Here is a 44,618-nt window from a genome sequence, read left to right on the forward strand (position 1 = left end):
CTTCAAGGGTCATGGTATGCATGATCATATGGCCGTATGAGTGAGAGAGGGGCAGGCCAAGCAGTGTGGTGATGTTGCCCTGGAGGAGGCGTTTGATCCGCCCGAAGGCCCAGCTGTTCTGCATCGCATTGCTGATAATGTTTCGATGGGTGAGCATGCATCCCTTGGGAAGGCCCGTGGTGCCCCCGGTGAAGAGGATCATCTCCAGGTCTTTGTCGGGGTCGAGGGTGAGGCTGGGGGGCGTGCAGGGTGTTTGGCGGGTGAGTTCGGTGAGCCAGTGGGCGCTGCAGGGAAAGTCGGTGACGGGCGGGGCGGGCTCCGGGGCGTCTGAGAAGTCGCCCAAGTGGGTGAGGATCACCTGTTCGAGGGGGGTCGTCTCGGCCAGAGCCCGCGCTTCGGGGCGGCTCTCTTCGATGGCGATGAGAACCCGAGGGCTGCTCTCTTTGAATTTGTGTTTCAGGTGGGCGACCGGCTCCAGTGAGGAGCAGGGGACGTGGACAAGGCCCGCACGGCTGATGGCGTAATCGGCAACCACGAATTGAATCGAGGTGGGGAGCAGCGTGGCCACGCGGTCGCCCTTTTGGAGCCCGAATCGAGTCAGGGCGGTGGCGAGGCGGTAGGCGATATCACGAACTTCCGGGTAGGTGAGTCGAGTGGCTCCCTGGATAAGGCCCTGACTGGGGAACCGGCGGGCGGCCTGGTCAAGGATGTCATACGCCGGTGTCTTGGGATAGGGTTCCAGGGTGGTTGGGATGCCGAGGATGCGATATTCCCTGCTCCAGGGCAGGGCGTTGCCCCTGCGCTTTGTCATGGTTGCCTCCTAAAGGGATGGTGCGAGCCTGAGGGGTCGGAACGGTGTGCTTGGCTGGGGCCGGGGTGGATTGCCATGGGGCGGCGGTCGGGGTATGGGCTTCAGGCCTGCGCGTTTGAGTGGGATGTGGGGGGTGTGACTGGCTTTCGGGTGACGTGTGGGTCTGTCTTGTTAGTTGTAACGGTGCGGAACGTCGTTTGTCAATGGGAAATGTGTTTATATAGGGAACAACAGGAGGTTGGGAAAGAGGGCGCGTGCCAAGCCATGTATTGCGGCTTGGGGCAAATGCGAGGGGGGGCGATTCGTGTCTGTCTGTCGAGGGGGCTATGGCACCGGGGACAGGAGGGGTGCCCCTTGGGGTCTTGCCAGGGGGGCACCTCATCCTGCATGTTGTCCGGGTCTTACTCTTCGCCGAGGTAGGTGTCGATGGCGTGGCTCACTTCATTTAAATGGATAGAGAAGAAGTGGTCTGCGTTTTCGATAATATGGAGTTTGGCTTGCGGGTTCCATACGGGAACCATTCCTTTCACCGTTTCAAAATCAGCAAAGCTGTCCTGGGTTCCGGAGATGACGAGGTTGGGGCCTCTGTCACAAGGTGCTGCCTGAAAATCAAGGAAAGTGACCGGTGGGGCGACCATGACATCGGTGGTGACGGCATGGGCCAGGGAGGCCGACAGGCAGATCCAGGTTCCGAAGGAATAACCGGAGCAGGTGATCTCATCCACCCCTTCGGCTTTGAGATGCTGTGTGGCGGCCAGGAGGTCGGCAATGGCGCCTGCGCCCTCTTCGAATTCGCCGTCACTTTTTCCGGCCCCGCGAAAGTTGAACCGCAAGGTGGCAAACCCGGCCTTCCGGTAACTTTCGGTGATGGCAAGGACCACAGGGTTGTCCATGTCACCGCCGTAGAGGGGGTGAGGGTGGGTGATAACGACCCCGCGTCTGGCGCCGGGGTTTTCGAGCATGCCTTCAAGGGTGATGCCTTCAGACGTGAAGGTGATGCGATGTTCCATGGGGTTCCTCTTGTGGGCGGTGCAGGTCACCGCCCCTGTCATCGGGTCGTAGGGGTAACACTTTATATAGATGCCTTTTCTCAGGTCACCGGATACGACGATAATGGGTCTTTAAGATGCCGAGTGCAGGGCGTTTACGATGCCCTCGCCCAGGGTGCTGATTTGCCATTGGCGCAAGCCGTCGATGGTGTGGAGTTCCTCCACGGTGCCGGGGTTAAGGACGGCAATGGCGGTCATCAGCGCTTTGTTGACAAGGATGGGAGGGTCCAGCGCCAGGCGATCGGCCAGGTCGTCTCGATAGGCTTTGATGGCGTCCAGGCGTTGGGGGATGTCGGGGTTGAAGTTGGGGCGTTTTCCCCTGGGGTATTTGGGCAACTCCTCCTCCGGCAAGGCGACACCTTTTTCGATCGCCTGCAGTACCTGGGTGCCATGGGCGGCGGATTGTCTCGGAGAGAGGGCTCCGCTGGCCTTGAGGTGGCTCAGGGTCAAGGGTTTTTCCTTGGCCAGGGTGTGCAGGGAGGTGTTGCTGAAAACTTTGAAGGGCGGACGATCTTTTTTCTCGGACAGGATGTACCGAAGCTGGAGCAACTCTTCAAGGACCGCAAGGCTTCGTCTGTCGAGCTTTCCGGCTCCTTTGACGCGAGCGAACAAGGGGGTGTCACCGTTGTCCTGATGACGAACCATCGACAGGAGAAGGCATTCTTCCTGCACCCAGGCGGTTCGTCCTTTTGCTTCAAGCTCGTGGTCGAGGATGGTGGCCAGCTTGGGCAGGTAGATGACGTCGCCGGCACCGTAGGCAATCATGCCTTCGGTTAAGGGGCGTTTGGACCAGTCTTTTTTTTGATAGGTCTTGTCCATTTCGATACCGAAGCGGTTTTTCATCACCGAGCCGAGGCCGGTTTCGGGGATGCCGAGGAAACGGGAGGCCAGCTCTGTGTCGAAGAGATTGCGGATGGTGATATCAAAATCCCGGCTTAGAGAGCGAACATCATAGTCGCTTCCGTGAAATATTTTTCGGATGTCCGCTCGTTCAAAGACGGGGACAATGGAGCTCATATCGTCGATAGCCAGGGGGTCAATGACGGCGATAAAATCTCCGGCGGCCATCTGGATCAGGCACACCTTTTCCCGAAAGTGGAACATGGAGTCGGCCTCAAGGTCTACACCGACACAGTCCGCGTTCAGAAAAATATCGGCGATCTCCTCAAGAGCCTCGGTCGTATCAATATAATGAAGGTTGTTTATCATGGGAGTCATGGGAAAATTTGAGGCTCGCTATTACGGCCATTTCATGCGCTGGGCATGCGAGAGAAAATCGAGACACAGGGGCTTCTTTGTTTATGCAGTGTCGACTCCGGGAAACAGACGTTGCACTGTCTGAGCGTTGGCGCGAAGTCCGGCAAGCTGCGAGGCCAATATGCCTTATACACAACCGCCGGCCCACCAGCGGTGTGATCGAGTGTGATCCTGTTGGTGTAGCATTTTTTTTACCGGAAGACCATACACTTTCATCGATCCCTTGGATATGGGAGCTTTTGTCTTGACCCTCCTGGTGAATTACCCTAAATTCAGAAATTAGCTCTGTTTTCAGTGCAGTGTGCACACCTGCTGTTTTTCAAGCCATTGGAAAAGCTTTGCATAATAGGCAATTACTCATATAATTCAAGACGATACGGATAAAGATATGGTTAAGATCACTCTACCGGATGGAAGCGAACGCGAGTTTAATGAAGCCCCTTCAGGGGGTGATATAGCCCTTTCTATTTCTGAAGGCTTTGCGCGAAGCTGTGTGGCCATGGAAATCGAGGGGCGGATGATGGACCTCTCAGAAAAGGCCCAAGACGGCGCTGTCGTCCGTCTTATCACCACCAAAGATTCGGAAGCCCTTGAGATTATGCGGCACAGCGCCGCACACGTGATGGCCCAGGCCATTACGAATCTTTATAAGGAGGCTCATCTGACCATCGGTCCTGTGGTGGAAGGGGGCTTTTATTATGATATCGACATGGAGCCCATCGGTGAAGAGGCCTTTCCTGCCATTGAGCAGGAGATCAATCGCCTGGTCAAAGCCAAGCTCCCGTTTACGCGTAAGGAGATCTCCCGGGAAGAGGCGCTGGAGCATTTCAAGGACGAGCCTTACAAGCTTGAGCTCATTGAAGGGCTTGAAGGCACGATCTCTTTGTATGAGCAGGGGGATTTTTCAGACCTCTGTCGCGGTCCCCATGTTCCCCATACCGGGATGCTGAAAGCCGTCAAGTTGATGCGTGTTTCCGGTGCCTACTGGCGAGCCGATCAGAACAATGCCCAGCTTCAACGGGTTTACGGCACGGCCTTTTTTGACAAAAAAGAGCTCAAAGCCCACCTTCATATGATTGAAGAGGCCAAGAAGCGGGACCACCGAAAACTCGGGACCCAGCTGGATCTCTTCAGCTTTCATGATGAAGCACCGGGGATGCCTTTCTTTCATGCCCGTGGCATGGCCATGTGGAATGCACTCCTCGGGTACTGGCGGGAAGAGCACCTGAAGGATGAGTATGTAGAGACCAAGACCCCCATCATGCTCAACCGTGCCCTCTGGGAACAAAGCGGCCACTGGGAGAACTATCGGGAGAACATGTACACCACCAGCGTGGACGAGATTGATTATGCCATCAAACCGATGAACTGCCCCGGTGGGATGCTCCTCTTTCGCATGAAGAGCCCCTCTTACCGGGAGTTGCCCTACCGCGCCGGGGAGATCGGCCTGGTCCACCGTCATGAGTTATCCGGTGCTCTTTCCGGACTCTTTCGTGTTCGCGCCTTTCACCAGGATGACGCCCATATCTTCATGACACCCGATCAGATTCACGATGAGATCCTGGGGGTCCTGAAACTTGATGAACGGGTCTATAAGACCTTCGGTCTGGACTTTCACCTGGAACTCTCCACCCGCCCGAAAAAATCGATCGGTTCGGACGAGCAGTGGGAGAAGGCCACCGAGGGGCTTCGGTCCGCCCTGGATGCGTATGGCAAAGGGTATGTGATCAACGAAGGGGACGGTGCGTTCTACGGCCCTAAAATTGACATTCATATCAAAGATGCCATTGGACGAACCTGGCAGTGTGGTACCATTCAGCTGGACATGAGCCTGCCGGAACGATTCGATCTCTCTTATATCGGCCCCGACAACGAGAAACACCGCCCGGTGATGATTCACCGTGTTGTGTTCGGGTCCATTGAGCGTTTCTTCGGTATCCTCGTGGAGCACTACGTCGGCCGGTTTCCCTTGTGGCTGGCCCCGGTTCAGGCGGTTCTTTTGCCCATGAACGATGACCTGATGGATTATACCCGGCAGGTGAAAAAAGAGCTTGAAGCCGAAGGGCTTCGTGTGGATGTGGATGGCCGTGGAGAGAGCCTCAAGCGTAAAGTGCGCGATGCCCAGCTCCAGCAGGTACCCGTGATTATTACGATTGGTGAAAAAGAGCGGGAGGCCAATGTCTTCTCTGTTCGTACCCTGGATGGTAAGGTGACCTACGGGGTTTCCCGTGAGCACTTTCTTTCCGTCGTGAAAGAGGCGATCCGTAACCGAAGAAATGAAAGCGTTCCCACATTCGGGTAACAGCAAAAGGGGAAGGGGGGCCTTATGGGCGTTCTGGGGTCGAAGGTGTTTCGCAGCTGGCTTGCCGTGTTTCTTCTCTGTGTCCTTATTTTTCTTCCTTCCCTGATGCATCTGCCCATGCCTCGGGGGCCTTATTACGATAAAGTGCTCCATCTGCTGGTCTACACCGCCGCCGGGTTTTTCGTCTTGCGGGGCGCCCGGTCTCTGCCCCTGGGGCAACATCGACTGGCCGCCATTAGCTTTGCCTTTCTGCTGGCAGCGCTGATTGGTATGGCGGATGAAGTGATTCAGCTTTTTGTTCCGAATCGGTTCATGGATCGGGTGGATTTTTTGTTTGACCTGGCGGGCATCGTCTGCGGGATCGCCCTTTACCTTGTGCTCTGGGGGCGAGAGGAACGGAAGCTGCGTGGCCGGTCCCCTTTGCGCAGGCCATGAACGCGGGCCTTTGATGCAGGACGCCCCCGATCCCCCTTGGGAACGAAGCACTGTGTGAGCAGCGATGTGTCCTGAACCACGCATCTGCACCTGAATAACCTGATATTATCTGCCATCCCATAACAGGAAAGAAGACCATGCGAATCGTTACACGACCCGATTTTGACGGGGTGGTTTGCGCCGTCGTGCTTGAAGAATCTCTAACCTTGACCGAACCCACGCTTTGGGTTGAGCCCAACGACATGCAGCGGGGCACGGTGGAGATTCGGCCAGGCGACGTGATTGCCAACCTGCCCTTTGACTCGCGCTGCAGTCTCTGGTTTGATCACCACGCCACCAACCGGGTGGAGCTCCCCTTTGACGGGGCCTTTGATGTGGTGCCCTCTGCCGCCGGTCTGGTGTGGAAATACTGGCGGGAGAGTATGGAAAAAGACCTCTCCGAGTTGATCAGTGAGACGGATCGCATTGACTCGGCGGATCTCACCCGAGACGAGGTAGAGACCCCGGAAAGCAATCCCTATGTGCTGCTCTCTATGACCATCTTTGGGCGCAAGCAGGCCGATGCCCTTTACTGGGATCGCCTTGTGGGGCTTTTAAGGACCCGGTCCATAGACGGGGTGATGGCCGATCCGGAGGTCAAGCATCGCTGCGAGGCGGTGGTGGCACAGAATAAAAAGTACCGAAGGCACCTCCGCTCTTGCACCATTGTGAAGGAGGGGGTCTCCATCACCGATTTCAGGGGGTATGATGAAGCGCCGGAGGGGAATCGGTTCCTCGTCTATGCCATGTTTCCAGAAGCCGTGGTGAGTGTGAAGATCCGCTACGTGGACCGTGCCAGGAGACGGGTGGTTTTAAGCGTGGGCCACAGTATCTTCAATGTGGGGTGCCATGTCCATGCAGGGCACCTCTTGTCCAACTACAACGGGGGGGGGCACTTCGGGGCCGCGGCCTGTACCTTTGAGTCGACCATGGCCGATAAATATATTCCCCGCATTATCGCGGTATTGCAGGAAAATCAGCCCCATGAGCATTGATCTCGTTCTTCTGGCAACGGCCGCTGAAGAGATGGCTTCCGTGTGTAACCGCTGCGGCCTGTGTCAAGCCGTCTGTCCCGTTTACAAGCAAACCGGCCTTGAAGGGGACTCGGCCCGTGGAAAGCTGGCGCTTATCGTGGCCCTCCACGATCGGCTCACCGACGATCCGTCAGAGACCCTGGCCCGGTTGAATCGGTGCACCCTCTGCGGTGGCTGCAAGGCCACCTGTCCTCGGGGTGTGGCCACGGTGGATGCCTTTCTCCTGGCGCGCCAAGCTCTGGCTGAAGCGGCGCGTCTTTCCAAGGGTAAACGTGCCCTCCTGAGAAAAGCCTTCGCCGATCCCAGGCGCACGGCCACCCTCGCCGCTCGGTTTGCCGCGGTTCAGAGGCGGCTGATCTCTTCGTCGGACACCGAACGGGTGACCCTGGCAGGGCGGTACCCTGTTCCGAAAATCACCCAGCCTTTCTTCACCGAGCATTATACCCCGAAGGAGGGGGCGGTGGGAGGGCCGGAGGTCCTTCTATTCGCCGGTTGCCTGGTGGACAAGGTGTATCCCTTCGTGGGAGAGGGCCTGGCCTCGCTTCTTACCGACGCAGGGGCTCGGGTGCATGTGCCGAAAGAGCAAGGGTGCTGCGGGATTCCCTTTCTCACCGATGGCGATGAAGAGGCTTTTTTGCAGGCCGTAAAACGGCATCTGGCTCTGTTCGCCACGCTCTCCTTCAGTCATGTGGTGACTCCGTGTGCCACCTGTACCCATGCGTTGAAAAACCTCTGGCCCAAGGTCAAGCCTCAACTCACGGAGGCCGAGGGCGTCCTGGTCGATCGCATCGCCGAAACGGTGTGCGACGGCGGGGATCTTCTGGTGCAGCTGGGGTCCCGAGAGTCCGAACCTTTTCAGGAGACCGGCCTGAGGGTCACCGTCCATGACCCCTGCCATGGACGTCACAGCCTTCACAATACAGAAAACACTCGCTCGCTTCTGAAACGCGCCGGCCATACCCTGGTCGAGATGGAGCAGGGCTGCTGTGGGCTGGGTGGCAGCTTTGGGGTGACACACCGGGGCCTTTCTCTGGGGATCGGGGAGGGCTGTCTTGCCCGTATCGAGGCCACCGGAGCTGACGTGGTGGTGACCTCCTGCCCAGGGTGCATGGCTCAGATTGAAGCCCTGCTTAAGGGCGCAAATTCGCGAATTCGGGTGCTGCATGCCGTGGAAATTCTGGAGAATCCCCTTGACAGTTCGGGGGGCTCTTGATTTATATTCGGTGAGACGAAGAAAAGTGCCTGCGTAAAAAGTCTCTTTTAGAACGCATCAATCATACAGATGGGGTAAAATCAACGATGTCGCAGATCGAAGAACTCAGTGCAAGCCTGGAAGATTACCTTGAGGCGATCTACCACGTTGTCTCTGAAAAGCAAGCCGCCCGCGCAAAAGATATTGCCAGAAAGACAGGGGTCAACAGCTCATCGGTCACTGGCGCTTTGAGGTCCCTGGCTGAAAAAGGGTATATCAATTATGCCCCTTATGACCTCATCACCTTGACGGCCAAGGGGCAGCAGCATGCCCGAGACGTCGTCAGACGTCATGAAGCCCTCAAGGACTTTTTTATTCGCGTTCTCTTTATCGAGTCGGTGGAAGCCGAAGAGACCGCGTGCAAAATGGAGCATACCGTTTCTCGTGCTGTTCTGGATCGCATCATCTCTTTGATGGAATTCATCGATCTTTGCCCCCGTGCAGGCACGGAATGGCTCCAGCAGTTTGCCGCCCGTTATGACAAAGATGCGTCCCGTGATGAGTGCAAGGGATGTCTGGAGCAGTGTATCGGTGGCCTTCGCGACCTTGGGGGTTTGGACCCTGATTCCGGGGTAACCCAGAGTCTTTCTTCCCTGGCAAGGGGTGAACGTGGCATTATTGTCAAGATCACCGGCACCGGCAATGTGGCCCGACAGATGAAAGATTCTGGCGCGAACGTGGGTAATATCATTGAGGTCGAGGCCGTGGATGAGGCGGGTGAGTTGATTACGGCCAAGGTGATGGGATATCACCTCGATTTGCGAAAAGAGGACGCTGAAAAGGTCGTCGTGAGGATGCTCTCGTAAAGGGAGTTTAACAGGGGCGTTTCATTCGCACCTGCCTAAGGCTCAGATAGGTTTGACATGTAAAGAAAACAATTGGGAGTGGGAAGCCGCTCCCTTTTTTGGGGATAAAAAGTTAGGCAACCCGAAATAAATTTGGAGGCTCAATATGTTCGAAGGGATACTGGAAGGGATGAGATTGGATGGGGCAATTGAAAAGAGCGTTGAGGGCATGCTGATTCCCCATTTCTGGGAGATTCCCTCCTCTCTGAAATGCCCGGTGGTGGGGCTTGGGATCAGTGACGCAGAGGGGCAGAGGATTCTCAAGAAATGCGGGCGTCGCACAAAAAATCTGGAGCCCTGGCAGGTGCATCGGGACCTGATGGAAGAGGTGGGCTCGGACACCCCCGTGGCCAGGCGAGTGGACGCTGTCCTGAAACGCAAATTTTCTAGTGCCCTTGCAAAGATGACCTCCCTTCCAGAAGAGCGGCTTCTGCCCTTTCTTAAAACAGCCATCGCCCGTGGGGATGCCGCTGAAGCTCTCTATTGTTTGGCCATGCGAAAAGGCCTCTCCCTGGAGACCCTTGTGACCGTGGTTGGGGAGGCCCATATGATGGGGCATACAACCGCCGTGGCCCTTCTGGCGGCTCGGAAAAAAGAGCTGAAAAGTGCCGACCAGGTTAAGGAACTCAAAGAAGCCCTGAATGTTGAGAGACGGGAACGCCGACGTCTGGGGCGTGAATTGGAGCAGAAGACTGAGGAGGCAAAGGGTCTCCGGTTGTCCGTGGAGACGATGGCAGGGTCGATGCCCGTCCTGGAGCCCCGTGTGTCTGATGGGAAGCCAGGAGATGCTGATGCCTTGCTTCGGGAGAGAGCAAAACGGAGAGAGATCGAACGGGAACGGGATATGCTGGCCCGTGAAGCGCGGAAGCAGCAACGGGAGAAAAGGAAACTTAAGATTCGTGCCTTTGAGCTGGCAATCGAAAACAAAACCTTAGCCGATGAGGTGATGAGTCTGGCCATCGGTCGCCCGGCGCCTCCCTTGAAACCCATGCTCTGTGATGGTCGGGGGTGTCGCACCTGCCCGGAGCAGAAAACCTGCAGCCGCAGAGTACTCATGGTGGGAGGGCTCTCCCGCATGGAACCCCATTACAGGCGCGTGGCCGAAGCGAAAGGCCTGGGATTTGAGTACCACGACGGCACCATGAGCGGAGGGCGAAAGGTGCTCGAAAATCAGGTGACCCGGTGTGATATGGTGGTTTGCCCCGTGACCTGTAACAGCCACAATGCCTGCCGCAGCGTGAAAAAACTTTGCGTTAAACACAACAAAGAGATCCGTTTTCTTCCCACCTCAAGCATTTCAGCCCTGACCGGTGTGCTCCTTGATATGCCGGCTTAGGGTTATCAGAAAGGCCGCTTCCGGCATCCTGTGGCTTTTGTATTCGTTCAGTGTGTGGGGACGCTCTGTCGGAGGGTTGTGTGAGGGTGGGAGGAGCAGCCTCCGCGTGCGCAAGGGGAAAATCCTTTGCACGCGGAGACTTTAAACAAAACTAATTCAGGCAGAACCGGATGTATTTAATCAGCCGGCCTTCTTTGATATAGCGTTTCTCGTAGGTGGTCTGAACGGCCGTGGCGTCACCGAGTTCTTCCGAGACACTGTAAAGGTCATGGGTATGGAAGAGGATCTCGGCGCCGTTTTCTTTAAGGCTCTCTAAAGAGAACTCGTAGAGAGTGGGGTCGTCGGTTTTGAGGTGGAGAAGAGCCCCGGGTTCGACGATTTGTCTGTATACGTCCAAAAAGCTGCCTGCCGTGAGGCGTTTACGGCCGTTGGTGGTTCGGTTGTAAGGGTCTGGAAAGGTGATCCAGGCCTCGGAGAGCCGCTGTCCCTTTAGAAAGGGGATGAGGAACTCCACACGGATTCTCACGAACATGACATTGGTCAGGCCCTCTTCACGGGCTTTTAAGGCACCAATATAGAGGCGGTCCGACTTGAGGTCGATGCCCACGTAGTTTTTGTGGGGGTTTCGCCGGGCCAGGTCGATACAGTACTCGCCCCTGCCGCAGCCAATTTCCACCACGGTCTCCTGCTCCTTTTCAAAGGAGTGGTCGTCCCAGCTTCGATCGACTGTTCGGTTTTCCGCATCCACAATGTGCGTGTAAATAACGTTGGAGAAGTTGTGGATCTCTTCGTAACGCATCAATTTTTTCTTGGCCATGCCTTCGTGTTCCGCTTTTTGTTTATGTCAGGGCTGATCGTCTTGTTTCGCCCCGCTTTGTGTGGATCAATACAGATTGTACTTGCAGAGCCGTCCATCCAGGCCGCCGTTCATGAGGGGGCGCTTCCATTCGGTCTTCAATCCAAGGCTTCCAATGAGTTCCCGGTTTCCGAAGTAGATAAAGGCGGTGGAGCCCTTGCATTCATTCTTCAGAAAATCACCGAATTCTTTGTAAAGCACCTTTATGTCTTCTTCCTTGCCCAGGCGGATGCCGTAGGGAGGATTGCAGACGATGATGCTCTCTTCGTGGATCTGGAGTTTTCGGAAGTCTTTTCGGAAGATGGGAATCTGCTCTCCGCCGGGCAGGTTGGCCATATTCTCCTGGGCCGCTGCGACCGTGGCTTTGGAGATATCGCTTCCCATGATCAGGCCCTCTTCAGGAGGCTGAATGCGTTTCGTTGCCTTTTGTCGCTCCGCTTCCCACAACTTTTTGTTGAAGTTGGGCAGTCGGGAGAGTCCGAACCGTTTTCGAAGGTAGCTGGCGGGGATGCCGCTGGCGAGCATGTGAGCTTCGGAAAGGATGGTGCCCGATCCGCACATGGGATCCACCAGGGGAGTCTCTAAGTCCCATTCAGTAATGGCGAGAATGGCCGCAGCCAGGGTCTCCTGCATGGGGGCTTCCACGCCCTGGGTGCGGTAACCGCGCCGGTGCAGGGAGCCGCCGGAGGTGTCCACGCTGATGGTGGCTCGCTCGTTGCGGATGTGAAGATGGAAGATGATGTCCGGGGACTTTTTGTCCACATCGGGGCGGATTCCCGTGCGGGCACGGAAATAATCGCAGATGGCGTCTTTCAGCTTCAGGGCCGCATAATGGGAGTTATTGATCGCTTCGGTTTCTGAAACGTTGGCCACAATGGCAAAAGACCCGTTGGGGCGGAGAAAGTCTCGCCAGTCCATGGTGCGGGTCGAGCGGTATAGCTTGTCGGCATCAGGGCATCGAAAAGAGATCAGGGGCGCCAGGATACGGGTGGCGAGCCGAGACCGGAGGTTGATGCGATAGAGTCCTGCCTTGTCGGTCGTAAAGGTCAGAATTCCAAATTCGGTTTTGATCACCTCGGCGCCGAGCCAGGAAAGCTCGCGTGTCAGTTCCTCTTCAATACCGGGAAGTACCTGTGCATAATAGAGATTTTGTTTCTGATACGTATACATGGGAAGGCAATATACACCTATTTGATAGGTTCCTCAATACCAATATGGGGACCGTTGCGGGAAAGGTGAAAAACTTGAAAACTGCCTGTTCTTTGAGCGAGGTCATGGCCCTCTTTTGCACCGGAAAAAATCAGGGCAACAGAGGAAAATCCGGGTGTGCGCCGAGGGTTTCCAGCTCGTTTTCTGGGTGGATCCCATGGAGGCTGTTTGATAATACGGCCGTGTTCCTCAGGCGCTGTCTATGGGGTTGTAATATGCGATGAATCACTGTGTCACAGCGGTGTATTGTTGTATAGAGAAAGACCGGGTTTCAGGAAGGCACCCGGAGGCGCTTTTTTTCTGTGCAATCAAAGGGTCGGGCAGGTGACAATCAAAGGAGGCTATTTATGAGGGGGACGATGAGACGGACAACAGGTTGGGTGGTTTTTTTGAGTGCTTTGTTTGTGGCTGCGGTCTCTTTTGCCGGAGAGTGTGCTTGTTGGGATGATCGAGAACGGCATGAAGTGGAAGGGTTCTCTGAAATGGAAGGGGCTGTTATCCTTTCGTTTAAAGATGCCGTGAGCTGTGAACCTCTTGGAGAGGCCAGTGTGGTCCTTTCTCTCCCCGATAAAAAGCGACAGCTGACCACCGGTGCCAAAGGGTACATCGTCATGCCGGAACGGATCGTGGATGCCATAGGCGAAGGGGTCATTGGCATTCGGCTCTCCAAAGAAGGCTACATTCCCCTCGAGATTGAGATCCCTGTGCATGCGGGCACCATTCGGGCCAAACGGTACCTTGTCTCCAAAGCCCTTCCCCCGCAAAGTTACCGCTTCGTCCTCCAGTGGGACGAAAAACCCATGGACCTCGACCTTCACCTTATTAAAGATCAGTCGGTTCATATCTCTTACCGACACAAGCGATCCATCCCGGATCTTGCCCGCCTCGACCGTGACGATATGGACGGTCTCGGCCCCGAGACCCTTACCTTGGATTGCGTGAAAGCCACCTCTACCTACCGGCTTTTTGTCCACAACTACTCCGGCGAAGCCTCCCTGGCCGGTGCCCGCGTGAGCGTCTACGCAGACAACAAACTCGATCGCGTGATCCCCCTTCCCGAAACCAATGGGCGTGAGGTGAATGTGCTGGTGATCGAAGGCGGGAAACTCAGATAAAAAGTCCTCCCCCGTGTTCGGGGTTCTCATGGCAAAGGGGGGTGGGTAACGGGTGCGCAAGCACCCCTGACACGCAGCGTATTCACAAATCCGCTTTCGAGGTGGCACACCTCGCCGCCGGAGGCCGCTTTTTCCCCTCTTCCCTTTTTCTCCTACAGGACCAACTCCTGAATAAAATCGATGAGCTGATTTAAGTTTCCACAGGCGCGGACTTCATGGCAGTGGGCTTTGTAGTTGTACATTTCGGAGTCGCCTTCGGTCCAGTGCTTCTCCTGCTCGGGGTTGAGCCAGATGATACGGCGGCATTTGTCGCGGAGCTGGCGCAGGATGTGGTCCTGGGGGTTCTGGTAGTTGGAGCGGGCGTCACCGATGATAATGAGGGTGGTTTTTTTGTCGAGGTCGGGGAGGTGGTTGTTTTTGAAGGTTTGGAAGGCCATGCCGTAGTCGGTCTGGGCATAGTAGTTGATGGGGGTGTCCTTCATGATGGCTTCAATGGCGTCGTTGACCTCTTTTTCGATGAAGTAGTCGGTGACTTCAGCCAGCTCCGAGACGAAGATGAAGCTTTTGACTTTGCTGAAGCACTCCTGCAGGGCGTAGAGGATGTTGAGCATGAAGCGGGCCGTGGCCCAGACCGATCCAGAGACGTCGCAGAGGACCACGATTTTGCCCTTTCTCAAGGGCTTGTCTTTTCGGATGATCTCAATGGGGATCCCTAAGTATTTACCGGCCCGGCGCAGGGTTTTTTTGACGTCGATGACGCCTTTTTTGGCCACAGAGTAGCGCAGGGTGGCGATCTCTTCGAGCTTCTTCACCAACTGGCGGATGACGTCTCTCACCTCTTCGATCTCATCGGCAGAGAGGGAGGAGAAGGGGATCTGACCGATTTCATCGTAGTGCTCGTCGTTGTGGGCCACTTTTTTTAGCCCTGAGTTTTTGGTCTTCGGCTCCTTGGTGAGCAGATCGTAGGCGCTTTCCAAGCGGCGGCTGAATTCATTCTCGATCTTTGCCTTCGCGGAGTCGTCCACCGCGGCGTGGTTGCCCCCCAGGAATTGAAGCACCTTCTGTTTCGTCTGATTGATCTTGAGCATGACCTCCAGGCGGACAGAGAGTTGGGTCATGTTGGATTTAAGGCCCATGGCGGCCTTTTCTTCCTGCTTGTGGAGTTTATTGATGAGGTCCAGGTACCCCAGAGGTTTTCCGGCCATGAAGTCGAGGATGGCCTGTTTCATGGCATCGCCGTCGGCTTTCAGCTCTTCGGCCAATTGGGCGATGATCTCATCAAACCCCTGGCTCTCCGGTGTGACCTCGATTCCCGTCAGGTCACTTTTCATCTCATGGAAGAAGAGGTGATAAAGTTGTTCGAATCGATCCTGATCCCGGTGGCTTTTGGCGAAGTTGGTTCGGAGCACCGTGTAGAACTGAAACTCATCAAAGGGGTCCACAATGGCCAGCTGCTGGACCACATCCAGTACCTCGGCGGTTGAGACCCTTAAATCAGCGGCTCGGCAGCAGTTTACAAATCGCAATGTCAGATTAACCATGGTGGGTGCCTTCTATGGTCAAAATTGGGTTAAAAAGCGTGCCTCCGGCGGCGAGGTGAGCCACCTCGAAAGCTGATTGCCATTGCACTTTGCCCTTCGTTCCTCAGGGCAAAGTGCAATGGCGTTCGCTGCGGGCTGCGCCCGCCATCAAAGCTGGTGGCTACTCAATCATTGCCACGAGTTGCGTAATACAGTGTCGTATCACCAACGGATTCGGCTTTAATCTGAGTGCATATGGCGTCCAGCTTTTTGACGAAAGCTGGACCAAAAACGTTTCGGTTGCTGCCGGATTTCCCTCGATCCTCGGGCAAACCGGTGGCGAGTAAAAAAACACCCATCGGGGATGACGATGCAGGGTATTTAACCTCTGCCGCAGTCCACGGGCGCAGCTCGTCAGCGAATGTGATGAGTCCGAGGAACGAGGGCTCAGAGCATTCGCAACCTGGGGTCCAGGGGATTATCCCCTGGCCGCCGGAGGCATTTTTTTCGCCCTTCTTTAATTCGGCAACACATCGGAGAGGTTCCGTTTGACCAGCTCGTAGTCTGCTTTGTATTTGAGGAGCGGATTTAATGTGGTGGCCACGACCTCGGGCGTCAGGTCTTCGATCTGGAGCGTGAGCAGGGCCATGGCCCAGTCGATGGTTTCGGAGATGCACGGTTTTTTCTTCAGGTCCATGGCCCGGATGCGGGCCACGATGGTGACGATTTTTCTCAAGAGCGCCTCATCGATGTCCGGGAGTTTGATGCGGACGATGTCCATCTCGGTGTCGATGTCGGGGTAGTCGATGAAGAGGTGGATGCAGCGTCTTTTGAGGGCGTCACTCATGTCTCGGTAGTTGTTGGAGGTGAGAACGACGATGGGTTTGGTGACGGCCGTCATGGTCCCGATTTCGGGGATGGTGATCTGAAAGTCGCTTAAAAGCTCCAGCAGAAAGGCCTCGAACTCGGGATCGGATTTGTCGATCTCATCGATGAGGAGCACCACGGGGTCTTCGGATTTTATGGCGGCGAGCAAGGGGCGGGTCTGGATGAATTTTTCGGAGAAGAAGGCGTCCTCATGGTTGGCGATCTCATCCACGGCATCGGCCAGGGTGGAGGATTCCGATACGATGTCGGTGATCTTGTCTTTCAGCATCTGGGTGTAGAGAAGCTGTTTGGCGTATTCCCACTCGTAGAGGGATTTGGATTCATCCAGGCCTTCGTAGCATTGCATGCGGATGAGGGGTCGCTTAAGGGCCTTGGCGATGCTTTTGGCCAGCTCGGTTTTGCCGACCCCTGCGGGGCCTTCCACCAGGATGGGTTTTTCCATGGCCACAGCCAGATAGACTACGGTTGCGATCTCTCGTGAGGAGATATATTTCTGAGATTCCAGCCGCTCCTGAACCTCCACGACACTTTCAAATTCCATTACTGCCCCCCTTGGACCGTGAAAATCGCTTAATCGCTTAAACAACGCAGGGCTTAAAGGTGATGACGGAAGGGTTGTATCCGTCAAAGATGTTCTTCCTGCGAAGCCTGGCTTCTTATTTTTTACGATCGTACCATTTCAGGCGGTGATCATTGATGCTGCATCATAAAAAATGTTATGGCACCAAATCATGATGCATATCAACAGAGGCCGGAAAGGGCAAGGAAAATAGGGGGAAGCGTATGCTCTGTCCCCTGCTTTCGGGGTGGCACACCTTGACGCCGGAGGCAGGTTTTTACCCCGTATTTTAACCACAGAAGGCTTTTTTGGGGGTGAATAGTTACCGGCTGAGTTGGATTCTGCACATTCAAGGCTCAGACACTTGCGACGTACTGTGCGTTTCCTCCCACTTCACGTGAATGCGGACGCATTACAGCCGGAGAGACGACACCCGATGCGCATTCACAAACCCGCTTTCGAGGTGGCAGACCTTGACGCCGGAGGCACGTTTTTACCCCGTACTTTAACAGCAGAAGGCTTTTTTTTGGGGGCCTGAATGGTTACCGGCTGAGTTGGATTCTGCACACTCAAGGCTCAGGCACTTGCGACGCACTGAGCGTTTCCTCTCACTTCACGTGAATGCGGACGCATTACAGCCGGAGAGACGATACCCGATGCGCATTCACAAACCCGCTTTCGAGGTGGCACACCTCGCCGCCGGAGGCTTTTTTTTTGAGCGTTTACTTTTTTTCTGTAATCCAACGTTTTTGAGGGGGGGTGCCATCCCCTGGGGCCGTGAGGCGGCGTACCTGTCCTTTGGCCCATCGGACCGGGGCGTGATCGACCCCTAATCGCTTTGCCTGCCAGAGGTTGAACGCCATGACAGGGGCCAGGAAGGTCGAGGTAAAGGGGGACGAGAGGGCTTCTTTCGGGCATCTGAGCTCGCAGCTGAGGCAGAGGAGGCAGTCCCGGCCGATGAGGGGATGGCCGTTCTCATCAAAGGTGATGTTGTCCGTGGGGCAAAGGGTCGCGCAGTGGCCGCAGCCGTTGCATCGCGCTTTGTCCACAGTGAAAAGGCGAGTGTAAAGGTGGCGCCCCAGAAAACGGTGGCAGGTTGCCCGCTCGATCAGATCGATGACGGTGGCTGAGTGGGGGTCTTTTTCAGGGGTGAAGGCCGGGTCAGTGAAGCGGGCCGGCAACGCTTTTCCAAAGGTTGCGGCGTCTTCTTTTTCGTCAGGGCTGGGGCGATCCGGAGAGAGGAGGGTGCCTCGTTTGACGTAGCCGGCGTAGAGGTCGGCACCGCGGCTGTAGTGGAATCCGAGGTCCCGCCCCCCTTTTTTGGCCAGAAGAGTTCGAATGATGGCTGCCGTGCTCCCCGGGTGGGAGCCGAAGAGGACAAAGACGAAGAAACTCTTGCCGGAAAGGTCCGGGAGGTTTTGGACGAAATCAAGGACGTTGAAGGGAGGCCTGAACATGTAAACGGGCAGCCCGATACCGATGATGTCATGGGCGAGGAGTGTCTCCGGATCGGTTTCATCCATGGGGTACAGGGCAGGCGAAACCCCGGATCGGGTCAGGCCTTCGGCGATGTGTTCTGCGATGGTCCGGGTGGTCCCGGTTTGAGAAAAATAACAGAGGGCGGCAGAGGTCATGATGGCTCCTGATGAAATGCTGAAGAGATGAACGTCAATGGGCTACGGCGCGACAAGCGATCCGTCTTCGCCTGCGGCTACGCCGTGACATGGGGGCAAAGCGCATCCGCAACCCGCTTTCAAGGTGGCACACCTTGCCGCCGGAGGCTCGCTTTTTATCCCTGCTCGGCCTCTCTCTCCTCAATGAATCCCAGGACGGCCTCCTGGGTAATATCAAAGGTAAATCCTTTGCCGGCGAGGAAGGCGTAGGCCTTTTGACGGAAGACGGGGTCATCAAGCCCTTTCCATTTCCAGGCTTTTTTACGGAGCAGGGTCAGGGCGGCGGCGGTTTCATCGATCCCTTCTTCGAGGAGGCGGTCGATGAGGTCCTCTTCGACCCCTTTGAGCCTGAGTTCCTGCTTAAGCAGGTAGCGTCCTTTGGGTTGGTTTCTCAGGCGTGCGTCGATCCACTCTCTGGCGAAGGTCTCATCATTAATGAAGTCCGCTTTTTCGGCGCGGGTGAGGGCGGATTCGGTCGCCTCTTCGGAAAATTTTTTATCCAGGAGGCGACGTTTGAGCTCCATTCGGCTTCGGGAGCGCACCCCGAGCAGACGAAGCACGCTTGCCCAGCAGCGCTGTTTTTCATCTTCAAGGGCTCTCTTATTCACCTCCGCAGGGTCCATGACGGAACCCTGTTCCAGAAGCGCGGCATCGAAGGCGTTGATACTGAAGGCTTTCTTGCCGTTTAAGAAGATTTCTGCGTTACCGGGGCGCTTTTCATCGTAGCGGATGCGGGTGATTTTTTTGGGGGGGGCCGTCGGGTCCTCCGAGTCGGGGCGCTCGTCCCATGGGGAGCCATCGTTCATCGGGTAATCTCCGTAATGGTGGCCATTGTGCCCTGGGCTTTCCACCGAATGTTCAGGTCCCAGAGGCAGAAACCGAAGGAGGCGTCTTTCTTTTTCGCGTCGTAGTAGGCCGGACGGGGGTCCTGTTCCACCACCCCTGCAATGAGGTCTCGGAGGTTGGGGTAGGCGGTTTCCGAGAGCCCCTGAAGGGCGAGCTCCGCCTCCGGGGCAAAGGTGACGGAGAGGCGGGGTTCGGGTTTTTCCGGGGCAAACCCTCCGGTGGCATCGTCGATGGCATCCACATAGGGGATGTAAGGCTTGATGTCGAGGACCGGGGTACCATCCAGGATATCGAGTCCCTTGACATGAATCAGGATTTTTCCCTTTTCATCGGAGACGGAAAGGAGGCGGACCACCGAGAGGCCAATGGGGTTAGGACGAAAATTGGACCGGGAGGCAAAGACCCCTACTTTTTTGTTGCCCCCGAGTCGGGGCGGGCGAACCATGGGTTTCCATTCTCCCCGGGCTGAGCGATTAAAGAGGAAAATAATCCAGAGGTGGGAGAATCCGTCCAGGTCGCGCACCGCTTCACTGCGGTTGTAGGGTGCCAGGAGTTCGATGGTGCCGGTGGCTTCGGTGACGATGCCCGGTTGCCGGGGGACGCCAAATTTTTCGGTGAAACAGGAGTGGACGGTGCCGATGGGTGTCAGTAAGGGGGAAGAGTTCATGGTCGCTGCTGTTGCGTAAGAGTTGTAGGTGGTTGGGTGAAAGGGACAAAACGTGCCTCCCTCTGGGACCGCATGTCTGGACATTGCAGACCGGTGGCTGTGCCAGGCCGTCACAGCGTTTTATAGCATATGACGGCGAAGGAAACACAACCGTTTTAAGGAAGAGGGAGGGCAGGCATCAGCGTTTGGTCATGATACGCATGTAACTCTCGGCGGTGCCGGCAAGAATTTTTTCTGTGGAAGGTGGCATTTTACCGTCGATGGTTGCGAGGATGGCGCCTTCAAACCAGTCTCTGATAAAGTGACAGGCCAGGCTTTTCCCTTCAGAGACCTGAATGATAATGGTTTCGGCTTTTTTGAAGGAGGCAGGGCCGGAGAGGGTCCCTGCGGCTTTTTGAAGCACCCAGGCCATGGGGGCGAGGGCCGCGGCATCGCCGATGGGGATGGATGTTGCCACGAGCTCCCCATCGTCATCGACGATCAGGGCTTGATCGAATCCGCCCTTGAGCCGTGTGAAGTCGAGCAGGTTGTTCAGGGCTTCCCGTTGGTTCGTTGATCGATTGATACGGCGTTCCTGTCTTACCTCTGTCATGAAGTCTCCCTGCCCGTGGCCCTGCCATACGCTCGAGAAAGTCTGCGGCGGGTGGTTTCAGTCCGGGCTGAAATGGGTGTGAAATCGTTCCGGTTGTCGATTGTTCCGGAGTTCATAACAACGCAAATATCTTGGGTTCATCGGATTGGACTTGAGTGACCTTCTTTAAAGCATACTCCCCCGGGTGGATTCAAGGATGAATATGATAAAAAAAAGGGGGGGATAGCTGGGGCGTTGAATTGTTTAGGGCATCCCCCCATTCGAAGCCTCCTGTCTGCGGGCGTGAATGGAGCCCTGCTTTAAAAAGGGGCACGGGTCCCTTTTTGTCGGTAAACGGGTGGGCATCAGGCTCAATTGATTGTCGTGCGAATGATGCGTTCATACCCGCTGGCGGTTCGTGCAAAGATTTTATCGGCGGATGGGGGGATCCGAGTCTTTGACAGGGCAATGATGGCACAAAGGCTTCCGTTTTTGGGCTTGAAAAAGTAACAGGCGACGCTGTTTCCCCTGGATGTTTGGGCCACAATGGTTTCGATGTCGGGAAAGGCAGCCGCTTTGGAGAGGTACCCGGCGGACCGGCTGAGGATCAGGCCGATGTCCTTCATACGGAGGCACTGGTCCGCATGGGTCGATCGGGCAACAATTTTATCATTGTGAATAATGACGGCGTGGTCGAAGCCACCGTACATTTTTCCGTAGTTGAGAAGGTTTGTCAGTGATTCATGTTTGGTCTCGGATCGGTCGAAACGTCGTTCCTGGTTCGTGGCGTCCATGGGGCCTCCTGGGCATGGTGGGTTGCATCCGGTTCGAAGGTGGGGCACGTGGCTGGAGGAAAAGGGCGCTGGAAAGAGATGTGCCGGAACATGAATCCATGAACCATGGTGACCGGATACAGGCAGTATACCGGAAAATGTCAGTCGATGCGAGAAGGAATAGAAAGCCGGGGACGGCGGAGCGTTTCCGCCGGCTCCCCGGGTTTGGGTGGGATTAAGAGAGGAGCTCCTCCAGCCGAAGCACCAGTTTCCCAAAGTGCGCGATGGTGTTGGTCACCGGCTCCGGGCGGGTCATGTCGACCCCGGCGGTGCGTAACTCGTCCACGGGGAACTGGCGGCCTCCCAGGGTGAGAAATTTCATGTATTGCGAGACGGCTCCCTCTTCCCCTTTCAGGATGCGTCCGGCAATATCCAGGGCCGCTGAGATGCCGGTGGCGTATTTGTAAACGTAGAAGGAGGAGTAGAAGTGGGGGATGCGCAGGCACTCCAGCTTGAGAACGTCATCCATTTCAAGGGTGTCTCCGAAGTAATCCTCCAGCAGGCTGCCGTAAAGGTCGGTGAGGACCTCTAAGGTAATGGCCTTGTTTTCGACGGCCAGGGCGTGAACGCGCATCTCGAATTCGGCAAACATGGTCTGTCGGAAGAGGGTCCCGCGGATGTTGTCGATCTCGCGGTTGATGATGTAGGTCTCCATCTTTTTATTCCCCTTGTATTTTGCAAGGAGATGCTGGCCGAGAAGGGCTTCGTTGAGCGTGGAGGCAACCTCGGCGACGAAGATGGTGTAGTCTCCGTAGATGTAAGGCTGCGTGGTTCTGGAGTAGTGGGAGTGCATGGAGTGACCGGCTTCGTGGGCCAGGGTGAAGAGGCTGTTGATGCTGCTCTCGTCATGGTTGAGCAGGATGTAGGGGGACGAATCGTAGCAGCCGGAAGAGTAAGCTCCGCTTCGCTTGCCCCGGTTTTCATACCGATCCACCCAGCCGCCGAGGAGGCCTTTTCTCAGGGTGGCGACATAGTCCTTACCCAGAGGGGCCAGGGCGGAAAGGGTGACCTCCACCGCTTCGTCATAGTCCATGTGGAAGTCGACATCTGCGGCCAGGGGTACATAGGTGTCGTAGATATGCAGTTTTTCGACGCCCAGGTTTTTTTTCCGGAGCCTCAGGTAGTCGAACAGGGGAGAGAATCCGCTTCGGACGTTGTCGATGAGGCGGGTGTAAACGCTCTCGTCCACGTTGTCTGCGAACAGCGAGCGGCTGAGGGTGGAGTCAAAGCGTTTGGCCCTGGAGAGGAAGAGATCTTTTTTGATGGAGGCGGACAGGGAGGCCCCTATGGTGTGCTTGTGGCTCTCGTAGGCGCTGTAGTAGGTGGTGAAGGCGTTTTTTCGAACGGTCCGGTTCGGGTGCATCAGAAAGGCGATGAAATTGCCGTGGGAGAGTTCGTGATCCAGGCCCTGGTCATCTTGAATGGTTCCGAAACGCAGATCGGCGTTGTCCAACTGCCCGAAGATGCGGGAGGGGGCTCCCATGGCTTCGGCGGACATGGCGAGAAGCTCCTCCACCTCCTTATTGCGGGTGTGGGGTGCGTAGCGCAGGATCTTTTCCAGGAAAAACCGGTACTCAGAGAGGGCGCCGTCGGCCAGGAAGCCCTCCATGACCCTTTCATCAATGGTCTGCACTTCGGGGGTAAAGAAGCTCGACGCCTGGGCGATGCGGGTATAGAGGTTGACGGCTTTTTGAAAGAGTCCGTCATAGGTGGCGTTGGTTTTATCCTCGTCGTTTCGGAGATGAGCGTAGGTGTAGAGGCGCTCTAAGGCCCGATTCACAGAGAGATCGTAATCAATGGCCTGTCGAAGCGTCTCCGCCGATTCGCCGAGGCGGCCCTGGTAGATTTTGTAACCGGGGATTTTTGTTTCCGTTTCCTTGAAGAGAGTCTCCCACGCTGCGTCGTCCTTAAACAGAGGGGTCAGATCCCATGTGTGGGCCTTGGGCACATCGTGTCGATCGGGGATAGTGGTCATCGGGTTAAACTCCTTTTTTCTGCCAGCGTCGTCACGATGGGCGCAGGCGACGGGCAGGCCCTTCGCTGGCGGTTGTCATTGCGGAAAAATGTATTGAGGGGGCGGCGCTCTGGCGGGTGCCTGGGTGTCGACCTGATTTTTATGGGTTGTAGCTGTACATGGGAGCGATCTTGATCAGGAGGTCGAGATCTGGGAACCGCGCCTTTATTTTTTCTTCGGTGTCTCTGAGGACCGCCTGGGAATCCAGGGAGCCGTCGGTATCGGCGAGGGTGAGATCAAAAAGAATGGTGCCCCGGTCGAGGGTCGCCCCCACGATGCGCAGGTCGTGGAAGGTGAGAATTCGATCGTCGGCTTTTGCCACCTCCTGAATTTTGGAGAGGACGATGTTGTAGTGGGGGTGATCATGGTTGATCGGGTCCATGTGGACCACGACCATGCCGCCTGAGACCCGTGCCACAGACTCTTCCACATCCTCGGCGATTTCGTGAATGGTCAGGGCCGAGAGGTGGTGGGAGACCTCGATGTGCAGGGAGACGACGTGGGTGTCGCCGTAGTTGTGGACGATGATGTCATGAACGCCCAAGACCTCGGTGACGGCGCGGCAGGCACCCTCGATCTCGTGCAGGAACGCCAGGGAGGGTGCCTCGCCGATGAGGGGGCTGACGGCTTCCCGGGCAATGCCCCAGGCAGAAGCGAAGATAACCAGAGAGACCCCGATACCCATGATCCCATCGAGCTGATTGTACCCGAAATGGGATGCGATGAGGGCCACAATGACGAGGAGGGTGGAGAACGCATCGCTTCGGTGATGCAGGGCGTCGGCCTTCAGGGTGGCGGAGTCGATGATCTCGCCCAGGGTAAATGAGAAACGCGCCATGAGTTCCTTGGCAATGACGGTGCCGAAGATCACACCGATGGCCGCGTAGCTTGCCGTGGAGAGGGTGGGATGCAGGATGGCGGTGATGCTGTGTTTGAGCAGCTCGAAACCGGTGACAAAAAGGAGAATGGCGATGATCAGAGTGGCCACCGGTTCAATGCGGCCGTGGCCGAAGGGGTGGCGGCTGTCCGAGGGCTTTCGGGACATCTTAAAGCCCACGATGACCACCGCAGAGGTGGCCGAATCGGTCAGGGTATGGACGGCATCGGCAAGGAGGGCGGCGCTGCCGACGGCCAGGCCGATGGTGAGCTTGATGACGAACAGGAGGGTGTTGCCGATAATGCTGATCCAGCCCTCCATCATGCCATAGGCGGCGCGAATTTGGGGGTCTGCGGTGCGGGTGTGGTTCTTGATAAAAAGGGACGCAAACCAGAAGGCAAAGGTTTTCACGGGCGGCTCCAGAGGATGAATCGGGTCACGGGCGGGATCGTTTGCCCGGACTCCGGCCCCCCGGATGCGTCCGGGGGGGCGGAGATAGATGATAATGGATTCATAAAAAGTGGGTAAATCGCGATGAATACCCGGGCTGAAGGAGGGCATGTGCCCGGCAATACGGGGTTATTCGGCATGGGCCCTGCGGCAGTGACTTTTTGCGAACGCATCCATTCATGTGTCTGAAACCGTTATACGGCCTTATCCCTCCCTTGTCCAGAGGGAGGCGATGGCAGGGCCGGTTCCTACGCAGAGGGAGGCACCGCCGACCTTTAAGTCAAGGCGTTCCATTTCGTAATAGAGGCTGACGAGGATGCGAAGGGCGGTACAGCCCACGGGGTGGCCCAGGGCGATACCGGAGCCGTTGTGGTTGGTCTTCTCCATGGAGAGCCTTATGCCGGACTCCTCTTTCAGCATGCGACCCACGCCGAGGAACTGGGCGGCAAAGGCTTCGTTTATTTCCCAGTAATCCACATCATCAAAGGCGTAACCGGTACCTTTCAGGGCTTTGGGAATTGCCACGGCGGGCCCCAGGCCCATGAGCTTCGGATCCACCCCGGCACAGGCGGTGTTGATTAGTTTCATCAGGGGCTTGATCCCGAGTTCTCTGGCTTTGGCTTCGCTCATGAGGATTGCTGCGGCGGCTCCATCGTTAATCCCGGAAGCATTGGCAGCGGTAACCACGCCCTCTTTTTTGAATGCGGGCTTGAGTGCCGCCAGGCTCTCCAGGGTGCTGTTGGCGATGGGGTGCTCATCGGTGTCAAAGACGGTCGTCCCTTTTCGGGTGATGATTTCAAAGGGGGTGATCTCCCGTTTGAAGTGGCCCGCGTCAATGGCGGCAAGGGCTCGGGTATGGCTTAAAAGGGCCAGCTCATCGCACTCTTTCCGGGTGATCCCGTATTTATCGGCCACGTTTTCTGCGGTGATTCCCATGTGACCGCCTGCCAGCTCATCCACCAGGGCGTCTGTCAGCAGGGAGTCTTCGATGGCGCCGGGTCCCATGCGATACCCGGATCTCGCCTTGGGGAGCATGTAGGGGGCGCCTGTCATGCTCTCGGCGCCCACGACCATGGCGATCTCGTTTTTGCCGAGCATAATGCTGTGGGCGGCAATCTCGACCGCGCGCATTCCGGAACCGCAGTTCTGGTTGATGGAGACGGCGCTGCTGGCATCGGAAAAGCCGATGCGTTTGGAGACCTGGCGGGCGGGGAGGGATCCCTGCATGCCGGGAAGGCATTGGGCCAGCACCAGCTCATCGATGGTTTCCACATCGATGCCGGCACGGGTGACGGCCTCCTTGCCCACGTGGACGGCAAGCTCCCGTGCTGAGACATTTTTCAGGGCTCCCTGGAATTTGCCGATGGCGGTTCGGCAGGCACTGACCATCACAACATTTTGCATTTCCACATCTTCCTCCTGTGACCTGGTTGATACGTTATGGGTTATTTTTGTATGCCTGATTCAGTGAATGTCATGGGGTAGGGGTATTCCTGTAAACATGCTTTCCGTTGCGTACGAGCTCGCTTCTTAAGAAACGATGTTAACGTATTGAACGACCATAAATAGCCAAAAATGAGTGAGATGTATAGAAAAAACAAGGGCCGGTAGATTTTGGCGGAAGCGGTCGAGGGGGGAGGCCCGTTGGGAGGTCTCCCCCGTGGCGGGTCAGGGGGTGGGTTGAAAGGGGGCGGTGCGGCCGTGGCGTTTCTTATCCATGGGCTTGTGGCTGGGGCGTAAAATCATGACCGTTTTGCTCCTGCATCAGTCGGCCGTTGCGGAACCAGAGAATAATGTCGGTGGTCACCATAAAGGCGTTGATTCCGTAAAGAATAATGACGGCATCATAGCTGTAAATGAGCTTGTGGGCGATGCCGGCGGCATAGCCGACGAGGACGATACAGAGAAACTGAAGGCTTTTCCCCGAGTTATTTTGTGATGTCCAGGATTTCCAGATGGAAGCGGGCCAGGCAAAGCCGAAACACAGCAGCATGGCGATTTCAAATACACTCATAAAAAAGCCTATAATTTTAAAAAAGTCAGGGGCATGGTGCCCATAAGGGAGGGGTGGCGGGAACTCTACGGCAGGGATCCGTGTGACCCTTATAAATGAGGCTATACCACCCTCGCTGGAAAATGAAAAGCGGTGGACGTGACCCGGTGGATATTTACCGGGTCATGTGGGGGGAGGAATTGACATAAGGAGACGTTTCGAAGATAATGGATAAAAATGTCAATGTGACCGAAGAGGGAATTTCTCGAGACAGAGAGGTTCTTCCTTGGGGCGCAGAGTCATTTGTCAGGCTGTTCACCGGGCGAGCCACAAGAGCCCTTACCCATCTTCGAACAGCGTGCATCTCGACATTCCTTTCGTGTGCGTGGAAGCATCCCCAAAAATTAAGGAGACAGATCATGGACCGAAGAGTTTACGTTCTTTTTATGGTGTTACCGCTTCTGGTGTTTTTTACGATGTCCTCCGCCTCTGCCGAAACCCTGAAGGTGAAGGGGACGATTATGGGGGCGAGCTGTGCCATGAATAAAACCGCCTGCGCCAAAAGTCTTAAGGATCCCCTTGTCTCTATGGAACGGGATTTTGTGCTCGTGGCTGAAGATGGCACCCCCTATTTTCTCCCCAACATGACACGAATTGCCAAGCAGAAGCTTGTGGGCAAAGAGGTTGAGGTGGCCGGAAAGGTGATGGGGAATCGTCTGTTCGTGCATAAGGTGGACACGATGATGATGGGTGGGATGGTCTGCTCCTGGAGCTGGGATTTGAATGTGAGGAATCTCAGGCATCCCAGGTGATTTTTTAAAAAGCGGCTTTTCCCCCGGCCGCTTTCGATCCGTTTTAAAAAAACCCGCACAGGCGAATAAACGCCGGTGCGGGTTTTTTATTGGAACCGGCAGAGAACCGGGAAGTGGTCGGAGGGGTAGACACCTCCGAATGGATGTTTGATCACTTCGGCATCTTTCACTTTGAGCCCCCCCTTGTAGAGAATCCAGTCGATATGTTTTCCGAGGTCGGTTCCGGTGAAGCCGTGGAAGGTGGAGGAGTACTCTCCGTCGAAGCTGTCCTTGAACCCGCCGGATTCCAGCACCTGATGAGCCAGGCTCTCGGGCGGAGCGTTGAAGTCTCCGGTGATGATCATGGGCAGATCCCCTGGGAAATCCTTTAAAAATTCTAACAGCAGATCCGCACTCTGTTTTTGTACCTCGGCGTCAAAATCAAAGTGGGTGGTGACGCAGATGATGCGTTCCGCCCCGCGGGTGAATTCTCCGATGACGCACTGACGCGGCCACTTGCTCCCCGGCAGCAGGCTCTCTTCATGGGGGGTGTCGCTTAAAAAACAGTGGGCATGGCGGAGACAGGTCCACTCTTTCTGGTAAAAGATCAGGTTGTTCTGCCAGGTCGAAGGCGAGGGGTTGCGTACCCCGATAAATCGATAATCCCGCAAGAGTTGTGCGAGGTATCGGGTTTGAAAATTATTGGCCTCCTGCATGCCGATGAAGTCTGGCTGGGTGGTTTCGAACAGAGGGCCGTAGGCTTCACGGCGGTGTTCCCAGGCATTTTTCCCGTCGTCGGCAAGGCCAAACCTGAGGTTGATGCTCATTACGGAAAAGGGGCGACTCGTGGGATCGGATGAAGAGTTCATGGCACCTGCAGGGGTCAGGGGTTATGGGAGGCGGGCAACCGGATGAAAGATCAGTCTTCCAATCATAGAGCAGGTCTGCACTCTCTGTCAAAACACGTTTTCAGGACGCCGGAAAAAGCCAATCGTGCCGTTGGCAGGGCTAAAATCGATAGGTGACGCCCATCCCGGCCATGGCGGTCTCTCCTTCATAGAAGTCGAGGTTGGAGTCTGTGCGGGAGACCCTGATGAGCATCGAAAAGCTCAGATTGTCACGACCCCAGCGCAGAGGGGCCTCGATGCCCAGGGAGGCGCTGTAGGATCGGTCTTCCCTTTTTTTACCAAAGACCGGGTGGGTCCCATCGTAGTCTGCCTGGTGAAAAGAGAGAGTGGAAAAGGCCTGACAAATGGGGTGACGGACGATGACGGAGACCTTGCCCCCAACCTTGTTAAAGCGGTGTGCCTTGCCCTCGGCTTCATTGCAAAGGAGGTCGAGGGTTGTGCCCAGTATGATGGATTGGCTCACGGGGATGCGCAGCCCTGTCTCGATGAGGTGGGCGTCACCGGAGCGCTTGAGGGCTTGCAGGTCGCTGTGGCTGAGCGGGGTGCTGGTTTCATGGGTGTAGGCTTGTCCTGACTCTTCATCCTCAATGTCACTGGTTCCGAAGGCGTAGGTCAAAAAGAAGGGGGAGCCCAGCAGGGATTCCGCCTTAAATTGGAAGCCTTGGGAGGTTCTGTCGGTCTCTTCTCTTTCCTTACCCGTTAGAAAGGGATCTTTCCATACCTCATCGTCAAGCAGAGGGAGCTCGGGTATCCAGGAGAGGCTGAGGGCGGTGCCATTGTCCAGCTGGTGCCGGGCGCCCACTTCGAGGAAGTAGGTTCCCTCTACGATATTGGAGTTTGGGGTTCCTGCGAACAGGGCCGTCTTGCGGTTATCAAAGGTGTAGTTGAGGTTCCAAATAATGATGGGGATAAACTCTGTCTCAGAGGAAGACGACGTGTCCAGGGACGTGATGAGTTTGTTCTCATCGCTGACCGCATTCACAGGCTTGGTGAGGTGTATCACGCCGGCCATGACCTTGATATCGCTTTGAAAGCCGGGTTCGGCTTTGTCCCTGGGGCTGGCGGCGTCGGCCTCGGGCGTAACCAGCGCAAGAAGCAGGATGATCAGGCAGAGACCTCGCGCTGCCGATGAATGAGTCCTTTTACGTTTCCAGGTGATCATGTGAGATAATTCCTTCGGTGTGTGGATGGGGCTGGGCTTAGAAAATGAACGCCACCCTCTCCGTTTGGGGCGGGAGGGTAAGCATGGGATGAGCAATCCGTCCTCGGACGCGTCCTGATTTATAACCTCGGCACCTCTTCCACGGTTCGGTCGATGGGTTCCTCAATACGACCCGCAAGGGCTTTTATGTCTTCAAGGATCATGTAGAGGCTGGGGACAAGGAGCAGGGTGATGACCGTAGCAAAGAGAATACCGAATCCAAGAGAGATGGCCATGGGGATGAGGAACTTTGCCTGACGTGAGGTCTCAAAGATCATGGGGGCCAGCCCGCCGAAGGTGGTGATGGTGGTGAGCATGATGGGGCGAAATCTCTGGATGCCTGCCAGCTGCACCGCCTCCTTTAAGGGGATTCCTTCGGCCCGTCTCCGGTTGGAAAAATCGATGAAGATCAACGAGTCGTTGACCACCACGCCTGCCAGGGCCACGATGCCGAAGAGGCTCATGATGGAGAGGGAGTACCCCATAAGAAGGTGCCCCATGACCGCCCCGATGATGCCAAAGGGGATGCAGATCATGATGATGATGGGCTGAAAGTAGCTCCGAAACGGAATGGCCAAAAGGGCATAGATAATGATCATCGACATGAGAAGGCCCTGGACCAGGCTGGCGATACTCTCCTTGAGGTCTGCCTGTTTGCCCTGGAAGCTGTAGGAGAGACCGGGTACCTCATCCATGATGCGCCGGAGTCCGTCATTTTTCAGTGCCTCTGTGATGAGGCCTGCCTGGGCTTCGGGGATGATATTGGCGGTGACGTCACGGATTCTTTGCTGGTTGCGTCTGCTGATGGTCGTGTAAGCACGCCCACGCTCAATATTCACTACCTGGTGCAGGGGAAGGTCCACACCCTGGGGGCTCCGCAGGATCAACGACTCCAGATGCTCTTCGGAGTTTCTCTCCTCCCTGGGCAGACGCACCATCACCTTCACCTCATCCCGGCCCCTTTGAAAACGCACGGCTTCAATGCCGTAGTAGGCATTTCGAACCTGGCGGGCAACGTCTTCTGCCCGGAATCCAAGCCGTTCACCTTCGGGTCGCATGGTGAGATCAAACTGAACCTTGCCGGTGGCCGATCCGTCATCAATGTCCTGGGTGTTGGGGAAGACCTCAAGCTCTTTGGCAAGGAGGGCGCCGGCACGGTCCAGGGCGGTGATGTCCCTGTGGCGAAGCTCGATGGTGAGCCCTTTGCCTGAGCCGGGGCCGCCTCTGTTGGATTGAAAGAGACCCGACTCCACACCGGGCAGTGAGCCCACGCGCTCACGCCATGCACGGGTAAGCTCCGTGGTGCTGATGGGGCGCATCTCAGGGGGGGTGAGGATGATTCGGATGCGGATGTTCTCTTCATTGATGCGGGTGAGAATTCCTCTGGAAAGCTGTTCCCCGCCATTTTCGTCAATGACCGCAAGGCCCGCGGCCACAGCAATCCCTGCGATGCGTTCTACCTCATCTGCGGGCGTGCCGTAGGGCAGGATAAGGTTTGCAAAGGCGTAGTTCGACTCGATCTTTGGGAAGAGCTCCATGCCCATGCGGCCGGAGAGGCTCCAGGCACTGGTGATGATAAGAACGGCAAAACCAATGGCGAGGGTGGTGTATCTGTGTGTGGTGCAGAGCCTCAGAAGGGGGCCATAGCGTCTCTCCACGAAGCGGGTGAAGCCGTTTGAAAATCGCTTCTGGGCATCAGAGAGCGGCTTCATAAAGCCTGTGAACCCTTCGCGGGTGCTGTGGCCCAGGTGCGCGGGAAGAATAAAAAGGCTCTCCACTAAAGAGATGGCAAAGACCACCACCACGACGAGGGGAATACTCTGAAAAATTTTCCCGAGAAAGCCCGGTACGAAGTAGATGGGCATGAAGGCTACCATGTTGGTGAGTACGCTGAAGACCACCGGCTTGGAGATCTCTTGTGCCCCTTCGATGGCAGCGGGCAGAAGATCCATGCCCTGTTGACGCTTGTGGTAGATGTTTTCCCCCACCACGATGGCGTCATCCACCACGATGCCCAGCGTCACGATAAAGGCGAACATGGTCACCACGTTGATGGAAAAGTCGGAGAAGGGCAGTATCAGAAACGCCCCTAAAAAAGAGATGGGAATACCCAGAGAGACCCAGAAGGCGAGGCGAATTTCGAGAAAGAGCGCGAGGATGACAAAGACAAGGCCCAGCCCGATCAAGGCGTTTTTGATCAGCAAGGTTCCACGTTGCTTGAAGACCACGGAGAGATCTCGCACCATGTCTGCCTGGAGGCCTTTGGGCATCCCCTCTTTGAACTGGGTCAGGGTTTGCCTGGCCACCTCGGCGACCTTAAGGGGTTTCTGGTTGCCCACACGGTAGACCTCCACCATGACGGCGGGGAGGCCGTTGAAGGTTGCATACCTTGAGGTTTCGGAAAAGCCCTCCCTCACCACGGCCACATCGCCCACGGTGAGGCGGGAACCATCCTCCTGGGTGATGAGGGTGAGGCTGGAAAAATCCTGGGCGGTGTAGCGTTTTTCCCGCATGCGCACCAGAAGCTCACCGCCATCGGTTTTTAAGCTGCCGCCGGGAATGTCCACGGAGGCGTTATTCACCATGGACGCGACCTGGGCCAGGGTGAGTCCGTATCGCCTCAAGGCGTCCTGGGAGAAATCCACCTGAATCTCAGGGGCGCGCACGTCCTGAAGGGTCACCACCGTGATCTCGGGGTTCTCTAACAGTTTGGACCGAAAGGTCTCAGCCATGCCCTTGAGCACCGATGTCTTCTGCTCCCCATAGATAGCAAAAGAGATGACCTCGCGCTGTCGGGCGGCAATGGCCACATCGGGGTTTTCGGCATCCACGGGAAGGGAGGTGATGGCATCTACCTGGCGGTCGATATCCTGGTAGAGTTTCTGGATATCGGCCCCATCCAGGGCTTCCACGGTGACGGTGCCACCGCCCTCATAGGCCATCGATGTCACCTCTTTGGCCCCCTCAAGGCCTTGAACGGCCTCTTCCACCACCAGAAGCACGCCGCGCTCCACCTCTTCTGGGCTTGCGCCGGGGTAGGGGACACTGATGTTGATGAAATCAAGGGCAAAATCGGGAAAGACCTCCTGTTTGATGGAGGAGCCGATGATGAAACCACCGATGAGGAGAATGGCCATGAGAAGGTTGGCGGCCACTGAGTTTCCAGCCATCCAGGCGATGGGGCCGCGAGTTCTGATGTGTTTTTCAGGGGTACCCATGATTACTTGGCCCCCTCTTTACTTTGCGCGCTGCCTTTACCGGAAGGTTTTTCGTTTCCGGTTCGAATGACCAATCCATCCACCGGGGTGGTGAGTTGGGTGAGGATGACCTGATCACCCTGGGAGAGACCGCTCTTTACATAAACGTTCCCCGCTTCCTTGCGGATAATCTCCACAGGGGCAATGGTGAGTTTCCCCTCTTTGGCGAGCCACACCTCCGAGCCGTTTTTAAGGGCCTTTTCCGGAAGGCCAATGACCTCTGTCAGAGGGGCTCCGTCGATCTCGGCCTTTACGTAGCTGTTGATGAGTAAGGGTGGGACCCCTGCCGCCTTTGCCTGACCCATGGGATCTCTTACTTCAAGGAGAAGGCGCGCCATGCGGGTGGCGGTGTTCAAGTCTCCCAGGAGCCTTAAAACGCGTCCTTTGAATACAGAGCCAGCCGGTGTGGTAATACGGGCGGCGTTGCCCGGTGTGCTGCTTGTGAAGTTCAACCAGGGGAGATCCCTGACGGGGAGGGTGACCTCCACCCAGTAGACGCGGTCGCCGGTGATCTCAGCCACCCCCTGATTGGCCTGGGCCAACGAGCCCTTGGCGAGAGTCCGGGTGAGAACCAATCCGCTGTAGGGGGCGGCTATGATGGTTCGGGAGAGCTCAATCTCTGCTTTACGAACCTCGATTTTTGCTAAGGCCACGCTGGCTTTGGCTTTGGCAAGTTGGGGTTTTCGAAGGGCCAGCCGCTTGTCTTTTACGGTACGTCCCATGGTGGCCTGCATGAGGTTTAGCTCATTTTGAGCCACCCGCTGGTTTCCCTCTTCCAGATCGAGATCAGCGATGGCTTGCTGGTGCTTGGCCTTGGCGGTGTCCAGGGCCAGCAGGAGGTCGGTCTCATCCAAGCGCATGAGGGGTTCGCCTTCGCGGATGCGTCCACCGGGTTCCAAATTGGGCGAGATCCATACCACATCCCCTGCCACGCGAACTTTAAGCTCGGTTTTATTGGATGGCATCACAGTGCCCATGGCGCTCAAGGTCACGGGGTGGTTTTCAGCTTTTACCTTGAGCAATTCCACCAGTGGCGGTTTTGTTTTGGGCTTTTTCTTCTGTGCAGTGGGCTTGGATTTCATAAGGTAGACAGCAATACCACCTGCCAGAAGAAGAATCAGGACAGGGATAAGGACGTACAGAGGGGTTCTCTTTGATGTGGCTTTTGGCGGTATATGAGAGAGGGTGTCCATGGTTCTTCTTACTCCATTGTGATGCGTGCGCTTGGTGAGTCGGTGATACTGCGAGTCCAGTTGCCGCCCAGGGCTCGGTGGAGGGCGATGCGATTTTTAACGAGTTGAGCCTTTTCTTTTACAAGCTTGCGTTCCAGGGTCTGGAGATCCTTGAGCTCGGCCAGAAGGGTGACATAGTCAGAGACACCTTGTGTGTAACGGTTTTCTGTTTCCGTTAAGGTGAGACGGGAGGTGATAAGCTCTTGTTCCATGGCAGCGACGCTCTCTTTTTGTCTCACCTCACTCACCAGGGCATTTTCCACTTCAGAAAGGGCGGTAAGCACGGTTTTTCGGTAGGTGGCCAGGCGCTCTTCGGCCTGTGCCCGGGCGCGGAACACCTCGGCTTTGCGCCTGCCTGCATCGAAGATGGGGCCAGTGAGGTTGGCTGCCAGGTTGGTGAACCAGTTGTCAAAGAGGCTTTCAACTCCATCGGAGCCAAACCGTGCCCGGGCGGTGATGGAGAGAGCAGGAAGGCGATCCGCTCTGGCCGCTGAGATCTCCCACTCTTCGGCGCGGAGGGTGAGACCTGCCGAGCGGATATCCGGGCGCATGGCAAGTAAGTCTGCGGGAAGGCCCGTGGGGGGAATCTCGCCGGGCGCTGGAAGTTTTCTTGTTATCACCTCAGGCGCCATGCCCGGGGCTTTGCCCAGAAGAAGGGCCAGAGCGTTTTGATACCGGCTCTCCAGCTCCAAAAGGGAGGGGAGCTCCGAGGCCTGCTGCTCGATGACTTTTCGCTGCCTGAGCACATCCACGGCCGAGACCATGGAGTTCTCAAACCGCAGCTCCAGGGCATTCAGCAGGGTGCTGTTGAGCGCCATCTGGGATTTGAGCACAGCGATCTCGCCCCGCGTAGAGACCAGGTTTGTCCATGCTTCGGCCACCTGGCCAGAGAGGGTCATGGCGGCGGTTTCCACATTGGCTCTGACTGCAAGAACCCGCTGGGATTCCGCCTGACTGAGGGCCCTGATGCGCCCCCAGAGATCCACCTCGTAGGAGGCGGCAAGGCCAAGGTAGAGGGAGTCGGTGGTGCTGTTTACTGTGTCGTCTCCGCCGCGGCGGGTGGTGTCGGCCCCGGCTTCTGTGGAGAGGCTCGGGAAGAGCCCCGCTTTTTTGGTTTGGTGCAGGGCGGTGCTTTGTTTCAGTCGTGCCCAGGCCTCTTGCAGGGTGAGATTCTCCTGCAGGGCCTCGTCCATCAGGGCGTTGAGTTCGTCGCTGTTGAAGGAGATCCACCAGCGGCTCTCTTCCGCCGGTGAGGACTCGGGATACAGGCTGTACCGCTCCGGAAGCGGGAGCAGACCCTGGGACGCCTTCGGCGGAGGAAAGGTGCTGCAGGCCGCAGCGCCCAGGAGAAGGGTGGCCATGCAACCCTTTAAAATTCGGTTTCGGGCTAAAAATACCATTAAAAATCCTTAAAAATGGACAAATATAAAGAAATGCCTTCTATGGTTAAAGTGCCCAAAAGAAGCCTCCGGCGGCAAGGTGGCGCCACCTTGAAAGCGGGTTTGCGAATGCGCATCGGGAGTCGTTATTCCGGGCTGAAATGCGTCCGCATTCGCTTGAAGTACAAGGAAATGCACAGTGCGTCGCAAGTGCATGAGCTGCCGGTGCTTTCGTGTCAATTCACGAATTAATATTAATCAGAATGACTCCGATGCCAAGACCAGAAGTCCTGTTTGCCTAACTTTTCAAAAGTTTGGCCCCCGGCAGGGCCGCCGGAGGCGTTTCCCCTTGTTTCTGAAATCCATGTCAAGCCGCTGTCGCCTGCAGGCGCTGCCGCAGGCTGCGCCGCGCCCGGACGAGGAGGGACTCCACGGCGGAGAGGGTCAGGCCCATGACCTCGGATATCTCTGCGTAGGAGAGCTCCTGGGTGTGGCGAAGGACCATGGCCGTGCGCTGGTTTTCGGGCAGGGTGTCCAGGGCCAGGGAGAGGGAGTGTCGGCCCTCTTTGCGGCTTAAGCTGTCAAGGGCCGAGGGGCTGGGGTCCATCTTCAGGGCCTCCTCCCGGGAGTCATCCAGGGGGGTGGGACGTTTTTTCCGGGCGGCGTCGATGAGCAGGTTGCGGCACACTTTGTATAAAAAGGCCTTTACACTGCCCGAGGTGTCAAAGCCGTGTCGGTTTCTGAAGAGGCGCAGGAAGGTCTCCTGGACCACATCTTCAGCCTCTTCCTTTACCCGGCAGAACCTCAGGGCATAACTGTAGAGTCCGTGCTGATGGCGTTCCACCAGCACGCGAAATGCCCGCTCTTTGTCGGCCGCAAGGGCCGTCATCAAGGCGGCATCGTCCATTTTTTTCCAGGGTGTTCCAAAATGCATTTCAGAGGGTCCCTGAATCAGTGATCCGCCTTTTTCAAGTCAGCTATTTTGTCTCGATGGCGCCGAACCAGTTCACCGGCGTTGGCATACATCAAGGTCATTTTATCTGGAGGCAGGATGTGCCTCATATTAAAGGTGTAGTCAAAGTCAAGCGTGGTGAGGGCCTTTCCAATGCGTTCCTCCTTGAGGTGACGCGTTTCAAGCTCTTTTCGAGACATGGCCGGGTTTTTTTCAAGCAGGGCCAGGGTTTCTAATTTGAAATCTAATTTTTTGACGATGAGGGCGGCGCGTTGATCCATAAAAACCTCGAGCAGATCGGTGGCCTGCTGAAAGACCTCGTCCGGGAGGTCAAGGTTTTTAAGAAGCGACATGTGCAGCGAATAAGCCCGAATGGGGTGTCTTGGGGCCTGATGTTCTGATGGCGTATGTCCCACGAGGGTGGCGATAAGAAAGCCGGCGTTGAGACAGAGGGAAAAAGCCAGAAGAATAAGGTTTCTTTTTCGGGTCATAGGATGTCTCCGTTGTCACTGAGGAGATACCCGAGATAGGGGTCTTCCTGATCGGCCTTGATACTGGCGATTTCCAGGTCGGTGGCGTTGGAGTCCCAGGCACCCTGGGCAGAATATCCCAGGAGTCCCCCCGTCAGGAGCCCCACGAGCACAACCGCCCAGCCGATACGGCCGAACAGAAAACCAAAAAAGTCGAAGGAAACATAGGGTGATCGCGTTTCACGCTCCCGGGCAAGGAGGATGCGGGTGGTCAGTTCCCTGTTCGGCGCGGGGGCGGGGAGGTGTTTGAACTCATCGAAGAGACGGGTGAGCTCATTGACTTCAGCGCGGCACCGGGGGCATTGGGCGAGGTGGGCGTGAAGCGCCGCCTCCCTTTGCCGGTCAAGGGTCCGGTCCACATAAGCGTGAAGAGTCTTTTCATGTGGGTGTTCCATAAAGATCACCATGGGGTTGACGGTTGGCTGCTTTTTTAAAGTGTATGGGATGATGCGGGTGTCATTATGTGACGCCTGAATCCTGATATACATACAACGAACCCGATTTCAAAATCCTGCGGTTTTTTATTTAATCCGGAATTTTGCTCTTCCTCACGCTTTGATCCCTTCCATGATGGCGGCGCCGGTGGGGCTGCCGTAGTCGATGCGGCGGATGGCGGTCAGGCCGCTGCTTTCCATCATGGCCCCGAGCTCTGAGTCGCTGTAAGCCCGGCCATTGTCGGTCACGGCCAGCATGTTGAGGCTGAAAAGCGCGGGAAAGAGGGGGCTGTCTTTGGACGTGTCCAGGATGAATTCATGGATGAGGAGTTTGCCGCCGGGGTGAAGGGTCGCGGTGGCTCTGGCAATAACAGACCGGGCTTGATCTTCTCCTTCTCCGTGGAGAATATGGGAGAGCCAGGCGGCATCGAAGCGATCGTTTTCGTTAAAGCTATTTTGGATGAAGTCAAAAGGGCAGAATCCCACGCGGTCGCCCATGAGATGTTTTTCAATAATGCCTCTGGCAAAGGGTTCGGTATCGGGCAGGTCGTAAACCCAGGCCTTGAGTTGGGGATTTTTTTTGCAGAAGTGGATGGCATAGGTGCCGGGGCCGCCTCCGAGGTCCAGAAGGGTCGCGCAGTGGGAGAGGTCCACGGCTTGGGCAACCGCCGGGGCGAAAAAGGAGGCGTTGTTGTACATCCCCAGGAGGAAGCTCTCATGCTCCTCTTTGGTGCGGTCCCGTCTTTCGTGCTGGACGGGGGCTCCGGTGAGGGCCGCCTCATCCAGACGTTCCCATGAGGCCATCAGGTGGTGGTGATGAAGGAGGATGTGGCCGATGTAATCCGGTGATTCCCGGGTGAGGGATTGGAGGGCGAAGGGTGTGTTGCTGTAGGTTTCTCCCCCTTTGCTCAGGAGTTCCATGGCTGAGAGGGCGTTAAGCAGGGTGCTCAGGCCCCGTGGGTTCCCATGGATCCGCTGCGCGATCTCCTCTGCTGTTAAAGCCTCGCCTCCGATGAGGGTAAAGAGGCCGAGCTTGACCCCGGCATGAAGGGTGCAACTTCTCCAGTAGGCGCCGGAGGCTTCCATTAACGAGCCTGGATTCCACGGAACATGAGACATGGTGTATTCTCCTGGGTTGAAAAACAGAACATGGATGCATACAAAGGATGGCGTATTTTATCCTGATTGCAGCGGCTTGTCGAGACATGAAGCCTTTTCTACGAGGTTGTGGTGAAAACCCGATGACGACGCCCTGAGAGCCCGAAGCGGTCTGCTTGTTTCGTTGTTTTTTTCCATGATGTGTGGCCGCTGCTTTTCCTCGTTCTTGCTGAATTTTTTGTTCCGCAACTTCAGGCCTGTTGTCAGTGGTGACGAGTTGAGTTAGGATGTTTGTTACTGGACCCTCCTTTTGGGTGGCGTGTCATATCATATCGATATAAATCAGGTTGAATGGCAGCTATGGACCGTCATCTTCTCTGATGACCCGGTTGATCATCGATTAAAAAGCCTTCCGTAAAATAGTTAATCAAACACATACCTGCGTGGGAATCGTCCCCTGTTCCAGAGTCATTCCTCGATCAGGGGACGATCTTTTAAGGCCCTTCTCCTTGTCGTGTCGCTTGCTGTCCCTCTGGTTTGAAAAAAATCGCAGGTTTTTTTCCAGCGATGCGTTTTATATGAAAACTCTGAAATTCAGGCGTGTGTGTGCTGATGTTTGTCACCCGCATCTCATGGCCCGTCAGTGGGGGGGCATGATCTTGGGTCCCGGATTTGACCGGTTTGGTTTTGACGCGGCTGTCCGCGGGAGTGTGAATGCAGTATTTACGATATGAAGGAGTCACCACCGTGAAACAAAAAATTCTCGTCGGCCTGATGCTTCTGGCCCTGTGTCTCCCCTTGTCAGCATGGGCGGCTCCCAGACGACATTTTACCTTAGGGCTGGTGGCCGATGAAACGGGGGGGGAGATGGCAGAATTTCTGGCCATGGTTCACCAGGAAATCAATGCTCTGGCAGGCGCCCGGTATACCTTTGTCCTGGGAGGGACCAAGGGAGGCTCCATCAACTGGAACGCTGATGAGGCTCGTTCTCTTTATCAAAAACTGGTGGACGACCCTGAGGTGGATCTTATTGTGGGCCTTGGCGTGGTGAGTTCCTCCGTCATTGCCAAGGAAGGGATCTACCCCAAGCCAGTGATAGCCGTGGGGATTATCGACTCTGAGCTCCAGGGTGTGAAAAAAAGTTCTGAAAACCGTTCGGGTGTGGAGAATCTGACCTATGTTCATTTTAACCGCTCCATTCTTCGTGACCTCACCTTTTTCCACGAGCTGGTTCCGTTCACGGAGGTGGGGATTGTGTTTGATCCTGCGGTGACGGATGTGTTGAAGGGAAAAAAGCGGACCCTTGCAAAGGCCCATCAGGGGAAATCCGGGTACCGTGTCGTCTCTTCAAACGAGGGGGTGAACGGAATTCTGGCGGAGCTCGCCGGGGTGGACGCGGTGTATATCGGGTATATGGGGGCCCAGGAATCCATGGGGCGCCCGGCGTTGGTCAAGGCCTTGAACGGGTTGAAGATCCCCACCTTTGGATCATCAATCCGTGATGTCCGGGAAGGCATGCTGGCTGCGGCGGCTCCGGAGGGGACCATCGCTCGCATGGCCCGTCGCGTGGCCTTGAATATTGACGGGTGGGTTGGAGGAGACACGTTTTCTGACCTTCCGGTGAACCTCGACTTTAAAGAGGCACTGACCGTGAACATGGACACGGCTCGGCTCATTGGCTTCTCCCCTTCCTTTGCGGCGCTTTCCCGCGCGGAACTCCTGGGAGACCTGAAACCACCCGGAATTTTCTATACCCTCTCGGACGCAGTGACCCTTGCCCTCCTGTCCAACCATGACCTGCGGATCAACACCTTTGATGTCAAACAGGCAGAAGAGGCCGTGCGTCAGGCCGGTACCTCCTTTCTGCCTGAGGTAAAGCTCGTGGGGTCTCAATCCTTTGTGGATGAGGATGTGGCCGCGACCTCCGCGAACACCCAGGCAGAGAGAACCACCTCCGGCACGGCCAGGGTGGATCAGCTCCTCTACTCCGACGAGGCCATTGGGGCTATTGCCAGTCAGAAAGCGCTGCTGGAGGCGGAACGCTATACGCGGGATGCCTTGATCCTTGATACGGTTTTTAACACAACAGTGGCCTTTACCGATTTACTCAAGGCCGGAACGGACGAGACGATTCAGAAGGAGAATGTGGCCCTTCTCAAGAAGAACCTGGCCATCGCCAAACAACGCGAGGCCGCAGGGGCTATCGGGCCGGGAGATACCTTCAGCTGGGAGAGTCGCCTGGCAACGGCCAGGGCCGCACTTTTTACGTCACGGGCCGCTGTCAATATCGCATCGAGACGACTGAATCTGATCCTTGGGGTGCCTATGGATCAGGAGAGCCGGGCCCTGGATACAGGTCTTGATGCCGTGATGAACGCGAGCTACCTCGTCAAGGGTGCGGAAGGGCAAGTGACCAACCCGGCGGGTTTTGAAACCTACCTTCGATTCCTGGTGGCCGAGGCGGAGAAAAAGGCCCCGGAGCTGGCCTCCATCGAGCGAAACATAGCGGCCCTCGAGCGACGCGTGGGGGTTCTATCGCGGAAAAATTGGGTGCCGTCGGTGAGCGCGTCCGGTGCCTGGAACCGTGATTTCGATCGACGTGGCCTGGGCTCCGACGATGGCCTTTCGTATCATAAAGAGAGCTGGAATGCCGCGGTCAATGTCACCTGGCCCCTGTTTGCCAGGGGAGAGATACGCGTCGAACTTTCCAAAGAGCGTCTCGCCCTGAGCCAGTTGGAAGAGCAGAAGCGAAAGTCTGTGAAAGCCATTGAATTATCCGTTCGTGTTGCCCTGCTTGAGACCATCACCCGGTCTATCAACCGGGAACAGGCCGTTCGGTCGGATGAGTATGCAGGAAAGAGCCTGGATATTATCGCCGACTCCTATGCCAAGGGGAGGGCCTCCCTCACCGATCTGGTGGAGGCCCAAAACGCCTCTCTTAATGCGGGCCTTGCCGCAACCAACGCCATTTACGAACAGGTCACCGCTGTCTTGAAGCTGGAGCGAGCCGTGGGGGAAATGACCCTTCTCGCCGATCCGGCCGAGATGGATGCGTTTACAACAAGGGCACGTGCGTTGTTCGATCAGGACTCAGAGACACATTAATCCATTCGAATGGACTCCGATTATACGAAGCAATCGAATCAATACCTGCAGCCGACGGGCTGCGATCATGGGGGAAGACCTATGGGTTGGAATCAGAATATCGTACGTGTGATGGCTGCAGGCCTGCTGGTTGGAATGGTCGGTTGCAGCGGTGAGAAGGCTTTGGAAATAGAGGCAATCCGACCGGTGCGGTTCAGTGAGGTGACGAAGGCCCCGGCTCAGGTGGAGCGGCGCTTTTCCGGCATCACCCAGGCTGGCGAGGTGGTGCGCCTGAGCTTTCGCACCGGGGGGAAGATAGAGACCTTGGAGGTGGCCGTCGGTGACACGGTGACGCGGGGTCAGGTCCTTGCCACTCTGGACAATCGTGATGCCAGGCTTAATCTCGAAAAGGCCCAGGTTGCCCTGGAGAATTCCCGTATTCAGAGTGAGAATGCCCGGTCCAACCTGGATCGAATCAGGGCCCTTTACGAAAACAACAACGAGCCGTTGAGTGAATATGAAAAGGCCCGGAATGGTTTCGCCAGTGCTTCGGCCACGTACAACGCGGACAAGCGGGGTGTCACTCTTTTGGAGCGCGATCTGGCTTATTATACCTTAGAGTCCCCCATGGCCGGGATTATCACCTCCCGTGAGGTGGAGGCCAACGAGAACGTCTCCTCGGGCCAGGTGGTGGCGGTGATTCAGTCCAGTGACTCCATCGAGGTGGAAACGGGGATCCCCGAGCTTTGGATTCCCCATATAAAAAGAGGTCAGGTGGTGAGTATTCTTTACCCCTCCATGCCGGATAAGCGTTTTGAAGGGCGGGTCACGGAAGTGGCGTTTGAGTCCGATAAAGAGACCCACACCTACCCTGTGATTCTGTCGATGGAAGGGGTGGGCGCTGAGATTCGGCCGGGGATGCCGACCTCCGTTATTTTCGAATTTGACAACAAAGAGACGGGTGCCATGCTCATTGTGCCGGTCCATGCCGTGGCCAAGGATTATGAAGGGTACTTTCTTTATACCGTGGAAGAGACGGGCAAGGGAGAAGGGGTGGTGACGAAGCGACGCGTTACCGTCGGCAGGATGATCACCCATGGGTTTGAAATCGCAAGCGGTCTTCAGGCAGGCGAGAAGGTCGTGACGGCAGGGGTCTCGTTTCTTTCCGACGGCAAAAAAGTGAAGCTGATTTCTCATTAAGCATGGATCACGAGCCCCCTTGAAAAAGGGAGGGTTCCCTTCAGGATATGGCCTATGATTACGAAATTTTCGATTAAAAACAGCGTGCTGGTGTATACCGTCCTGGCGATGCTCTTTCTCTCCGGACTCACCATTTTCAACAGCCTTCCCCGCGATGATATGCCGCCTTTTCTGATTCGGGTGATCAACGTGGTGACCACCTACCCGGGGGCATCCCCTGAACGGGTGGAGAACCTCATCACCGATCCGATTGAAAAGGCGGTGCAGGAAGTGCCGGAGGTGGACTACATCAGCAGTGAGTCACGCACCGGTATTTCCGTTGTCAACATCAGCCTTTTGGAGTCCACCACCGACTTGCAGCCCATTTTTGATCGGATCCGGCGAAAAGTGGAGGCGGTGGAAGGGGACCTTCCCGAAGGGACCACCGTGAGGATCGATGATGAACTGGGGGATGTCTTTGGGGTTATCCTGGGGGTCATCGCAGATGGCTATACCCCGGCGGAGTTGAAAAATCTGGCCGATGACGTGCGGGACGAGATGATCAAGCTGCCGGCCGTGGCCAAGGTTGAAATTCAAGGAGCCCAGGAAGAGAGGGTGTTCGTTTCCTTCTCCAACGAGCGGCTGGCGGCCATCGGCCTGTCTAAAAACCGTCTGCAGGAGATCATTTCGGCCACCAATATCGTGGTGCCCGGTGGCGATATCCTGGCCGACGGGCAGCGCATTATCCTGGAACCCACGGGGAACTTTCAGTCTCTTGAGGACCTGGCCCAGATTGTCGTCCTGTCCGAAGGCGGTCGGGTTCTCAATCTGGGAGACATCGCCGACATCACCCGGAGCTATACCGACCCCAGGAAGAGCATCGTCAAGATTAACGGGCGTGAGGGGCTGGCCATCGGTGTGAATCTCATGGCCGGTGGCAACATTATCGATCTGGGCGCTCAGGTGGATGCCACGATGGCAGAGCTGTTAAAAAGCCTCCCCTACGGCGTGGAGATTTTTCGGGTCGCCTCCCAGGACACGGTGGTGGACAAGTCGGTGAAGGACTTTACCAGCAACCTGGTGCAGGCGGTGGTGATCGTGCTCTTGACCATGCTGGCCTTTCTGGGGCTTCGCACGGGTCTGGTGGTCGCCTCGTTGATTCCGGCCACCATGGTGACCACCCTGCTTCTCATGAGTTTTGCCGGGGTGGGACTTAATAAGGTTTCCCTGGCCTCGCTCATCATTGCCCTGGGCATGCTGGTGGACAACGCCATCGTCATGAGCGAGTCGATTCTGGTCAAGATGGAAGGGGGGGATTCCCCTGTGGATGCGGCCATCGATTCGGCCCAGGAACTCTCTATTCCCCTTTTAACCTCGTCTTTGACCACCTCGGCGGCCTTTATGGCTTTCTGGCTGGCGGAGTCGGTGCTGGGGGAGATCATGGGGCAGATTTTTGTTGTGTTGACCATTGCCCTTCTCTGTTCCTGGGTGTTGACTCTATCCATGGTGGCCCTGCTCTGCATCAAAGTGATCAGAGTGAGCGCGGCAAGCGAAAAGGTGGGTTTGTTTACCCGGTTTGCGGGCCGGTATCGGTTGTTTTTGGAGGGAAGCCTCAAGCGTCCCTGGCTGACCATCGGGGTGATTGTGTCGATTTTCGTGGTTTGTCTCGGGATGTTTCGGTTTATCCCTTTTGTTTTTATGGCGCCGAGCGATCGGCCTTTGGTGACGGCGAATATTGAGCTGCCCATTGGCTCGGATATTGAACGTACCGAGGCGATTGTTGCGGGCATCAACGCCTTTATCAAGGCGAATCTTCTCCCTGAAGAGCCGGGCGAAGAGGGGGTCGTGAGTTGGTCCACCTACACCGGGGAAGGCGCGCCCAAATATGATTTGGGGTATACCGCTCCGGAGTCGAGCCCCAACAGTGCTCACATTCTCATCAACACCACTTCTGATGAAATCAATACCCCGATCATCGAGAAGGTTCAGGACTATCTTCTCAGCACCTGGCCGGACGTTAAATACAAGGTGTCCCGGCTCGTGAGCGGCGGGGGCTCCGCAGATCCGGTGGCGATTCGGATTACCGGTCGAGATGCGGAGGCCTTGTCCCGGATTGCCGAAGAGGTTAAGACACAGCTGGCC

Annotated in this window: 36 protein-coding genes; 11 read left to right on the top strand and 25 right to left on the bottom strand. The window is 56.3% G+C overall.

From position 1 onward, the window contains the following. The 3 genes from Q1Q75_RS15425 to Q1Q75_RS15435 all read right to left on the bottom strand — a co-directional run. Positions 1-811 (bottom strand): class I adenylate-forming enzyme family protein (locus tag Q1Q75_RS15425; RefSeq protein ID WP_300672428.1); only part of this gene is annotated, 811 nt, incomplete at its 3' end. 401 nt (positions 812-1,212) lie between these two features. Next, complete coding sequence (locus Q1Q75_RS15430; protein ID WP_300672430.1) at positions 1,213-1,821, bottom strand: hypothetical protein; 609 nt, start codon at positions 1,819-1,821, stop codon at positions 1,213-1,215. A 111-nt stretch (positions 1,822-1,932) separates the two neighbouring features. Further along, complete coding sequence (locus tag Q1Q75_RS15435; RefSeq protein WP_300672432.1) at positions 1,933-3,069, bottom strand: HRDC domain-containing protein; 1,137 nt, start codon at positions 3,067-3,069, stop codon at positions 1,933-1,935. 436 nt (positions 3,070-3,505) lie between these two features. Here Q1Q75_RS15435 and thrS point away from each other — a divergent pair, with 436 nt between their 5' ends. The 6 genes from thrS (at position 3,506) to Q1Q75_RS15465 (ending at position 10,360) form a co-directional block, all read left to right on the top strand. Beyond that, the gene (gene thrS / locus Q1Q75_RS15440; protein WP_300672434.1) at positions 3,506-5,419 is read left to right on the top strand and encodes a threonine--tRNA ligase; all 1,914 of its coding nucleotides are present in this window, start codon (positions 3,506-3,508) and stop codon (positions 5,417-5,419) included. A gap of 24 nt (positions 5,420-5,443) precedes the next feature. Next, positions 5,444-5,854 (top strand): VanZ family protein, encoded by a 411-nt coding sequence (locus tag Q1Q75_RS15445; RefSeq protein WP_300672436.1) that lies wholly within the window; start codon positions 5,444-5,446, stop codon positions 5,852-5,854. Positions 5,855-5,991: 137 nt separating this feature from the next. Beyond that, positions 5,992-6,888 (top strand): exopolyphosphatase, encoded by an 897-nt coding sequence (locus Q1Q75_RS15450; RefSeq protein ID WP_300672438.1) that lies wholly within the window; start codon positions 5,992-5,994, stop codon positions 6,886-6,888. Then, the gene (locus Q1Q75_RS15455; RefSeq protein ID WP_300672440.1) at positions 6,878-8,140 is read left to right on the top strand and encodes a (Fe-S)-binding protein; all 1,263 of its coding nucleotides are present in this window, start codon (positions 6,878-6,880) and stop codon (positions 8,138-8,140) included. The genes Q1Q75_RS15450 and Q1Q75_RS15455 overlap by 11 nt, the downstream gene beginning before the upstream one ends. 86 nt (positions 8,141-8,226) lie before the next feature. Continuing rightward, positions 8,227-8,985, top strand: a complete 759-nt coding sequence (locus tag Q1Q75_RS15460; RefSeq protein ID WP_300672443.1) for a metal-dependent transcriptional regulator — start codon at positions 8,227-8,229, stop codon at positions 8,983-8,985. Positions 8,986-9,130: 145 nt separating this feature from the next. Next, complete coding sequence (locus Q1Q75_RS15465) at positions 9,131-10,360, top strand: DUF2325 domain-containing protein (RefSeq protein WP_300672445.1); 1,230 nt, start codon at positions 9,131-9,133, stop codon at positions 10,358-10,360. Positions 10,361-10,511: 151 nt separating this feature from the next. Here the strand turns inward: Q1Q75_RS15465 and trmB are convergent, their stop codons facing one another. Together trmB and Q1Q75_RS15475 are read right to left on the bottom strand one after the other, a co-directional pair. Beyond that, on the bottom strand, positions 10,512-11,177 hold the full coding sequence (gene trmB / locus Q1Q75_RS15470; RefSeq protein WP_300672447.1) for a tRNA (guanosine(46)-N7)-methyltransferase TrmB: 666 nt from the start codon (positions 11,175-11,177) through the stop codon (positions 10,512-10,514). Between the two features lie 66 nt (positions 11,178-11,243). Beyond that, on the bottom strand, positions 11,244-12,386 hold the full coding sequence (locus Q1Q75_RS15475) for a THUMP domain-containing protein (RefSeq protein ID WP_300672449.1): 1,143 nt from the start codon (positions 12,384-12,386) through the stop codon (positions 11,244-11,246). Between the two features lie 398 nt (positions 12,387-12,784). Between Q1Q75_RS15475 and Q1Q75_RS15480 the strand changes: the two genes are divergently transcribed. Beyond that, the gene (locus Q1Q75_RS15480; protein ID WP_300672450.1) at positions 12,785-13,540 is read left to right on the top strand and encodes a hypothetical protein; all 756 of its coding nucleotides are present in this window, start codon (positions 12,785-12,787) and stop codon (positions 13,538-13,540) included. Positions 13,541-13,692: 152 nt separating this feature from the next. On the opposite strand, the gene Q1Q75_RS15485 is transcribed toward Q1Q75_RS15480, so the two are convergent. The 11 genes from Q1Q75_RS15485 to Q1Q75_RS15535 form a co-directional block, all read right to left on the bottom strand. After that, positions 13,693-15,081, bottom strand: coding sequence for a VWA domain-containing protein (locus Q1Q75_RS15485; protein ID WP_300672451.1), 1,389 nt, complete (start codon positions 15,079-15,081; stop codon positions 13,693-13,695). Between the two features lie 496 nt (positions 15,082-15,577). Further along, complete coding sequence (locus Q1Q75_RS15490) at positions 15,578-16,489, bottom strand: MoxR family ATPase (RefSeq protein ID WP_300672452.1); 912 nt, start codon at positions 16,487-16,489, stop codon at positions 15,578-15,580. 740 nt (positions 16,490-17,229) lie between these two features. Then, positions 17,230-18,141: an EFR1 family ferrodoxin gene (locus Q1Q75_RS15495; RefSeq protein ID WP_300672454.1), complete on the bottom strand. Its 912-nt coding sequence runs from the start codon at positions 18,139-18,141 to the stop codon at positions 17,230-17,232. Positions 18,142-18,296: 155 nt separating this feature from the next. Then, on the bottom strand, positions 18,297-18,986 hold the full coding sequence (locus tag Q1Q75_RS15500; RefSeq protein WP_300672456.1) for a regulatory protein RecX: 690 nt from the start codon (positions 18,984-18,986) through the stop codon (positions 18,297-18,299). Further along, positions 18,983-19,693: a tRNA (N6-threonylcarbamoyladenosine(37)-N6)-methyltransferase TrmO gene (tsaA, locus tag Q1Q75_RS15505; RefSeq protein ID WP_300672458.1), complete on the bottom strand. Its 711-nt coding sequence runs from the start codon at positions 19,691-19,693 to the stop codon at positions 18,983-18,985. Before tsaA ends, Q1Q75_RS15500 begins: the two co-directional genes overlap by 4 nt. A 178-nt stretch (positions 19,694-19,871) precedes the next feature. Next, the gene (locus Q1Q75_RS15510; RefSeq protein ID WP_300672460.1) at positions 19,872-20,285 is read right to left on the bottom strand and encodes a hypothetical protein; all 414 of its coding nucleotides are present in this window, start codon (positions 20,283-20,285) and stop codon (positions 19,872-19,874) included. A gap of 350 nt (positions 20,286-20,635) precedes the next feature. After that, the gene (locus tag Q1Q75_RS15515; protein WP_300672462.1) at positions 20,636-21,058 is read right to left on the bottom strand and encodes a hypothetical protein; all 423 of its coding nucleotides are present in this window, start codon (positions 21,056-21,058) and stop codon (positions 20,636-20,638) included. Positions 21,059-21,272: 214 nt separating this feature from the next. Continuing rightward, complete coding sequence (gene pepF / locus Q1Q75_RS15520) at positions 21,273-23,072, bottom strand: oligoendopeptidase F (RefSeq protein ID WP_300672464.1); 1,800 nt, start codon at positions 23,070-23,072, stop codon at positions 21,273-21,275. 139 nt (positions 23,073-23,211) lie between these two features. Beyond that, positions 23,212-24,399, bottom strand: a complete 1,188-nt coding sequence (locus Q1Q75_RS15525) for a cation diffusion facilitator family transporter (protein WP_300672466.1) — start codon at positions 24,397-24,399, stop codon at positions 23,212-23,214. Between the two features lie 243 nt (positions 24,400-24,642). Beyond that, the gene (locus Q1Q75_RS15530) at positions 24,643-25,842 is read right to left on the bottom strand and encodes an acetyl-CoA C-acyltransferase (RefSeq protein WP_300672496.1); all 1,200 of its coding nucleotides are present in this window, start codon (positions 25,840-25,842) and stop codon (positions 24,643-24,645) included. Positions 25,843-26,149: 307 nt separating this feature from the next. Beyond that, positions 26,150-26,452 carry a hypothetical protein gene (locus Q1Q75_RS15535; protein ID WP_300672468.1) on the bottom strand — a complete coding sequence of 101 codons (303 nt, stop codon included), beginning with the start codon at positions 26,450-26,452 and terminating at the stop codon, positions 26,150-26,152. Between the two features lie 398 nt (positions 26,453-26,850). On the opposite strand from Q1Q75_RS15535, the gene Q1Q75_RS15540 reads away from it, so the two are divergent. Next, positions 26,851-27,243, top strand: a complete 393-nt coding sequence (locus Q1Q75_RS15540; RefSeq protein ID WP_300672470.1) for a hypothetical protein — start codon at positions 26,851-26,853, stop codon at positions 27,241-27,243. 86 nt (positions 27,244-27,329) lie between these two features. On the opposite strand, the gene Q1Q75_RS15545 is transcribed toward Q1Q75_RS15540, so the two are convergent. The 9 genes from Q1Q75_RS15545 to Q1Q75_RS15585 all read right to left on the bottom strand — a co-directional run bounded on the left by Q1Q75_RS15545 (position 27,330) and on the right by Q1Q75_RS15585 (position 38,234). Further along, positions 27,330-28,091 (bottom strand): endonuclease/exonuclease/phosphatase family protein, encoded by a 762-nt coding sequence (locus Q1Q75_RS15545; RefSeq protein WP_300672472.1) that lies wholly within the window; start codon positions 28,089-28,091, stop codon positions 27,330-27,332. A 139-nt stretch (positions 28,092-28,230) separates the two neighbouring features. Continuing rightward, positions 28,231-29,292 carry a DUF2860 family protein gene (locus Q1Q75_RS15550; RefSeq protein WP_300672474.1) on the bottom strand — a complete coding sequence of 354 codons (1,062 nt, stop codon included), beginning with the start codon at positions 29,290-29,292 and terminating at the stop codon, positions 28,231-28,233. 119 nt (positions 29,293-29,411) lie between these two features. Further along, the gene (locus Q1Q75_RS15555; protein ID WP_300672476.1) at positions 29,412-32,549 is read right to left on the bottom strand and encodes an efflux RND transporter permease subunit; all 3,138 of its coding nucleotides are present in this window, start codon (positions 32,547-32,549) and stop codon (positions 29,412-29,414) included. Positions 32,550-32,551: 2 nt separating this feature from the next. Next, entirely contained in the window at positions 32,552-33,781 is a 1,230-nt protein-coding gene (locus Q1Q75_RS15560; RefSeq protein ID WP_300672478.1) for an efflux RND transporter periplasmic adaptor subunit, read from the bottom strand. 8 nt (positions 33,782-33,789) lie between these two features. Continuing rightward, complete coding sequence (locus Q1Q75_RS15565; RefSeq protein ID WP_300672480.1) at positions 33,790-35,220, bottom strand: efflux transporter outer membrane subunit; 1,431 nt, start codon at positions 35,218-35,220, stop codon at positions 33,790-33,792. A gap of 346 nt (positions 35,221-35,566) precedes the next feature. Continuing rightward, positions 35,567-36,133, bottom strand: coding sequence for a sigma-70 family RNA polymerase sigma factor (locus Q1Q75_RS15570; protein ID WP_300672482.1), 567 nt, complete (start codon positions 36,131-36,133; stop codon positions 35,567-35,569). A gap of 17 nt (positions 36,134-36,150) precedes the next feature. Beyond that, on the bottom strand, positions 36,151-36,642 hold the full coding sequence (locus tag Q1Q75_RS15575; RefSeq protein WP_300672484.1) for a hypothetical protein: 492 nt from the start codon (positions 36,640-36,642) through the stop codon (positions 36,151-36,153). Continuing rightward, a complete protein-coding gene (locus Q1Q75_RS15580; RefSeq protein ID WP_300672486.1) occupies positions 36,639-37,076 on the bottom strand; it encodes an anti-sigma factor in 438 nt (145 codons plus the stop codon). The genes Q1Q75_RS15575 and Q1Q75_RS15580 overlap by 4 nt, the downstream gene beginning before the upstream one ends. Positions 37,077-37,229: 153 nt before the next feature. Then, positions 37,230-38,234, bottom strand: a complete 1,005-nt coding sequence (locus Q1Q75_RS15585; protein ID WP_300672488.1) for a methyltransferase — start codon at positions 38,232-38,234, stop codon at positions 37,230-37,232. 693 nt (positions 38,235-38,927) lie between these two features. Here Q1Q75_RS15585 and Q1Q75_RS15590 point away from each other — a divergent pair. The 3 genes from Q1Q75_RS15590 to Q1Q75_RS15600 form a co-directional block, all read left to right on the top strand. Next, entirely contained in the window at positions 38,928-41,318 is a 2,391-nt protein-coding gene (locus tag Q1Q75_RS15590; RefSeq protein WP_300672490.1) for a TolC family protein, read from the top strand. Between the two features lie 81 nt (positions 41,319-41,399). After that, positions 41,400-42,497, top strand: coding sequence for an efflux RND transporter periplasmic adaptor subunit (locus Q1Q75_RS15595; RefSeq protein ID WP_300672492.1), 1,098 nt, complete (start codon positions 41,400-41,402; stop codon positions 42,495-42,497). A 54-nt stretch (positions 42,498-42,551) separates the two neighbouring features. Beyond that, positions 42,552-44,618: efflux RND transporter permease subunit (locus Q1Q75_RS15600; RefSeq protein ID WP_300672494.1), on the top strand; the 2,067-nt coding region annotated here is incomplete at its 3' end.

Source organism: Desulfoluna sp., assembly GCF_030145185.1.
Lineage (GTDB): Bacteria > Desulfobacterota > Desulfobacteria > Desulfobacterales > Desulfolunaceae > Desulfoluna.

What these genes read in the sequence shown, in the direction of transcription:
- Q1Q75_RS15430 (WP_300672430.1), bottom strand. Translation starts at nt 1,821, where the DNA reads ATGGAACATCGCATCACCTTCACGTCTGAAGGCATCACCCTTGAAGGC.
- Q1Q75_RS15435 (WP_300672432.1), bottom strand. Translation starts at nt 3,069, where the DNA reads ATGATAAACAACCTTCATTATATTGATACGACCGAGGCTCTTGAGGAG.
- thrS (WP_300672434.1), top strand. Translation starts at nt 3,506, where the DNA reads ATGGTTAAGATCACTCTACCGGATGGAAGCGAACGCGAGTTTAATGAA.
- Q1Q75_RS15445 (WP_300672436.1), top strand. Translation starts at nt 5,444, where the DNA reads ATGGGCGTTCTGGGGTCGAAGGTGTTTCGCAGCTGGCTTGCCGTGTTT.
- Q1Q75_RS15450 (WP_300672438.1), top strand. Translation starts at nt 5,992, where the DNA reads ATGCGAATCGTTACACGACCCGATTTTGACGGGGTGGTTTGCGCCGTC.
- Q1Q75_RS15455 (WP_300672440.1), top strand. Translation starts at nt 6,878, where the DNA reads ATGAGCATTGATCTCGTTCTTCTGGCAACGGCCGCTGAAGAGATGGCT.
- Q1Q75_RS15460 (WP_300672443.1), top strand. Translation starts at nt 8,227, where the DNA reads ATGTCGCAGATCGAAGAACTCAGTGCAAGCCTGGAAGATTACCTTGAG.
- Q1Q75_RS15465 (WP_300672445.1), top strand. Translation starts at nt 9,131, where the DNA reads ATGTTCGAAGGGATACTGGAAGGGATGAGATTGGATGGGGCAATTGAA.
- trmB (WP_300672447.1), bottom strand. Translation starts at nt 11,177, where the DNA reads ATGGCCAAGAAAAAATTGATGCGTTACGAAGAGATCCACAACTTCTCC.
- Q1Q75_RS15475 (WP_300672449.1), bottom strand. Translation starts at nt 12,386, where the DNA reads ATGTATACGTATCAGAAACAAAATCTCTATTATGCACAGGTACTTCCC.
- Q1Q75_RS15480 (WP_300672450.1), top strand. Translation starts at nt 12,785, where the DNA reads ATGAGACGGACAACAGGTTGGGTGGTTTTTTTGAGTGCTTTGTTTGTG.
- Q1Q75_RS15485 (WP_300672451.1), bottom strand. Translation starts at nt 15,081, where the DNA reads ATGGTTAATCTGACATTGCGATTTGTAAACTGCTGCCGAGCCGCTGAT.
- Q1Q75_RS15490 (WP_300672452.1), bottom strand. Translation starts at nt 16,489, where the DNA reads ATGGAATTTGAAAGTGTCGTGGAGGTTCAGGAGCGGCTGGAATCTCAG.
- Q1Q75_RS15495 (WP_300672454.1), bottom strand. Translation starts at nt 18,141, where the DNA reads ATGACCTCTGCCGCCCTCTGTTATTTTTCTCAAACCGGGACCACCCGG.
- Q1Q75_RS15500 (WP_300672456.1), bottom strand. Translation starts at nt 18,986, where the DNA reads ATGAACGATGGCTCCCCATGGGACGAGCGCCCCGACTCGGAGGACCCG.
- tsaA (WP_300672458.1), bottom strand. Translation starts at nt 19,693, where the DNA reads ATGAACTCTTCCCCCTTACTGACACCCATCGGCACCGTCCACTCCTGT.
- Q1Q75_RS15510 (WP_300672460.1), bottom strand. Translation starts at nt 20,285, where the DNA reads ATGACAGAGGTAAGACAGGAACGCCGTATCAATCGATCAACGAACCAA.
- Q1Q75_RS15515 (WP_300672462.1), bottom strand. Translation starts at nt 21,058, where the DNA reads ATGGACGCCACGAACCAGGAACGACGTTTCGACCGATCCGAGACCAAA.
- pepF (WP_300672464.1), bottom strand. Translation starts at nt 23,072, where the DNA reads ATGACCACTATCCCCGATCGACACGATGTGCCCAAGGCCCACACATGG.
- Q1Q75_RS15530 (WP_300672496.1), bottom strand. Translation starts at nt 25,842, where the DNA reads ATGCAAAATGTTGTGATGGTCAGTGCCTGCCGAACCGCCATCGGCAAA.
- Q1Q75_RS15535 (WP_300672468.1), bottom strand. Translation starts at nt 26,452, where the DNA reads ATGAGTGTATTTGAAATCGCCATGCTGCTGTGTTTCGGCTTTGCCTGG.
- Q1Q75_RS15540 (WP_300672470.1), top strand. Translation starts at nt 26,851, where the DNA reads ATGGACCGAAGAGTTTACGTTCTTTTTATGGTGTTACCGCTTCTGGTG.
- Q1Q75_RS15545 (WP_300672472.1), bottom strand. Translation starts at nt 28,091, where the DNA reads ATGAACTCTTCATCCGATCCCACGAGTCGCCCCTTTTCCGTAATGAGC.
- Q1Q75_RS15550 (WP_300672474.1), bottom strand. Translation starts at nt 29,292, where the DNA reads ATGATCACCTGGAAACGTAAAAGGACTCATTCATCGGCAGCGCGAGGT.
- Q1Q75_RS15555 (WP_300672476.1), bottom strand. Translation starts at nt 32,549, where the DNA reads ATGGGTACCCCTGAAAAACACATCAGAACTCGCGGCCCCATCGCCTGG.
- Q1Q75_RS15560 (WP_300672478.1), bottom strand. Translation starts at nt 33,781, where the DNA reads ATGGACACCCTCTCTCATATACCGCCAAAAGCCACATCAAAGAGAACC.
- Q1Q75_RS15565 (WP_300672480.1), bottom strand. Translation starts at nt 35,220, where the DNA reads ATGGTATTTTTAGCCCGAAACCGAATTTTAAAGGGTTGCATGGCCACC.
- Q1Q75_RS15570 (WP_300672482.1), bottom strand. Translation starts at nt 36,133, where the DNA reads ATGCATTTTGGAACACCCTGGAAAAAAATGGACGATGCCGCCTTGATG.
- Q1Q75_RS15575 (WP_300672484.1), bottom strand. Translation starts at nt 36,642, where the DNA reads ATGACCCGAAAAAGAAACCTTATTCTTCTGGCTTTTTCCCTCTGTCTC.
- Q1Q75_RS15580 (WP_300672486.1), bottom strand. Translation starts at nt 37,076, where the DNA reads ATGGAACACCCACATGAAAAGACTCTTCACGCTTATGTGGACCGGACC.
- Q1Q75_RS15585 (WP_300672488.1), bottom strand. Translation starts at nt 38,234, where the DNA reads ATGTCTCATGTTCCGTGGAATCCAGGCTCGTTAATGGAAGCCTCCGGC.
- Q1Q75_RS15590 (WP_300672490.1), top strand. Translation starts at nt 38,928, where the DNA reads ATGCAGTATTTACGATATGAAGGAGTCACCACCGTGAAACAAAAAATT.
- Q1Q75_RS15595 (WP_300672492.1), top strand. Translation starts at nt 41,400, where the DNA reads ATGGGTTGGAATCAGAATATCGTACGTGTGATGGCTGCAGGCCTGCTG.